Source organism: Campylobacter sp. 2018MI10 (genome assembly GCF_018501175.1).
GTDB lineage: Bacteria > Campylobacterota > Campylobacteria > Campylobacterales > Campylobacteraceae > Campylobacter_E.
The window spans coordinates 115344-173014 of the sequence record NZ_JAHCZD010000001.1; the positions used below are offsets into that span (position 1 = coordinate 115344).

At 27.5% G+C, this 57671-nt stretch carries 65 protein-coding genes and 1 tRNA gene (2 of these 66 cut by a window edge); 12 read left to right on the plus strand and 54 right to left on the minus strand.

The annotated features are described in order from the left end of the window. From clpX to tig, 18 genes are all read right to left on the minus strand, one after another. Positions 1-724: the 5' portion of an ATP-dependent Clp protease ATP-binding subunit ClpX gene (gene clpX / locus KJR01_RS00540; RefSeq protein WP_214115827.1), read on the minus strand. The gene continues 491 nt to the left of window position 1, outside the view; 724 of the gene's 1215 nt are visible here — the first part of the coding sequence; its start codon is at positions 722-724; the stop codon falls past the left edge of the window. Continuing rightward, the gene (lpxA, locus tag KJR01_RS00545; protein WP_214115828.1) at positions 714-1505 is read right to left on the minus strand and encodes an acyl-ACP--UDP-N-acetylglucosamine O-acyltransferase; all 792 of its coding nucleotides are present in this window, start codon (positions 1503-1505) and stop codon (positions 714-716) included. Before lpxA ends, clpX begins: the two co-directional genes overlap by 11 nt. After that, a complete protein-coding gene (gene fabZ, locus KJR01_RS00550; RefSeq protein WP_214115829.1) occupies positions 1502-1945 on the minus strand; it encodes a 3-hydroxyacyl-ACP dehydratase FabZ in 444 nt (147 codons plus the stop codon). The genes lpxA and fabZ overlap by 4 nt, the downstream gene beginning before the upstream one ends. 147 nt (positions 1946-2092) lie before the next feature. Continuing rightward, entirely contained in the window at positions 2093-2851 is a 759-nt protein-coding gene (locus tag KJR01_RS00555) for a pseudouridine synthase family protein (RefSeq protein WP_214115830.1), read from the minus strand. Beyond that, positions 2838-3968 (minus strand): glycosyltransferase N-terminal domain-containing protein, encoded by a 1131-nt coding sequence (locus tag KJR01_RS00560; RefSeq protein WP_214115831.1) that lies wholly within the window; start codon positions 3966-3968, stop codon positions 2838-2840. Before KJR01_RS00560 ends, KJR01_RS00555 begins: the two co-directional genes overlap by 14 nt. A 17-nt stretch (positions 3969-3985) precedes the next feature. Next, entirely contained in the window at positions 3986-4690 is a 705-nt protein-coding gene (locus KJR01_RS00565; protein ID WP_214115832.1) for a zinc ribbon domain-containing protein, read from the minus strand. A 9-nt stretch (positions 4691-4699) separates the two neighbouring features. Continuing rightward, complete coding sequence (locus KJR01_RS00570) at positions 4700-5425, minus strand: Nif3-like dinuclear metal center hexameric protein (protein ID WP_214115833.1); 726 nt, start codon at positions 5423-5425, stop codon at positions 4700-4702. Next, complete coding sequence (locus tag KJR01_RS00575) at positions 5422-5775, minus strand: diacylglycerol kinase (protein WP_214115834.1); 354 nt, start codon at positions 5773-5775, stop codon at positions 5422-5424. The genes KJR01_RS00570 and KJR01_RS00575 overlap by 4 nt, the downstream gene beginning before the upstream one ends. Positions 5776-5819: 44 nt before the next feature. After that, positions 5820-7052, minus strand: a complete 1233-nt coding sequence (locus KJR01_RS00580) for an FAD-binding protein (RefSeq protein ID WP_214115835.1) — start codon at positions 7050-7052, stop codon at positions 5820-5822. Continuing rightward, positions 7045-8676: a sensor histidine kinase gene (locus tag KJR01_RS00585; protein WP_214115836.1), complete on the minus strand. Its 1632-nt coding sequence runs from the start codon at positions 8674-8676 to the stop codon at positions 7045-7047. The genes KJR01_RS00580 and KJR01_RS00585 overlap by 8 nt, the downstream gene beginning before the upstream one ends. Continuing rightward, positions 8639-9298, minus strand: coding sequence for a response regulator transcription factor (locus tag KJR01_RS00590; RefSeq protein ID WP_214115837.1), 660 nt, complete (start codon positions 9296-9298; stop codon positions 8639-8641). The genes KJR01_RS00585 and KJR01_RS00590 overlap by 38 nt, the downstream gene beginning before the upstream one ends. Further along, positions 9295-9810: a cytochrome c3 family protein gene (locus KJR01_RS00595; RefSeq protein ID WP_214115838.1), complete on the minus strand. Its 516-nt coding sequence runs from the start codon at positions 9808-9810 to the stop codon at positions 9295-9297. Before KJR01_RS00595 ends, KJR01_RS00590 begins: the two co-directional genes overlap by 4 nt. Continuing rightward, positions 9807-10151: a cytochrome c3 family protein gene (locus KJR01_RS00600; RefSeq protein ID WP_214115839.1), complete on the minus strand. Its 345-nt coding sequence runs from the start codon at positions 10149-10151 to the stop codon at positions 9807-9809. The genes KJR01_RS00595 and KJR01_RS00600 overlap by 4 nt, the downstream gene beginning before the upstream one ends. Beyond that, positions 10152-11639 (minus strand): flavocytochrome c, encoded by a 1488-nt coding sequence (locus KJR01_RS00605; protein WP_214115840.1) that lies wholly within the window; start codon positions 11637-11639, stop codon positions 10152-10154. 657 nt (positions 11640-12296) lie between these two features. After that, the gene (gene def, locus KJR01_RS00610; RefSeq protein ID WP_214115841.1) at positions 12297-12815 is read right to left on the minus strand and encodes a peptide deformylase; all 519 of its coding nucleotides are present in this window, start codon (positions 12813-12815) and stop codon (positions 12297-12299) included. Then, positions 12805-13818, minus strand: coding sequence for a GGDEF domain-containing protein (locus KJR01_RS00615; protein WP_214115842.1), 1014 nt, complete (start codon positions 13816-13818; stop codon positions 12805-12807). The genes def and KJR01_RS00615 overlap by 11 nt, the downstream gene beginning before the upstream one ends. 9 nt (positions 13819-13827) lie before the next feature. Continuing rightward, positions 13828-14415 (minus strand): ATP-dependent Clp endopeptidase proteolytic subunit ClpP, encoded by a 588-nt coding sequence (gene clpP / locus KJR01_RS00620; protein WP_214115843.1) that lies wholly within the window; start codon positions 14413-14415, stop codon positions 13828-13830. Then, positions 14412-15701, minus strand: a complete 1290-nt coding sequence (gene tig / locus KJR01_RS00625; RefSeq protein WP_214115844.1) for a trigger factor — start codon at positions 15699-15701, stop codon at positions 14412-14414. The genes clpP and tig overlap by 4 nt, the downstream gene beginning before the upstream one ends. A 76-nt stretch (positions 15702-15777) precedes the next feature. Here tig and folE point away from each other — a divergent pair, with 76 nt between their 5' ends. After that, a complete protein-coding gene (folE, locus tag KJR01_RS00630; RefSeq protein ID WP_214115845.1) occupies positions 15778-16317 on the plus strand; it encodes a GTP cyclohydrolase I FolE in 540 nt (179 codons plus the stop codon). Then, positions 16314-17609, plus strand: coding sequence for a flagellar protein export ATPase FliI (fliI, locus tag KJR01_RS00635; RefSeq protein WP_214115846.1), 1296 nt, complete (start codon positions 16314-16316; stop codon positions 17607-17609). Before folE ends, fliI begins: the two co-directional genes overlap by 4 nt. Positions 17610-17630: 21 nt before the next feature. Here the strand turns inward: fliI and mfd are convergent, their stop codons facing one another. From mfd to rpsO, 11 genes are read right to left on the minus strand one after another with little or no spacing between them, the layout of a single operon-like run. Further along, positions 17631-20495: a transcription-repair coupling factor gene (gene mfd / locus KJR01_RS00640; RefSeq protein WP_214115847.1), complete on the minus strand. Its 2865-nt coding sequence runs from the start codon at positions 20493-20495 to the stop codon at positions 17631-17633. Further along, complete coding sequence (locus KJR01_RS00645) at positions 20476-21609, minus strand: Mur ligase family protein (protein WP_214115848.1); 1134 nt, start codon at positions 21607-21609, stop codon at positions 20476-20478. Before KJR01_RS00645 ends, mfd begins: the two co-directional genes overlap by 20 nt. Continuing rightward, a complete protein-coding gene (locus KJR01_RS00650; protein ID WP_214115849.1) occupies positions 21593-23140 on the minus strand; it encodes a GGDEF domain-containing protein in 1548 nt (515 codons plus the stop codon). Before KJR01_RS00650 ends, KJR01_RS00645 begins: the two co-directional genes overlap by 17 nt. A 53-nt stretch (positions 23141-23193) precedes the next feature. Next, positions 23194-23670: a hypothetical protein gene (locus tag KJR01_RS00655; protein ID WP_214115850.1), complete on the minus strand. Its 477-nt coding sequence runs from the start codon at positions 23668-23670 to the stop codon at positions 23194-23196. Next, positions 23667-26087 (minus strand): leucine--tRNA ligase, encoded by a 2421-nt coding sequence (gene leuS, locus KJR01_RS00660; RefSeq protein ID WP_214115851.1) that lies wholly within the window; start codon positions 26085-26087, stop codon positions 23667-23669. The genes KJR01_RS00655 and leuS overlap by 4 nt, the downstream gene beginning before the upstream one ends. A gap of 10 nt (positions 26088-26097) precedes the next feature. Beyond that, positions 26098-26442, minus strand: a complete 345-nt coding sequence (locus KJR01_RS00665; RefSeq protein WP_214115852.1) for a DUF6394 family protein — start codon at positions 26440-26442, stop codon at positions 26098-26100. After that, a complete protein-coding gene (gene secF / locus KJR01_RS00670; protein ID WP_214115853.1) occupies positions 26442-27416 on the minus strand; it encodes a protein translocase subunit SecF in 975 nt (324 codons plus the stop codon). The genes KJR01_RS00665 and secF overlap by 1 nt, the downstream gene beginning before the upstream one ends. Beyond that, positions 27416-29002: a protein translocase subunit SecD gene (gene secD, locus KJR01_RS00675; protein ID WP_214115854.1), complete on the minus strand. Its 1587-nt coding sequence runs from the start codon at positions 29000-29002 to the stop codon at positions 27416-27418. The genes secF and secD overlap by 1 nt, the downstream gene beginning before the upstream one ends. Then, complete coding sequence (yajC, locus tag KJR01_RS00680) at positions 29002-29292, minus strand: preprotein translocase subunit YajC (RefSeq protein ID WP_214115855.1); 291 nt, start codon at positions 29290-29292, stop codon at positions 29002-29004. The genes secD and yajC overlap by 1 nt, the downstream gene beginning before the upstream one ends. Positions 29293-29341: 49 nt before the next feature. After that, complete coding sequence (ybeY, locus tag KJR01_RS00685) at positions 29342-29755, minus strand: rRNA maturation RNase YbeY (protein ID WP_214116010.1); 414 nt, start codon at positions 29753-29755, stop codon at positions 29342-29344. A gap of 29 nt (positions 29756-29784) precedes the next feature. Beyond that, positions 29785-30057 carry a 30S ribosomal protein S15 gene (gene rpsO, locus KJR01_RS00690; RefSeq protein ID WP_214115856.1) on the minus strand — a complete coding sequence of 91 codons (273 nt, stop codon included), beginning with the start codon at positions 30055-30057 and terminating at the stop codon, positions 29785-29787. 160 nt (positions 30058-30217) lie between these two features. Here rpsO and pnuC point away from each other — a divergent pair, with 160 nt between their 5' ends. Together pnuC and KJR01_RS00700 are read left to right on the plus strand one after the other, a co-directional pair. Then, entirely contained in the window at positions 30218-30826 is a 609-nt protein-coding gene (gene pnuC, locus KJR01_RS00695) for a nicotinamide riboside transporter PnuC (protein ID WP_214115857.1), read from the plus strand. Next, complete coding sequence (locus KJR01_RS00700) at positions 30823-31452, plus strand: thiamine diphosphokinase (protein ID WP_214115858.1); 630 nt, start codon at positions 30823-30825, stop codon at positions 31450-31452. The genes pnuC and KJR01_RS00700 overlap by 4 nt, the downstream gene beginning before the upstream one ends. 1 nt (position 31453) lies before the next feature. Here the strand turns inward: KJR01_RS00700 and KJR01_RS00705 are convergent, their stop codons facing one another. The 14 genes from KJR01_RS00705 to KJR01_RS00770 all read right to left on the minus strand — a co-directional run bounded on the left by KJR01_RS00705 (position 31454) and on the right by KJR01_RS00770 (position 41483). Further along, positions 31454-32137 (minus strand): hypothetical protein, encoded by a 684-nt coding sequence (locus KJR01_RS00705; protein WP_214115860.1) that lies wholly within the window; start codon positions 32135-32137, stop codon positions 31454-31456. Next, positions 32137-33648: a 2-isopropylmalate synthase gene (locus KJR01_RS00710; protein ID WP_214115869.1), complete on the minus strand. Its 1512-nt coding sequence runs from the start codon at positions 33646-33648 to the stop codon at positions 32137-32139. Before KJR01_RS00710 ends, KJR01_RS00705 begins: the two co-directional genes overlap by 1 nt. Positions 33649-33703: 55 nt before the next feature. Continuing rightward, a complete protein-coding gene (locus KJR01_RS00715) occupies positions 33704-34441 on the minus strand; it encodes an NYN domain-containing protein (RefSeq protein WP_214116012.1) in 738 nt (245 codons plus the stop codon). A 5-nt stretch (positions 34442-34446) separates the two neighbouring features. Then, positions 34447-35175: a CDP-diacylglycerol--serine O-phosphatidyltransferase gene (gene pssA / locus KJR01_RS00720; RefSeq protein WP_214115871.1), complete on the minus strand. Its 729-nt coding sequence runs from the start codon at positions 35173-35175 to the stop codon at positions 34447-34449. Position 35176: 1 nt separating this feature from the next. Continuing rightward, entirely contained in the window at positions 35177-35764 is a 588-nt protein-coding gene (locus tag KJR01_RS00725) for a hypothetical protein (protein ID WP_214115873.1), read from the minus strand. Beyond that, the gene (gene ftsH, locus KJR01_RS00730; protein ID WP_214115875.1) at positions 35761-37614 is read right to left on the minus strand and encodes an ATP-dependent zinc metalloprotease FtsH; all 1854 of its coding nucleotides are present in this window, start codon (positions 37612-37614) and stop codon (positions 35761-35763) included. The genes KJR01_RS00725 and ftsH overlap by 4 nt, the downstream gene beginning before the upstream one ends. Further along, positions 37607-38434 (minus strand): 50S ribosomal protein L11 methyltransferase, encoded by an 828-nt coding sequence (locus KJR01_RS00735; protein WP_214115877.1) that lies wholly within the window; start codon positions 38432-38434, stop codon positions 37607-37609. The genes ftsH and KJR01_RS00735 overlap by 8 nt, the downstream gene beginning before the upstream one ends. 2 nt (positions 38435-38436) lie before the next feature. Then, positions 38437-38802: a chemotaxis response regulator CheY gene (locus KJR01_RS00740; RefSeq protein ID WP_214115879.1), complete on the minus strand. Its 366-nt coding sequence runs from the start codon at positions 38800-38802 to the stop codon at positions 38437-38439. Between the two features lie 30 nt (positions 38803-38832). Then, positions 38833-38917 (minus strand) — tRNA-Leu (locus KJR01_RS00745). A 27-nt stretch (positions 38918-38944) separates the two neighbouring features. Next, a complete protein-coding gene (locus KJR01_RS00750) occupies positions 38945-39259 on the minus strand; it encodes a F0F1 ATP synthase subunit C (protein WP_214115881.1) in 315 nt (104 codons plus the stop codon). A 98-nt stretch (positions 39260-39357) separates the two neighbouring features. Continuing rightward, positions 39358-39912, minus strand: a complete 555-nt coding sequence (locus tag KJR01_RS00755) for an RsmD family RNA methyltransferase (RefSeq protein WP_214115883.1) — start codon at positions 39910-39912, stop codon at positions 39358-39360. Then, positions 39902-40228, minus strand: a complete 327-nt coding sequence (locus tag KJR01_RS00760; RefSeq protein ID WP_214115885.1) for an ornithine carbamoyltransferase — start codon at positions 40226-40228, stop codon at positions 39902-39904. The genes KJR01_RS00755 and KJR01_RS00760 overlap by 11 nt, the downstream gene beginning before the upstream one ends. Further along, entirely contained in the window at positions 40225-40860 is a 636-nt protein-coding gene (locus tag KJR01_RS00765) for an HdrB C-terminal domain-containing protein (protein WP_214115887.1), read from the minus strand. Before KJR01_RS00765 ends, KJR01_RS00760 begins: the two co-directional genes overlap by 4 nt. Continuing rightward, a complete protein-coding gene (locus KJR01_RS00770; RefSeq protein WP_214115889.1) occupies positions 40857-41483 on the minus strand; it encodes a DUF5644 domain-containing protein in 627 nt (208 codons plus the stop codon). The genes KJR01_RS00765 and KJR01_RS00770 overlap by 4 nt, the downstream gene beginning before the upstream one ends. Before the next feature lie 64 nt (positions 41484-41547). Between KJR01_RS00770 and truD the strand changes: the two genes are divergently transcribed. Continuing rightward, positions 41548-42633, plus strand: a complete 1086-nt coding sequence (gene truD / locus KJR01_RS00775; RefSeq protein WP_214115891.1) for a tRNA pseudouridine(13) synthase TruD — start codon at positions 41548-41550, stop codon at positions 42631-42633. Then, positions 42630-43616 (plus strand): UDP-glucose 4-epimerase GalE, encoded by a 987-nt coding sequence (galE, locus tag KJR01_RS00780; protein ID WP_214115893.1) that lies wholly within the window; start codon positions 42630-42632, stop codon positions 43614-43616. Before truD ends, galE begins: the two co-directional genes overlap by 4 nt. A 321-nt stretch (positions 43617-43937) precedes the next feature. Here galE and KJR01_RS00785 read toward each other — a convergent pair whose 3' ends face one another. Genes KJR01_RS00785 through KJR01_RS00825 form a run of 9 tightly spaced genes read right to left on the minus strand, consistent with a single transcriptional unit; the run spans position 43938 to position 50615 of the window. Continuing rightward, on the minus strand, positions 43938-44552 hold the full coding sequence (locus KJR01_RS00785; protein WP_214115896.1) for a YggS family pyridoxal phosphate-dependent enzyme: 615 nt from the start codon (positions 44550-44552) through the stop codon (positions 43938-43940). Between the two features lie 4 nt (positions 44553-44556). After that, the gene (locus KJR01_RS00790; RefSeq protein WP_214115898.1) at positions 44557-45783 is read right to left on the minus strand and encodes an RNA polymerase factor sigma-54; all 1227 of its coding nucleotides are present in this window, start codon (positions 45781-45783) and stop codon (positions 44557-44559) included. Further along, positions 45783-46505 (minus strand): LPS export ABC transporter ATP-binding protein, encoded by a 723-nt coding sequence (gene lptB, locus KJR01_RS00795; RefSeq protein WP_214115900.1) that lies wholly within the window; start codon positions 46503-46505, stop codon positions 45783-45785. Before lptB ends, KJR01_RS00790 begins: the two co-directional genes overlap by 1 nt. Next, entirely contained in the window at positions 46492-46890 is a 399-nt protein-coding gene (gene tsaE, locus KJR01_RS00800) for a tRNA (adenosine(37)-N6)-threonylcarbamoyltransferase complex ATPase subunit type 1 TsaE (protein WP_214115903.1), read from the minus strand. Before tsaE ends, lptB begins: the two co-directional genes overlap by 14 nt. Then, a complete protein-coding gene (locus KJR01_RS00805) occupies positions 46874-47134 on the minus strand; it encodes an RNA-binding S4 domain-containing protein (protein ID WP_214115905.1) in 261 nt (86 codons plus the stop codon). Before KJR01_RS00805 ends, tsaE begins: the two co-directional genes overlap by 17 nt. Positions 47135-47169: 35 nt before the next feature. Further along, positions 47170-47949, minus strand: a complete 780-nt coding sequence (locus tag KJR01_RS00810) for a DUF535 family protein (RefSeq protein WP_214115907.1) — start codon at positions 47947-47949, stop codon at positions 47170-47172. After that, positions 47946-48494 (minus strand): DedA family protein, encoded by a 549-nt coding sequence (locus tag KJR01_RS00815; protein WP_214115909.1) that lies wholly within the window; start codon positions 48492-48494, stop codon positions 47946-47948. The genes KJR01_RS00810 and KJR01_RS00815 overlap by 4 nt, the downstream gene beginning before the upstream one ends. Then, on the minus strand, positions 48494-50074 hold the full coding sequence (gene rny / locus KJR01_RS00820) for a ribonuclease Y (protein WP_214115917.1): 1581 nt from the start codon (positions 50072-50074) through the stop codon (positions 48494-48496). The genes KJR01_RS00815 and rny overlap by 1 nt, the downstream gene beginning before the upstream one ends. Continuing rightward, positions 50061-50615 (minus strand): 5-formyltetrahydrofolate cyclo-ligase, encoded by a 555-nt coding sequence (locus KJR01_RS00825; RefSeq protein ID WP_214115919.1) that lies wholly within the window; start codon positions 50613-50615, stop codon positions 50061-50063. Before KJR01_RS00825 ends, rny begins: the two co-directional genes overlap by 14 nt. Before the next feature lie 45 nt (positions 50616-50660). On the opposite strand from KJR01_RS00825, the gene KJR01_RS00830 reads away from it, so the two are divergent. Genes KJR01_RS00830 through KJR01_RS00855 form a run of 6 tightly spaced genes read left to right on the plus strand, consistent with a single transcriptional unit; the run spans position 50661 to position 55502 of the window. Further along, positions 50661-51236 carry a TlpA family protein disulfide reductase gene (locus KJR01_RS00830; RefSeq protein WP_214115921.1) on the plus strand — a complete coding sequence of 192 codons (576 nt, stop codon included), beginning with the start codon at positions 50661-50663 and terminating at the stop codon, positions 51234-51236. Next, complete coding sequence (gene ftsY, locus KJR01_RS00835; protein ID WP_214115923.1) at positions 51236-52111, plus strand: signal recognition particle-docking protein FtsY; 876 nt, start codon at positions 51236-51238, stop codon at positions 52109-52111. Before KJR01_RS00830 ends, ftsY begins: the two co-directional genes overlap by 1 nt. Continuing rightward, positions 52104-53432: a DNA repair protein RadA gene (radA, locus tag KJR01_RS00840; RefSeq protein WP_214115925.1), complete on the plus strand. Its 1329-nt coding sequence runs from the start codon at positions 52104-52106 to the stop codon at positions 53430-53432. Before ftsY ends, radA begins: the two co-directional genes overlap by 8 nt. Positions 53433-53434: 2 nt before the next feature. Next, positions 53435-54034, plus strand: coding sequence for a pilus assembly FimT family protein (locus tag KJR01_RS00845; RefSeq protein ID WP_214115928.1), 600 nt, complete (start codon positions 53435-53437; stop codon positions 54032-54034). Further along, complete coding sequence (locus KJR01_RS00850; protein WP_214115930.1) at positions 54012-54770, plus strand: pilus assembly FimT family protein; 759 nt, start codon at positions 54012-54014, stop codon at positions 54768-54770. The genes KJR01_RS00845 and KJR01_RS00850 overlap by 23 nt, the downstream gene beginning before the upstream one ends. 57 nt (positions 54771-54827) lie before the next feature. Further along, on the plus strand, positions 54828-55502 hold the full coding sequence (locus tag KJR01_RS00855; RefSeq protein WP_214115932.1) for a hypothetical protein: 675 nt from the start codon (positions 54828-54830) through the stop codon (positions 55500-55502). A gap of 26 nt (positions 55503-55528) precedes the next feature. Here the strand turns inward: KJR01_RS00855 and pepT are convergent, their stop codons facing one another. Continuing rightward, positions 55529-56731, minus strand: a complete 1203-nt coding sequence (gene pepT, locus KJR01_RS00860) for a peptidase T (protein WP_214115934.1) — start codon at positions 56729-56731, stop codon at positions 55529-55531. Between the two features lie 2 nt (positions 56732-56733). Further along, a protein-coding gene (locus KJR01_RS00865; RefSeq protein WP_214115937.1) for an AbgT family transporter crosses the window boundary here: on the minus strand, positions 56734-57671 show its 3' portion. 619 nt of this gene lie beyond the right edge of the window; the window shows 938 of its 1557 coding nt (coding positions 620-1557); its start codon lies beyond the right edge, outside the window — the gene reads right to left on this strand; the stop codon is at positions 56734-56736.

Sequence of the window (57671 nt, forward strand, 5' to 3'; positions counted from 1 at the left end):
CACCACCACAAATAAATAAAATATTTGAAGTATCAACTTGAATAAATTCTTGATTTGGGTGTTTTCTACCGCCTTGTGGTGGGACATTTACAACGCTACCTTCTATTATCTTAAGCAATGCTTGCTGAACGCCTTCTCCACTTACATCTCTTGTAATTGAGCGGTTTTCTCCCTTTCTTGCGATTTTATCAATTTCATCAATGAAAATTATCCCACATTCTGCACGCTCAACATTATAATCAGCTGCTTGTAAAAGTCTTGTTAAGATATTTTCAACATCTTCTCCTACATATCCAGCTTCAGTTAAACTCGTAGCATCGCAAATTGCTATAGGAATATCAAGTGCTTTTGCCATAGTTTGAGCTAAAAGTGTCTTACCACTTCCTGTAGGTCCTACTAATAAAACATTTGATTTTGCTAATTCTACATCACTCTCATCAGCATTACTCATAAGCCTTTTATAATGATTATGAACGCTTACGCTTAAAACCTTTTTTGCTCTATCCTGACCTATTACATAATTATCCAAATGAGATTTTAAAGCTTTTGAACTTATATCTTTTAAACTATCAGCTACCTCATCTACTGCTAATTCTTTATTTTTAGCATCATACATTTTAAATATAACACCAGCACAAGTAGGACAAATTGTATTGTTTTTACCATTTGAAAGTAGGTCAAACGGATAAGATTTGCCACAAAAACTACAAATATTATTGCTCATTATCATTTCCTTTCACTGGAATTCCACGCTTTGTATTTAAAATAAACGAGCATAATTTAACAACTTCGGCAGAATTTGAACTCTCATATAAAGATTTTGCTCTATCGCTAATTAGCCCTGTTTTGCTTCTAAAAATCTTACTAAATGCTTCACTTAATTCATTTATTTTATCTTTTTCTAAATGTCTTCTAAGCCCTACTAAATTAAGACTTCTAACATAAGCACGATTACCTTCAGCTAGACAAAAATGTGGTAAATCTTGAGATAATGCTGAAGCACCTCCAAGCATACAATAATCGCCTATTTTAACCCATTGATGAACCGGAGTAAGTCCGCCAATCACACTAAATGAGCCAACTTCAACATGCCCTGCTAAGGTTACATTGTTTGCTAAAATTATATTATCAGCTAAGGTGCAATCGTGTGCAATATGAACATAAGCCATTATGAAATTATTATTTCCAACTCTTGTGTATCCATCGCCTTTTTGTGTGCCACAATTTATAGTGCAAAACTCACGAATAGTTGTGTTATCACCTATTATTAAAGCTGAAAAATCATCGTTTTTATAAGAAATATCTTGTGGAATATCACCTAAAATAGCATAAGAAAAAATCTTGCAATTATTTCCTATTTTTGTATTTCCTAAAATTCTTGCACCACTTTTAACAATGCAATTATCACCAATTTCTACATTACTTCCTATATATGCAAAAGGCTCAATGCTAACATTTTTGCCTATTTTTGCACCATTTTCTATTATTGCTAAATCTGAAATCATTTATCTACTATCATCGCTTTTAAAATTGCTTGAGTGCATAATGTATCATCTACATAAGCCTCGCCACTAAACACCCACATTGCTCCACGATTTTTAACAACGCTCATTTTATATACTAATTTATCGCCTGGTCTTACTGGTGATTTGAATTTTACTTCTTCCATTCCTGTAAAATATACTACCTTGCTTTTAGGATCAACACTATCTTTCATACTTTGAAAAGCTAAAATTCCACCCGTTTGAGCCATTCCTTCTAATATTAAAACTCCTGGATAAATCGGATGACCTGGAAAGTGTCCTGCAAATACTTGATCACTTATACTAACATTTTTATAACCTAATACATAACCTTCATCAAGATTGATTTCTGTGATTTTATCAACTAACAAAAATGGTGGTCTATGTGGTAAAATTTCTTGAATTTGCATTACATCTAACATTATTATTCCTTTACTATGCTTAAAGGGATTTATTTTAATTTCAGCAATTAAACAAAGTGTAATAATTATAAGCTTTATCGTTGGTAAAGTATAATTTATAAAATTCCAATGCTTTTAAAATAAAAACTATCTTAAAAGCATTAAAAATTAAAATAAAAAGTCTAAATTAAGCCCTTTTAATTCAAAGTCTTTATGAAAATCATTTGGCATAGGAGTTTTTATATCATAATCAAATATTTTTGTCCTAGCACAATGAAGCATTAGCCTTGAGCTAATTATTTTACTATATTTAACATCGCCTAAAATTCCTAGACCAACGCTATTTAAATGAACTCTTATTTGATGAGTTCTACCTGTTGCAATTTGCACTTTTAATAAGGTTTTTTTACCTTCTATAATTAAAGGCTCTATTTTAGTATAAGCGTATTTTGCGTTTTCGCTATTACTAATTTTGCTAAATGCACTTTTGCCTTTTATGGTTAAAATCGGCTCATCAATCTCCATTCCTTCGCTTACTATTTTATTAGTAATTGCTAGGTAGAGTTTTTGCACTTTTTCTTTTTTATATTCGTTTTTTGCAGCCTTTAAAAACTCTTCATTTTTAGCAAATAATACAATGCCACTTGTATCCTTATCAAGTCTATTTAAAAGAGTGTAATTATTTTTAATATGTTCGCTCGCAATACCAATTGGCTTATTAATAGCTAATAAATTATCATCTTCAAACAATACGCTAAGCTCTGGTTTTGCAAGTTTAAAAATAGTATTAACAGGCATAAGACCCCTTGCAATCTCTAATCTTTTGCCCCCGTGCATTACTAAACCTAAATCTATTAATTCTTTAGCAGCTGAATTTGAAATTCCTTCTTGAATTGCTAATAATTTATATGCTTTATCTTGTTTCATTTATTTTCCTATCTAATATTTCGCATAATGCGTTGAAAGTATATTCGTTTTTGATTTTAGCATTTTTAACATTTGTAAAATCAATATCATCACTAATTTTTATATTTTCTATACATTTTAGACTTGAATATTGAGAAAATACATTAGTTCCTGAAGTGATTTTGCAGCCAAAAAACGCAGCTTCGGCGAAATTATGTCCGCCTATTTTAACATAAGAACCACCCAAAATCACATAATCACTAATTGAGTAAAAATTAATCAATTCTCCTAAAGTATCTAGCAAAAATACTTCACTTTTTAAATATCCATCACAATCATTGCTATATTTTACAATGTTAAAGCCTTTATTATTAAGCAATTTTTCAACCTTGTGAAATCTTTCAGGGTGTCTTGGTGCTATTATTAGACATTTATCTTTTAAGAAATTTTTATCTAGCTTATTTAGAATTATTTCTTCTTCATTTTCGTGAGTGCTTGCAATTAAAATTATTTCTTTATTTTTGCTTAATTGCTTAGTAACTATTGGCTTATTTGTAATCTTTATATTTGTAAAAACTTCTATATTTTTAGCATTAAAATATTCTAATCTTTCTTTATCTTCATTACTTTGAGCAAGGATTAAATCAAAATATGAAAATATTTTTGCATAATAAAAACTAAATTTTTTATAATTTTTAAAGCTATTTTCTTTCATTCTAGCGTTTAATAAAATAGTATTTTTATCAAAATCTTTATATATTTTAAGTAAAGCCAACCACAATTCTGCTTCAAATACTATTAAAGTCTTAGCAGGTTTAAGCCATAAATATAATAATGGCTCATAAGGTAGTAAAAAAGCATTATCATCAAATTCTTTTGCTTTCATAAGTCCTGTTTTTGATGAACAAGTAAGTAATATTTTAAAACCTTTATTTTTATAATATTTAATCAACTCACCTAAAGCGACAGCTTCTCCATAACTTGCAAAATGAAAATGAATATCTGCTATTTTATGCTTTTTGAATGGTAAAAATTTTTGATAAAGTTTAGAATATTTATCCTTAAAACTTAAAGGAATTAAAGCCAATAAGAATAAAGGATAAATTAAAATAGAAACAAGAATATAAAAAAAATACATTTTTTAAATTATAAAAATTACTCTTCTATGTATAAAATTCTTCCACAATGTGGGCAGTTATTAATCTCTTCACTTTTTAAAACTGCACTAAAAGTTTTGCTATTTAGTTGCATAAAACAACCATAGCAAGCTTGTTTTTTAACAGGAACTACTGCAGTATTCTTAGCCCATTTTCTAATTTTTTCATAAAATCCGAAAACTTTGCTATCAATTTCGCTAGCTAACTTATCTTTTCTTACATAAATTTCTTTTCTTTTTTCTTCAATAGCATCAAGTGCTGATTTTTGATTAGCTATTGCTATAGTTAAATCATCATTTAATTTAGTAATTTCTTTTTGATTTTCTTTAATTTCTTCTTTTTTATTATCTACTATTTTTTCTAATTTTGATATTTCTTCATTTGCAGCTTCTAATTGCTCTCTTGCGATTTCTTCTTCTAATTTTAAAGCATTTGCTTCTTTTTCTGTTTTTACTAAAGCAATTTTTTTAGCTGTTTCATTTATCTTTGTTGAAAATTGAGCTATGTGATTTTCTACTTTTACTTTACTCTCACTAATTTCTTTTATGCTTTCTTCTAATTTTGAATTTTTATTCTCAAGACTTTTAATTTTATCTTCTAAATTGTTCGCTTCTCTTTTAGCACTTTCAATTTGTGGTAAAAAACTATCTATTTCTTTATCTAATTTAGAAAGCTCTACTAATTGTGATAGGTGTTTATTCATAGTATGTCCTTAATACTCTAAAAATGGATTTTTTGAAGAGCTGATTATAATCTCTATCGGTAATTTTTGCAAATTACTCGCTAAAGAATTAGCAAAACAAATCTCACTTTCATAATGCTTAATATCAATTAAACTTATATTATTTTCACTAAGAGCTAAAGCGTCGTGATATTTAATATCTCCTGTTAAAAATATATTACTCTTAAGCTCACTAGCCAATGAAATTCCAGAACCCGTGCAAATTCCTATTAAATCAGTTTGAATTATTTCTTTTGCTAAAGATATTGATATTTTTTTTAAGTTTAATTTAGCCTTTAAAAAATCAGCCAATTCATAAATATCTTTAAAATTATTCTTAGCATAAGCTAAAAACCCATCGCTTTCAATTATTTCTAAGCCTAAAAACTTTTCACAAAAATATCTATTTAAATGACTTAAATCATAATTCGTATGCATAGAAATTAAAGCACAATTTTTTTTGATTAATTCTTTTAAAATATTACCAGCATAATCATTTTTAATACTTTTAATACCCTTAAAAATCAAAGGATGATGAGTAATAATCAATGAATTTGGTAAAAATGATTTTACTTGATTAAAATCTAAATCAAGGCTAAGATAAATCCTTTCGCAACTATCATCATTACTTAAAATTAACCCACTATTATCCCAACTTTCTTGAGTATTAAAAGGACTTAATTCATCTAAAATCTTATAAATCTCACTTATTTTCATAAAAATTCCTTATATAAAACGCTAAGCCAAGTTAAAACAGCTATTAAAATAGTAAAAAATACTCCAGCAGAGCCTAAGTCTTTTGCATCTTTTGCAAGTTTATGGTATTTTGAAGTTGCCAAATCTACAACGCTCTCAATAGAAGTATTAAAGCATTCAGCAGCAAATACTAAAATAATAACACCTATTAAAAATGCCTTTTCAAATAAAGAAAAAGGATAAAATAAAGCAAATAAAATAAAGCAAATTCCTATTACAAATTCTATCCTAAAAGCACTTTCATTTAAAGCTCTTTTAACCCCTGCTAAAGCATAACTTGCGTTTTTAAAAAATGAGTATTTCTTCTTCATATTTTCTCCTATTTAGCTAGATTATAAAAAAATTATTAATACTTTCAAATTGATAGCATAAATTTACTAGCATTCATAGCAAATACAACACAAGCTATGCTAGCAGCTCCACTAAGCCTTGCTTCTCCAAACATAGAACTAACTTCTCCTATAGCAAACATATTATTCTTAGCTGTATTAGTATCTATATCAACTACTCTTGCAAATATATCTGATTTAACCCCACCTAAAGTATAGTTTAAATAAACATCTACATTAGCCAAATAAAACATAGGCTTATTAATTGCTTTAATAGAAATATTATTAAGATTTTTACCCAATTTATCAATCCTATTACCAAAATAGCTATTGTATTCATCAACGCAATTAATTAATCTTTTATCAATTTCTTCTAAAGAATAGTATTTGTAAAATATACTTGTATCATTTATATAATTTATTCCGTGATTATCTAGGAGTAATTTAACTAATTTATTATTTTTAATTTCATTTAAAATCGCTATTGCTAAATCTTGCCTTGAGCTATCTTCTCTAACAAATCTTTTAAAATCAGAATTAATTAAAATTCCATATTTAAAAATATCCATAGGCAAAACAAAAGCAAATCTCATTAGACTTAATTGAGTTGGGATTGCTCCATTTTTTAATAAAATCTTTAAAGAATTTGAATTGTTCTTAGACATAGTTTTAGCATAATAAGCTAGTGGATAATGAATTTTTATAAATTCTTTATCGTTTGCAAATCCACCAGTGCAAAAAGCTATATTTTTAACCTTAATTTTTATGATTTCATCTTTATGTAAAATACTTGCAATACCATTATCAAAATCAATTAATTTAGCCTTAGTTAATATATTTACATTTTTACTAAGCAATCTGTTGATTAATGGATTTATCACACTTTCTTTAGCATTTTTTAAAGGGTGTAATTCTCTAGGAACTGAATGATTTAAGCTATTTAATATAGCTAATTCAAATTCAACCCCAAAACTTTTTAAAAGTTGAGTAGCTTGTGCTGATTTTTCACTAAGCTCTTTTAATAAAGTAAAATCAGCATAATTAGTTGAATAAGAAATCAAATCATCATAAAATTTATCATCTTTTATATTTGCTAGTTGTTGAAAAGATGAATTACTAGCAGCAAAATTTAAATAACTCTTAGCTCCGCCTAATTCATCATCTTGCTCAATTAATAAAATATCTTGTTTAACCAATAAATTCGCCAATGTTAAACCACTAATACCACTACCTACAATTAAACAAAACAACTCATTCATAAGCAATCCTAATATAAAAATTAGCTCCAATTTTTCTAGTTTTTAAAAATACATCAGCATTTAACTCGCTATTTAAAATATTTTTTATCATAAAAAGCCCAAGCCCTGAACCATTTTTCGTGCTAAAATAAGGTTTAAAAATTTCTTCTTCTAAATCCTTTTTAACCCCTATTCCATTATCTTTTATACTAATGTAAATATTATTTTTATAAGCATAAAGATTAATTATAATATAAGGATTTTTTATATTAACTAAAGCATCTTTTGCATTTGTAATGAGATTGATTATTGCATGAGCTAAACTATTTTTATATGAATTTATTTTTAAATTCTTATCAAGTCTTAAAGTAGTATTAATTGCATTCCTTGTAAGGCTTGCATTACAAATCGTTAAAGAATTTAAAATAGCTTCATAAACATAAAAAGAGCTTTTTTCTTGCTTTGTCTTATAAAAATCATAAAATTCATCAATAGTTTTTGACATATAATTTAAAATAGGATTTATCTCTTTTAATTTTTGATGAAACTTATCATCAATTTTTTGTTTTTCTAAACTAATCTCAAGATAACTAGAAATTGCACCTAAAGTTGCTAATGGCTGTCTATATTCATGAGCTATACAAGCTATCATTTCACCTAATGCAGCTAATTTTGATTGATGGTTTAGCAATTGCTCTTTTTGTGTATTTTCATCTAATTTAGCCTTAATGATTTCAACTTGATTTTTTACTTCTTCTTGTAAATTTGCATTTAATTTTCTTAGTTTTTCTTCAGTTTTTAATAATTTATTAATTAAAAATCCTAAAACAAAATATACCCCAATAAAAGCAAAAAATACCAAAATCACACTAATTATAAAAGCCTTTTTTATTATATGTAAATGAGTTTTATAATCTTTTGTAATATCTTTTTTAATCAATATTAAAAATCTATCATTTAAAATAATTTCATTACTTAAATAATATTTATCATCTAACTTAATTATATCTTCATCATTTTTTAAAAGTTTAGTTTTATTTTGCCAATCAAATTCATTATAAAAATACTCATTTTCATACTTTAAAGCAGCTAAAAAATCATCTTGAATTTTTAAATTATCTAATAATTTTTTTGCACTTATTGTATAAGTAATCGCATAATTTTCATTTATTTTTAAATTAATTAAATAAACTGGTTCGGTATTTAATCTAAGTAAAATATCTGTTTGATTATTAAAATCATATTGGCAATTTAATTTTATTTTATCTTTTTCTATGCAAATATTTTCTTTTAAAATAAATAATTTAATATCCTTTAAATACGCCTCATTTGAGCTTAGATTTAAAAATAATTTATTTAATTTATTTAGCTTTTCATCATTTTTTAAATAATCTAAATTAGAACCAAATTCATAACTAATACTAAGCGTATTGTTTAATAAATTATTTAAAAAATCATTATAAAAATAAATAAACCTATCATTAAAACTATTTTTGTTTTGAAATAAATAATTTTTATGCCAAGAAATATATAAAAAATTCAAAATAAAACATAAAAAAATAATCAAAGTTAAAACAAATATAAAAGCTTTTTTGCGAATGCTTATATTAAGTAATTTTGATATAGTATCCACGAGAATTTGCATTATGAATTATACCTTTATCGCCTAATTTCTTTCTAAGATTTTTAATGAGTGATTTAATAGCATCAGAACTTACATCATAATCATTATATACATAATCGCAAATCTTATAAATATCTACAATGTTAGGACTACTTTTTAACAAAATTTCAAGCAATAAAAATTCTTTTTTGCTAAGCTTAATAATCTCATCATTTATTAATAACTCATTTAAATCAATATCTAAATATATATTATTGCTTAATTTAATTTTATTATTAATACTTTTTATAGCCTTTTTTAAAGCATCTTCAAGTTTAATCCTATCAAAAGGTTTTATTAAATACTTGCAAATATTAAGCTCAACTGCACTTAATAAAGTTTGTTTATCACTTAAAGCTGTAATCATAATAGCAGGAATTTTATTATCAGAATTTCTTATATTTTCTAATAAATTTAAACCATCAAGTTTTGGCATAGAAATATCAAGTAATAATATATCAGGCTTTTTAGCCAAATATATATCTAAAGCACTTAAGCCATCTTTAGCATAAAGCACATTAAAATCAAGTAGTTCTAGCAAATCAATAACTTGACTTGCTAGATTTAAATCATCTTCTGCATATAAAATTGTGTATTTTTTCATTTTTTATCTAATTTACCCCTTAAACCATCATGACCTACATGGGTATGACAACTTACACATTTTAATTCATTTGCGTAATCTAAATATCTTTTATGCATTGTATTTTGCATTTCATTTTTAGAATTAATTTTAGTAATATCTTGATGACATTTTAAGCATCCACTATCATAAACATAATCTTTTTTATGATTGAGTTTTTCATACCAATCTATCTTTTCATCAGCTCCAATAGCAGTGATACTAAATTCTTTAATGCCATTATAAGCTTTTGTGCTTAGATAATTTACTATATTATCGTGTGGCAAATGACAATCTACACAATTTGCCTTTATACCTAGATTATTATTACCACTATGAACATCTTTAATATAAGCTTCCTTCATCGGTTGCATTACATGACAACTTGCACAAAATTTATCATCGCCAGTCATTTGTATAGCTTTATGAGATAAAAACACAAAAATTAAAGTTAAAACCACAATAGATGAAACAAAAATAATAGTTTTTTTCATTTTATCTCCCTCATCCAAGTTTTAGTATTATGGCAAGTATTACACATATTAAATGATGGCTTATGCTCATTATGACAGGTGTAACAATTTAAATTCGCATTATCATGAATACTATTATGCGGGTTTTTACCTTTTAAAAAATCAAGCCTTTTTGCTAATTTCTCTTTACTTCCATGACAACTTAGACATGAATTAGAATCAAGTGCTTTATAATCTTTTTCATTTGCTTCTTTATGACAATCTGTGCATTTTAATTTCACTTCAATATGATGTGGTTTTATTGCAAATTCATTGCCTAATGCAAAAATACTTAATATCAAAATCATTAATAATTTTTGCATTTATACTCCTTTTAAAATATCTTTCGCACAAGCAATTCCTGAAGTCATACAATCAGGAATAGAACAACTAGTAAGCCTTGATTGTCCATGAACACCACCAGTTGCCTCACCAATCGCGTAAAGCCCTTTAATTGGCTCATAGTTACTAATATTTAAAACTCTCATATTTATATCAGCATAAACACCACCTGGAGTATAACTAAGACCTGGTGCAGCTGTCATTGCATAAAAAGGTGCTTTACTCATACTAGAATTTTTAATCTTACTTAAATCTTTTTTGAACTCATCTTTATTATTTGAAATGCCTGTTTCATAATCTTGCATTGTATTTGATAAATCATTTTCATTAAGCTTAAAATTATTAGCTAAATCACTTAAGCTATCAAATTTCTTCATTTTCCCTGCAGTAATAAAACTTTGCATTCTATTAGGGTCGTGCGAATTAGCAAATCCTATGCTATCAAAAATAATTATTGGATAAATTGTTGTGTTAATCTTTTCCATATGAGCTAAGATTTTATTTGATAAACCTTGTCTATCCCCATCTTCATTTAAAAATCTTTTAGCATTGCAATCAACCATAATCCCATAAATTAAATCTTCTGTAGGAATTCCAAAAGAAAATCTACTAAGTGCTAATTGAGTTGGGATTGCTCCTACCTTTAACATTTGTTTTAATGCACCAGCAGTCTGACCTAAACTTGAAGGGCTTTTTGCTAGTCTTAATCTAGGATTTACTATACTTCTAAACTCAATATCACGGCTAAATCCACCTGATGCAAAAACTACCGCAAGCCTTGCTTTATAGTGTTTTTTATCTCCACTTAAATTCTCTCTATCATCATTTGCTAGATTTCTATTAAATCTATAATTTTCTCTAACGCTTACGCCAATTATTTTGCCACTTTCATCTTGAATGATTTCATCGCATTTAGTTTCGTTTTTAATCTTTCCATTATGTTTTATAAAAAATTCATTTAAAGTGCTAATACAAGCACCGCCACCGCCAATAGTCTCAACACTTCTAGCAACACTATGACCGCCTAAAAACTTAAGCTTATCAGCATATTTAACCCCACAACTTTTAGCAAATTCATATGCTTCATTTGAATTTCTTATAATTCTTAAAGAATGTTCTAAATGATTATATCCAGCTCCAGCTTTATTTAAATCATTTAAAAATAATTCTTCGCTATCTTTTATGCCAGCTTTAATTTGTAAATCTGAATTAAGAACAGCAAAATCTTGTTGAGAAAGAACTGAATTACCACCAATTCTATCCATCTTTTCAATCATTAAAACATCAATTTTATTCTTTACTAAATAAGCAGCACAAATATGAGCACTCACACCACTTCCGATTATAATAACATCAGCTATTTCATCAAATTTTATGTCTTTTCCTAAATTATCATTAGCGTTTAATGCTAAAGGTGCACTAAGGCCAACTCCTGCTACTCCTTTTATAAAATTTCTCCTTGATAACATCTATACTCCTTCTAAAAAATCAATTTATTATAAAAATATGTAGTGGCAAAAAAGTGTCAAATATAAATTTATTTTTAAGATTTTAATATAAATTTTAAATCTAAGATAGTCAATATTTTAAATTATAGAAATGATATATTACCTATAAAATATTTAAAATCTTGATATTAATTTAATTTCTAGATTTGTTTAATAGTTTTTAAAAGTATAAAATAACTAATGAAAATCTTATAAAAATATCAAGTATTTAGTGCTTGTGTTGTTAAAAATTATTTTGTAATAAAAAAACAATATCCGATTTTTTCTGCTTAGTTACAATTTTAATTTTTAGTATCAATTTAAGTATTTTAATATCTTATTAAAACCAATTATTTTATTTAAATTAATATAAATTACTATATTTATAAGCTGCGTAATTTTTAATATTCACTTAAGTTTTAAATATCAAATCTGTCTAATAATATTTATAAACTAATCAAATAATTTAAACTACAAGCATAATACAAAGTAAGTTCTATAAAAGCATTGCAAATTAAATTCCAAAAGATTTTAACAATAAATATTTTTATACTTTTTAAAATATTACTATGAATTATAAAAGTATAAATTATTTTGCAAAATAAATGAAGATATAAACAATAATCTAAAAAGCCATAATTATTTTTTAGGCTTTTTAGAACTTTTTAAATGTTTTTCTAATTTTTTTCTTCCGCTAAATGATATTTTTTCTATGAATAAATGTCCATCAAGATGGTCGTTTTCGTGTTGAATAGCAACTGCTAAAAGCCCTTCAGCTTCTAAAGTTTTTTGATTTCCAAATCTATCTAAATAATCAACTTTAATTTTATTATATCTAGTTACTTCTTCAAAAAAACCAGGAACACTAAGACAACCTTCTTCATAAACTTGCGTTCCTTCTCCAATAGGTGTTATTATTGGATTAATAAATTCAATCAAATCATCTTTATTTTGTTCTTCATTTTCATTTAATAAATTAATCAAAAATATTCTTAAAGGTTTTGCAACTTGTATTGCTGCTAAACCTATACCACTAGATGAAATCATAGTTTCATACATATCATCTAAAAATGTATGTAACTCTTCATCAAATACCTTAACTTCTTCACTCCTAGTAAATAATAATTTATTAGGATAAGTTATTAATTTAAGCATCATTTTCTTCACTATCTCCAACTACAGCATAAATTTCTTTATTTTTACCAGTATTCGGTAATACGCTAATAGCCTCAAGAATCTGTTCTTCATAATTATCGCCACTAAGTGCTACAACGCTCATTTCTATATTAATATCAATTTCATTATCATTTATAAAAAATGTTGTATTGTAAAATAAGTCTGAAATTCTCTCACAAGCTTTTTTTGCATTAACTATATTTGTATGTTTCATTGCCATTACAAAAATACCATCTCCATAATGTGCCACAACATCGCTTCTTCTTGAGGTTTTTAATAATAATTTCGCAACATTTCTCATCAAAAGATTTTTATCTTTTTGTAATTCAATTGTATTTAATAAACTATCTTTAATCTTTACAAACATCAATGATATTGAATAACCATATTTTTTAATATCTTCTATGTCTTGAGTAATATTATTATATAAATATCTTTTATTAAACACTCCGAATTTATCATCAAATTCACTCTGCTCATTTACCCTATTATGTATTTTTACAATCTCATCATAACCTTTTTTTATACTATTTAATTGAATATCAAGGGCTGTGGTGAGTTTAGCCATATCACTATCTAAAGACCTTAAAATATTTTGAATAGATAAAGAACCGGTAGCAATACTCAAATCGCCTATTTTTTTCTTAATTAAAGCTTTCATTGTGCTTATATTTTTATAAATTGTTGCAATAGAACCTACTAGCTGTTTTATATTTACAAAGGTTTCTTTAATGTCTTGTTCTATTACAGCAACTTTATTACTTTGGTCTTCTTTTTCATAAGTAATCATTTCTGTTACTCTTTTTTTAAAGGCCATAGGCTTAGTATCTAACATTTTTTCAAAATAAATAGAATAATTAGTAGGAGTTGGTGGAACATTATCCTCTATAAGTTGTTTAATTACTTGTTGAGTAAATTTCTCAAATTCTCCACCGCTTAATTTCTGAATCTTAGGAGATTCATCGTGTATTATCTCTTTATTCAAAGCCCTATCCTATTTAAAACTTTTTTCTAATACCTTATCAATTAGTCCGTATTTTAAAGCTTCTTCTGAACTCATAAAATAATCGCGTTCAGTGTCCTTCTCAACTTTTGCCAATTTATTACCGGTATTTTCAGCTAATACTTTGTTAAGCATTGCTTTTAATCTTAAAATTTCTTTTGCTTGAATTTCAATATCAGTCGCTTGACCTCTTGCACCGCCTAAAGGCTGATGTATCATAATTCTAGCATTTGGAAGAGCAAACCTTTTACCTTTAGCTCCAGAACTAAGTAAAAATGCTCCCATTGAAGCAGCTTGTCCTATACAAATTGTACTAACATCAGGTTTAATATAATTCATTGTATCAAATATACTAAGACCACTAGTTACAACTCCACCAGGACTATTTATATACAAATAAATATCTTTAGTAGAATCTTGAGCTTCTAAAAACAATAATTGTGCAACTACGCTAGCAGCTACATCATCATTTATTTCACCACTTAAAAGAATAATTCTATCTTTAAGTAAGCGAGAGTAAATATCATAACTTCTCTCGCCTTTGCTAGTTTTTTCTACTACATAAGGTATGTAGCTCATTTATCTTTTCCTAAAAATAAATCAGCAAATAATTTTTCTTCTACCAAACTCATTCTAACAGCTGGTAATGTGCCATTTTTTGTATAGTTTTCTATTAGTTGTTTAGGATCCATTCCGTATCTTAAAGCTTCAAAATAAATAGCTTGTGCTACTTCTTGGTCATTTACAACTACATTTCTTAATTTTGCTAATTCATCAACAATGAAAGTTAATTTTACGCTTTTTAAAGCTTCTGCTTCATATTCTTTTCTTTTTTCTTCTAAATATTTATCATCTTTTAATTTATCAAATTCTTCTTTACTAAAGCTTCTTGCAGCTTGATTAAATTGTAAGTTAGTTTCTTGTTCTAAAATGTTTTGTGGAACTGCAAAAGTATATTTTTCTAGCATTTTTTCAACAAATTCTTGTTTTAATTTTTCATCAATTTGTTTAAATTTAGCTTCTGTTTCTAATTGTTCTTTTATTTTTTCATCTAAAATTGCTTCAGTTGGGTTTTCTACACCAGGAAGTAATTTTTTAAGCATTTCTTCATCAATTTCAGGTAATTTTCTTGCGTGAATTTCATGTAATTTCACTTTAAATACTGCTTTTTTACCCGCTAAATGAGCTGCTTGATAATTTTCAGGGAAAGTTACTTCTATATCTTTTTCTTCGCCAACTTTAAGCTCTATCATACCATCTTCAAATCCTGGTATAAATTGACCACTTCCAATCTCTAGCATATAATTTTCTGCTTTACCACCTTCAAAAGCAACGCCATCAACAAATCCTTCAAAATCAAACTTAGCATAATCACCTTTTTTTAAGATTTGTTTTTTAGTTTTTTCTAATGGAGCAAATTGCTTAAGCATAGCTTCTTTTCTAGCTTTAATATCTTTTTCTTTAATTTCTTCTATTTTTAATGCAGGAACTAATGCTTCATAACCACTTAAATCAATTGTTGGTCTAAAAGAAACTACGAATTCAAATTCAATTCCACTATCTTTTCTATCGAATTTTTTAAAGCTTGGCTCGCCGATTAATTCTTTTTCATCTTTACCTGTTTCTTTAACTGCATTTTTATAAGCACTTGTAATCGCTTCTTGTTCTGCGTCTTTTAGTAAAGAATCTTTATATCTATCTAAAACAACATTTACAGGAACTTTGCCTTTTCTAAAACCAGCAACTTGCATAGTTTTACTAGCTTTTACAGCTATTTCTTTAACCTTTTCATCTATTAAAGATTTTTCTATAACACCACTTACTGAGTAATTAATTTCATCAATTTTTGTTGTACTAAGTTTCATTAAACTACCTTTTGTAAAATATTTCGCACAATTCTAGCTAAAAAAATTAATCATTGGCAAAATATAAAGGTAAAGAATGCAAGACTTAATTAAAAATTTATTAATAAAAATTGGTGAAAATCCAAATAGAGAAGGATTAGTAAAAACACCTGAAAGGGTTCAAAAATCATATGAATTCTTATGTAGTGGCTATACAAAAAATCCAAAAGAAATTTTAAACGAAGCTATTTTTAACACTGATAACAATGAAATGGTTTTAGTAAAAGACATTGATTTTTATAGCTTATGCGAACACCATTTATTACCATTTTTTGGAAAAGTTCATATTGCTTATATACCTAATGGAAAAGTAGTTGGGCTTTCAAAATTACCTAGACTTATTGAAGTTTATTCAAGAAGATTGCAAATCCAAGAACAATTATGCGAACAAATTAGCCTAGCTTTATATGAAATATTAAAGCCAAAAGGTGTTGCTGTAACTATTGAAGCTGAGCATTTATGTATGCAAATGCGTGGAATTCAAAAAGTAAATTCTAAAACAATAACAAGTTCTCTTAAAGGCATATTTTTAAGCGATGAAAGAACTAGGAAAGAATTTTATTCACTAATAAAATGAACTTAGAAAAACTTAAAAATAAAATATCAAAAATACCAATTTCACAAAATTTTGGCTTTATATACAAAATCTCTGCAATTAGTATAGAGATTAAAGGATTAATCACTAGCGTAGGCGATGTTATAAGACTTGAAAATGAAGAAAAAACCGCTTATGCAATGGTTGTTAAGATTGAAGAGCATATTTCATTTTTAAGCCCTTTTGATTTTGTAGAAGGCTTTAAAATCGGAGATAAAGCATTTTTAGAAGAAGCAGGAATGAAAATTCCTTGCTCTATGGAATTACTTGGGCGTGTGGTTGATCCATTTATGCGTCCAAAAGATGGAAAAGAAAAAATCACACCAAGTAAAATGATGCCTATTTTAAGAGCACCAATAGATGCACTTAAGCGTGGGCTTATAAGTGAGCCTTTTCCTGTTGGTATTAAAAGTATTGATGGGCTTTTAACTTGTGGAGTAGGACAAAAATTAGGCATTTTTGCTGGTTCTGGGGTTGGTAAATCAACTCTTATGGGAATGATAGTTAAAAATGCCCCTGCAGCCGTTAAAGTAGTTGCTTTAATAGGTGAGCGTGGTAGAGAAATTCCTGAGTTTATACATAAGAATTTAGGTGGTAAAATGGATGATACCGTTATGATAGTTGCGACTAGCGATGATAGTGCATTAATGCGTAAATATGGGGCATTTTGTGCTATGAGTGTGGCTGAATTTTTTAAAGAGCAAGGAATGGATGTATTATTTATAATGGATAGCGTTACTCGTTTTGCTATGGCTCAACGCGAAATCGGTCTTGCTCTTGGAGAGCCGCCTACTGCTAAAGGCTATCCACCAAGTGTATTTAATCTATTGCCGCAATTAATGGAGCGAGCTGGTAAAGAAGAAGGTAAAGGAACTATTACAGCATTTTTTACCGTGCTAGTTGATGGAGATGATATGAGCGATCCTATTGCTGATCAAAGTAGGTCAATTCTTGATGGGCATATCGTATTAGATAGAAGCCTGACTGATTTTGGAATATATCCTCCGATTAATATTCAAAATTCAGCAAGTAGGGTTATGGGAGATGTGGTAACGCCTGAACATAAAAAAAATGCTGCTAAGTTTAAAAGGCTTAATTCAGTTTTAAAAGAAAACGAAACTCTAATTAGAATTGGTGCTTATGTAAAAGGTAGCGATAAAGAGCTTGATTTTGCAATGAGTAAAAAAGATTATATGAATGATTTTTTAAGACAAGGAAATGATGAAGCTTTTGCTTTTGAAGAAGTTTTAAGTATGCTTGAGCAAATTAATTAATCCGAATTAATATTTAAATTCTTATAAAGAATTTAAATATTTTAATAAAGTATCTATTATATCATCATCGCTTTTACTTGATGCTTTTAAAATAATTCTTTCACCATTATCTTTTAAAAGTTTTATATTTTGCTCATAATTACTAACTTCACAAAATCCGTGCTTAATACATAAAATTTTAATTGCCATAAGTGAAAAATAATTTCTTGTATAGCTATCACATTTGCCAAATCTATCATTAAAAGAATCTTGCATAGTAGATAAACTAGCTAAATTATCACACTCATTTATTTTTCTATAAAGGCTTAATCTTAGCTTATCATTAGGCACTAAATAATCGCTTATATAAGCATTTACTAATAATTTTTGCTCGTATTTAATCTCTTTTGTGATATTTCCTTTACTTAGTCTATTAATTTCAGCTTCTAGCATTTTAATATAAAGTGCATAGCCAAGTTGTTCTATATGACCGCTTTGTTCAGCACCTAATAAATTACCACCGCCCCTTATTTCTAAATCCATTTGAGCTAGAGTGCTACCACTGCCTAAATACGAGTTACTAGCTAAGCTTAATAATCTTTTCTTAGAATCTTCACTAACGCTTTCTTCGTTATCAACTAGAAAATAACAAAATCCTTGTATTTTGCTACGACCTACTCTACCACGAAGTTGGTGCAAATCAGCTATGCCAAAATGATTTGATTTTTCTACTATTATGGTGTTTGCATTTGCTAAATCAATTCCACTTTCAACAATGCTCGTGCATAATAATAAATCATACTTTTTCTCTTCGTATTCAAATAGTTTTTCTTCAGCTTCATTTGCTGGTATTTTTGAATGTAAAACTAAAATTCTAAGCTTTGGATAAAGCTCTTCTAAATAGCGTTTTTTATGTTCAATTGAAGCTATATGATTGTGTATGTAAAATACTTGCCCGCCACGCCTAAGCTCTCTTGCTATGATTTCTTTAATTAAAGCGTCATCATAAGTTTTTACAAAAGTTCTTACATCTAATCTATCATTAGGCGGAGTTAGAATTTGAGAATAAGTCTTAAGTGTGCTTAAAGCTTGATTAAGCGTTCTTGGGATTGGAGTAGCACTCATACTTAATTGATGAGCTTTTATGCTTATATCTTTTAATTTTTCTTTTTGTTTTACACCAAATTTATGCTCTTCATCAATTACAATTAGCCCAACATCATCAATTGCTAAGCTAAGTAAAGCGTGAGTTCCTATAATAACCTTTGGCTCTTTTGTATTCATAATAGCTTTTTTAGTATTAGAAAATCTATCAAGTCTAAAAACTTGAATTCCAAAAGGCTCTAAACGATTTTTAAGTGTTTTATAATGTTGAGAGCATAAAAGTGTAGTCGGGACAAAAAATAAGGCATTTAAACCATTTTTAACACAGGCAAAAATTGCGTGCATTGCGACTTCGGTTTTACCAAAACCAACATCAGCACTAAGTAATCTATCCATAGGAGTGCATTTGCTTATCTCTTCAAAAATATCATTAACTGCTTTTTCTTGATCACTTGTTAAAACAAATCCTGCTTTAGCCTTAAATATCTCATAATCAAGTGGTTTTTTAATAGCCTTTGTTACAATTAACTGCCTTTTTGCTGCTAGTTCAGTAATAGCACCTGCAATTGCTAATAATTTAGTTTTAAGTTTTTCTTTGAGTTTTACAAAAGTATTTTTGCCTAATTTATCAAGTTCAGGAATTGAACTTGAAATATATTTATCAAGCAAATAAAGTGAGCTAGTTGGAAGTAGCAATTTATTTTCATTTTGATATTCAATCACAATAAATTCTTGCTTTTTTCCTTCATTTTCTATTAATTCTAATCCTAAAAATCTACCTACGCCGTATCGCTCATGAACTACATAATCATTTTTTATAAGCTCATCTAAAACTATGCTTGATTTATATTTTTTCTCTTTTTTATAATATTTATTAAGACTTAATATTAATTCATCATCGCTTTGAATATTTAAAACTGCATTTGAGATGATTTTTTCTACATTTTCACCTAATTTATAATCTAAGAATTTATTCTCATTACTAGCTAGTAATTTTATCTTTTTATTTGAGTTTAATTTGAAAAAATCATTGCTAGGATTAAACACCATATCGCTATATTTTTTAGCTTTAGAAATTATATTTCCTAATTCAAATTCTTTCGTGCAAACATAAGAAAACTCTAAATAATTACTAAGTTTTAAATGCCAATAAAATACGCTTTCGTATTCATTTAAATCATCATTATTTAAAATACTTTCTTTGATTTCTTCGTATTTTTCTTCGCTTACATAAGAAATTAATGGCAAAATATCGCAATATTCACACTCTTCTTTATAGCTAAGTCCAGAACTTGCATCAAAATATTTAATACTTTCTACTTCATCATCAAATAAAACTATTCTAATTGGATTTTCATATTTCAATGAAAAAATATCAATTTTTTCATGACCTATACTAAATTCTCCTGGACTTTGAACCATATCAACTAAATTATAATTTAACCTTAAAAGCTCTTTTGCTAAAGAATTTAAATTAATCCTATCGCCAAATTCAATCTTTAAACACTTTAAATCATCTTTACTTGGAAGTGGTTTTTTAATAGTATTAATAGGGATTATTAAAATCTTTTTATCTTGATAATCGTAATAATCACTTAAAACTTTTGAAATATCAAATAATTCCATAGAAAACGAGCGTAAATCATCATTAATCTCTGCTCTAAAATCAGGTAAAATAAAACTATTTATCCCTAAATATAAAGCTACATTTGATAAAGATTTTGCTTCGTTTAAGTCTTCACATATAATAATTTTTGCATAATTTTTATTATTTATTAAATACTCATAAAGATTTGCTTGCATAAAATCTCAAAAACCTTTCTACTAGCATAAAAGAGCCGAAAACTGCATAATTTTTATCTGTATCAAAATCACTAAAATCACTACATTTAATGTCTAATTCTTTGCAAATCTCTTTAACATTTGCTAAAGCTCTATGCTCGCTTTCATAGTTAAAAACCAAAACTTCATTAATACTTGGCTTTAAAATACTTAAAATATCTTTTACATCTTTATTAGCAAAAAAATTAGCAATTAAACTAACTTTAGTTGAGAATTGTTTTTTAATTTCTTGATTTAAATTCTTTGCAGCTGCAGCGTTATGCCCTACATCTATTATTAAATTACTTGCTAGTTTTTCACATCTTGCTCTTAAATCTAATTTAATTGCTCTGCCTATATAAAAATGTTTTTCTAGCTCAAAATATGCAAGTTGAGCTAAGCTAAAATTATGTTTTAAAAACTCATTTTCATCAAGGCATAATTTTGAATAATCAGCATTTAAAAAACTAGCCTTAACTCCTTTTTGAATGGCCGCTTTTAATATCATCTCATTTTTATTAGCAAAAATATTAACACCACACATTGCTTTAATTTTAGTTCTAAAAATATCATCTAAATTAGAACCTAAAATATCGGCGTGGTCAATACTAATCGGAGTAAATACACATAAATCTCTTTTAAAAATACTTGTAGCATCGTATTCTCCACCAAGTCCAGCTTCAAAAATTACATAATCACACTCACTAAAAACAATAGGTGATAAAAAACATAAATATTCAAAATAACTAAGATTTTCTTTTAAATTAAGCTTTTTTAATTTATCTTGCAAAATATTATGAGCTATGTCTAAATCAATATCTTGCATAACTTGATTTTGAAATATACTAAATCTTTCTTTGTAAGAGAATATATGTGGACTTATAAAATGCCCTACTTTATACCCGCTATCACTAAGCATTAAAGCAAGGTATCTTCCCGTGCTACCTTTACCATTAGTGCCTAAAATTTGCACTACTTTTGTATCAAAATCATAATTTAGCAAATGCTTAAATCTATGAGCCTTAAAAAGGTCAAATTTCTCGTAAAATTCCACTAAATTATCTAAATAATTTGAAAGTTTATTTTCTACTTGCACTTTTTATATTATTTCTACCTGCATTTTTTGCTGCGTATAATAATTTATCAACAGCTTCAATAAATTGCTCTTGGGTCTCATAGCTTCTTCTATCACTTACACCACCGCTTACTTTTATACTAATAGTCTTACCTTTACATAAAAACTTTTGCTCTGATACTAAAACTCTAATTTTTTCAGCAAATTTTACTGCATCATCAATTGATGAATGTGGAAGAATTACCATAAATTCTTCCCCGCCATATCTTCCCGCGCAATCTAATTTTCTAATGTTATTTAAAATAATATTTCCTAAATTAGCAAGTATAGTATCTCCTGCTGCGTGTCCATAGGTATCGTTTATGAATTTAAAATGGTCAATATCAAAAAATGCTATTGAATAATTGATATTATATCTTTCATAAGATTCTTCAGCTAATTTTAATTGTTCTTCTAATTGACGCTTATTTGCAAGTTGGGTTAGAAAATCTACTTGAGTTTCTTCTCTTAGTTTATTAATTTCTTGCTCTAATCCTTGAACTTTAATTTTAAGATCACCTAAAGTATCGGCATCTAATTTTGTTTTTTCTTTTAAATCTATTATTTCTTTTTCAAACATAGCAACTATAGCTATCAATCTTGCTTTAATAGTCTGCATAGCTTCATCTTCAGCTTTAATACTTTCAATTTCTTTTTTAATTTCTTGAACTTTTTGTTGAGAATTTGTAGCCATACTAAGAATACTTACAATCTTATCGCTAATTTGCTCCAAAACATCATTTAAAACTTTATTTGAACTTGAAATTTCTGCTCTATCAATATCTATTCTTTTTTTAACTAGATTTCTAAATTGCTCTGTAATTTGCTTTACGCCTAATATTTGCGGTTCTGCATTTATACTCTCACAAAACTGATTGATTTCATCATTTACATAATTAGCAATTGATGGAGTTAAAGAATAAGCCACAGATGGAGCTAAATTTTCACACACTGCATTAGAATTATTTCTTTCAATTTTTAAAGATAATTCATCTAAAATTTCTAAAAAATCATCTCTTGAGTTTAATCCTAAATGTTGAATTTTATTATTAAGTTCTAATAAATCATCATCTACCCTAATCCAATCTTTTTTTAATTCTTCTAATGTTTTTAGACTTGAATTATTTAATTTATTTAAAGCTTCTTCACTAAGAGTTTTAGTTGATTTATTTGGTAAATTTGATAATATTTTTAATAATTTTTTACAAATTATATTATAGTTTATTATGAGCTTTTTATCACTATTATCTTCTTTTATACCATTAGCTTTAGAGATTAAAAATACTACTAATTCTTCTAAGCTTTTTACATTTCTTCCTTTTACATCTTGAGCTAATGTGGGATTTAATTTAGAAATATACCCTTGAATTTTATCAATATTTTGAGTTGTTCTTCCATACTTTTTAGCAATCTCATCAAAAACTTCTGAATAATTTTCAGGAGTTAATAATAAGTTCCTTTTGGTAAGTTCTACAATTGTTTCTTTAGCAATCACATTAATATTAATAGACATTTTTTCTCTTTAAAATTTTTTCTTAATACTAACAAAACAAAATTAATTATTAACTACATAATAATTCTTAAAGCAAATTCGTTAAACGCCTTTTGGCTAGCTAAATTAATAGCTCTACTTTTTTGCTCATCACTTAAAACACTAATTGTATTTGTATTAAAAATATGCTCGCCTGAAGTTATAATTTTTTTAGTTGTTTCATCTTGAAAAGTTACATTAAATTCTAATCTAATAATAGCTTTATAACTCTTAGCGTATCCAAATTCATCATAATATAAAGGTATAAATTCACTACTAAGAATTCTTAAAATAATCTTACTATCTGCAGTTTTACTAACACTTTTATGCATATAATGTTCTACATAATTCGTAAAATTATCATTTAAAGTAATACTATCTTTAGGTTCAGCCTTATTTATAATAGTAATTACATTGACACTTTCGCCTAACATTTTGCTAGTGGCTACATTCAAAGGTGCATAGCCACAAGCACAAAAAAATAATGTAAAACTTAAAAGTATTTTTTTCATTTAATTACAATATTTACTAATTTATTAGGAATATAAATTTCTTTTACGATAATCTTATCTTCTAGCCATTTAGCTGCTTTATCTTTTGCTATTTTGATAATTTCATCTTGATTAGCATTTGCATCAACTTCAATCTCTGCTCTATTTTTACCATTAATACTAATTCCAAGTTTTATTGTATCGCTTACAAATACTTCTTCTTTTAATTCATAAGTTTTAATATTTGTTCTATTAAATAATTTCTCACTTAACTCACTTGCTAAATGTGGGATAATTGGGTCAAGTATGCTTAAAATTATTGCAAAACCTTCACTTAAAACTTCATCACTACTTGCGTTATTTAAAGCATTTAAGCCTTCCATACAAGCAGCTATTAATGTATTAAATGCGTAAGTTTTATTAAATACATCATCAGCCTTTTTTAAAGCTTCATATACTTTAAGTCTTGCTAATTTATCATCTTTACTAAGATTTGCGTGATTTATATTACTAAAATCAACTACATTAATCCCTAAAGCCTTATCATAAAGTCTATTTAAAAATCTATAAGCACCTTCAACCGCACTATCATTCCATTCTAATTCTTTTTGAGGTGGTGCAGCAAAAAGTATGAAAAGTCTTGCAGTATCAGCTCCGTAATTTTTAATAATATCATCAGGATCAACCGTATTGCCCTTGCTTTTACTCATCTTAGCACCATCTTTTAAAACCATACCTTGAGTAAGTAAGCGTTCAAACGGCTCATCTACATTTAAATATCCTAAATCCCTTAAAGCTTTTTGGAAAAATCTAGCATATAATAAGTGTAAAATCGCGTGTTCAATACCGCCAATATATTGATCTACATTCATCCAATATTTTGCTTCATCATCAATTGCTTTTGTATTCCAATTGCTAGGATTACTTGCAAATCTTGCAAAATACCAAGAGCTTTGAAAAAATGTATCCATTGTATCGCTCTCTCTAATTGCGTCTTTTCCACATTTAGGGCATTTACATTGTTTAAATGTAGGGTGTTTTTCAAGTGGATTTCCTTCTCCATCAATTACTACATCTTCAGGTAAAGCTACTGGTAAATTATTCTCAACTACACTTCCACAAGTATCGCATTTAACAATCGGAATAGGAGCTCCCCAATATCTTTGACGAGATATACCCCAATCTCTTAATTTATAATTGATTATACTTTTACCGATTTTTCTATTTTCAAATTCTTTAGCAATTGCAATTCTAGCACTAGCACTATCTAAGCCACTAAATTCTGCACTATCAAATAAAATTCCATATTCAGTAAAAGGCTCATTATCTTTTTTATTTTCGCCATTTATTACATATTTTATATTTAAATTATATTTTTTAGCAAACTCAAAATCTCTTTCATCGTGAGCTGGAACTGCCATAACAGCACCACTACCATAATCAGCTAAAACGAAATTTGCTACCCATACAGGTAATTTTTCTTTAGTTATTGGATGAATTGCATAAATACCTAAAAATACGCCTTCTTTTTCACTTTGAGCTCTATTTTTAGCACTCATATTTTGCATAGCTTTAATTTTGTCTTTATCATTTTCACTTATTAAATTAGTTTCTAAAACTTTTTTAGTAATTTCATGTTCAGGTGCTAAAGCAAAATAAGAAAGTCCGAAAATCGTATCAGCACGGGTTGTAAATACGCTGAATTTTAATCCATCTAAATCTTTATTAGAACTTGATACATCTAATTCAAATTCCAATCCATCGCTTTTGCCTATCCAATTTTCTTGCATTGTTAAAACTTGATTTGGCCATTTATCTTCTAAATATTTTAAATCTTTTAATAATTCTTCAGCATATTTTGTAATTCTTACATAATAGCCATTCATAGATTTTTGCTCTACTTCATGACCACATCTCCAGCATTTGCCATCTTCAACTTGTTCGTTTGCTAAAACGGTTTTATCATTATCACACCAATTTACATTAGCTTTTTTTGTATAAATTAGACCTGCTTCATACATTTTTGCAAAAATTTCTTGCTCAAATTTAGTATAAATCTCATCACTTGTAGCAAGCAATCTTGTCTTAGAAAACGAAAAACCTAAAGAATAAAGCTCTTTTTTCATATAATCAATATTTTCATAAGTCCATTTTTTAGGATGAAGCCCATATTTTATAGCAGCATTTTCAGCAGGCATACCAAAACTATCAAACCCTAGTGGGTGTAAAACATTATAGCCCATAGTTCTAAAGCGTCTTGCTAAAGCATCACCTATTGCATAGTTTCTTACATGTCCCATATGGATTTTACCACTTGGGTATGGAAACATTGATAATATATATTTTTTTTCTTTACTAAAATCATTACTAGGTTCGTAATAATTCTCTTTATCCCAAATTTCTTGCCATTTTTTCTCAACTTCTTTTGCGTTGTACATAAATTAGTCCTTAAAATTCATCTTTATTTTTAATAGCTTCAATCAATACTAAAATAAGTGTAAATATATTTGATATTACAGCACCTATTGTCATACTATATACCAAATCACTCATACTAGTTCCATAAATTTGAGTTAAAACAAAAGCTATTATTAAATGCACATCAGTTACAAGTGAACTTGCAAAAATCTCTGTGCTTAAAATATTTCTAACACCAATTTTTAAAAGTGTTGAAACCAAATTAATGCTAGCTGCTATAAATAATGCCACAGGGCTTTGATAATATAAAAAGCCAGCCGTTGTAGTTAAGCTCATCAATGTAAAGAATATATGAATTACTCTTCCAAAATCCATTATAATTGTCCTTTTTCATACATTGCTCTTAGGCGTTCTTTTTCTTCTTTTTTCTTGATTTTATCAAGCTCTTTAGTTCTATAATTACTAACGCTAAAATTAAACCACATTAAAAGTGGGCTTGCTACAAAAATTGAACTTAAAGTTCCTGCAATAACCCCAACTATTAAAGCAAGAGAAAAGCCGTGTATCATATCTCCACCATAAAAAAATAAAATTAAAACCGTAAAGAGTGTTGTTCCTGATGTAAGAGTTGTTCTTGATAAGGTTGCTGATACGCTTTCGTTAATAATGCTACCTAAATTAGTGCTTTTACTCTCTTTTATGCTTTCACGAATTCTATCAAAAATAATAATTGTATCATTTAGTGAATAGCCTAAAACGGTTAAAATAGCTGCTAAAGTATCAAGATTAACATCAATTTGAAAAAGAGAAATCGCTCCAATAACTATTACAATATCGTGAATTTCACTAATAATTGCAGCCATAGCAAAACGCCATTCAAACCTAATAGCTATATACACTAAAATAAGTGCAAAAGATACTAAAATAGCCATTAAACCTTTTTGTCTTAATTCTCCACCAACTTTTGGTCCAACAATATCAACTCTTCTTAGCTCAATATCGCCTGTTGAAGATAACATTTTTACAATAGTATCTCCTACATCTTTACCTAAACTATCACTTGAACTTGAAAATCTAATTACTACTTCATCACTACTTCCAAATTCCGTAACGCTAGCACCTTTTAAAGCTTCATTTTGATTTAAGATATTACGAATATCATCTAAAGGAGCATTTTTATTAGTGTATTTTATCTGAACTAAAGTCCCACCACTAAAATCAATTCCATAATTTAGACCTTGTGTAAATAATAAAATAATAGAGCCAATAACTAAAACAAAAGATAAGCCAATAGATGCAAATCTAAGCCTCATAAAATCATATATTTTTTTACTAGAAAATACTTGCATCACACTCTCCTATAACCAAACCAAAGTCTTGTATTGCCACTTTTTTCAATTCTATTAGCAAATAAATCAAATAAAGCATGAGTTCCTATAATTGCTGTTATCATAGATGCAATTATTCCTATACTCATAGTAACAGCAAATCCTTTAATAGCACCAGTTCCATAAGCATATAATGCAGCACTTGTAATTAAAGTAGTTAGATTACTATCTAAAATCGCACTCATTGCGTTATGATAACCATTATTTATAGCATCTCTTAAATTAACGCCATCTCTTATAAGCTCTCTAATACGCTCATTAATAATAACATTCGCATCTACAGCCATACCGACGGTTAGAACAATCCCAGCCATACCAGGAAGAGTAAGCGTTGCTCCAAAAAGTGCCATTACTGCTACTAATAAGAATATATTAGAAATTAAAGCAATATTTGCAAACAAACCACTAATTCCGTAATAAACTCCCATAAAAACAACAATCATCAAAAATACACCTAAAAGTGCAACTAAACTTTGCTCAATACTATCAGCACCCAAACTTGGTCCTACGCTTCTTTTTTCAAGTAATTTAACAGGTGCTAATAAAGCCCCACTTCTTAGTGCGATAGCTAAATCGTGTGCTTCTTCAACACTGAAATTTCCACTAATTTGTCCACTACCACCACCTATTCTTTCATTAATTCTAGGAGCTGAATATACCTTACCATCTAAAACTATTGCCAATTGATGACCTACTTTTTTACCTGTGAAATCTCCAAATATTTTTGCACCTTCTGAATTAAGTGTAAAATTAATAACAGGTTGAGCAGTTTTATCAGAAAATCCTACTCTAGCATCAATTAACATAGAGCCATCTAAAATAGGTAATTCTTTTAAAACATATTTAATATTTTTATCTTTTACATCAGGTAAAATAATATCTCCATAACTTGCTGCTTCTTCAGGGCTTAACATATTGCCTTGATCAGCCTTAGCTCTATCTACTTCCATTAGTTGTAAATGTGCGGCTTTAGCTATTAAATCTTTAGCTCTTTGCTCATCTTCAGCAGTTTTTACGCCTGGAATTTCAACCAAGATTTTATCTTCACCTTGTTTAGCAACAGTTGGCTCTGAAAGTCCAAATAAATCAAGTCTATTTCTAATAGTTTCTACAGCTTGATCTATTGCAAATTTAGCAGTTTGAACTTCTTCTTCAGGTGTTAAAGTAATCTCATAAAAAGAATTATTAACACTAACTTTTAAGCCTTTTAGTTCTTTAATTATTTTATCTACTTTAGCAGTATCATCTTTATCTAGTAGTTCAAAATGTATTACACCATCATTACTTTTAAATCCATCAGTTAAAATATTTTCTTTATTAAAAGAATAATTAATACTTGAAGCGATTGATTTTACTTTAGACTTTATAGCTTCATTGGTTTCTACACCTAAAAGCATATGAAGTCCGCCTTGTAAATCAAGCCCTAAATTAATCTTAGGACCATTTATAGAAAAAAAGCTTGGCACACTTAAAAATATGCCAAAAAGTGTAACAAAAACTAAAACATAAAAACGATATGTGATACTTTTTGTTTTTTGATTACGCATTATTTTGTTGCTTCCGAATTATTTGTGTTTTCTACTTTTCTAGCTACAAAATTTTTATCTAATTTAGCAACAACATCATCATTTAATCTAATTTTTAAATAATCATCTTCAGCTTTTACAACTTCAACAATTAAACCACCATTAGTAACTATTTTATCACCTTTAGTAAGTGAATTTAGCATTTCTTTATGTGCTTTTGCTTGTTTTTGTTGTGGGCGAATAATTAAAAAATAAAAAATCGCAAATAATACGATTAATGGTAAAAATTGAACTAAAGCATTTTGTTCCATAGAATATCCTTTTAAAAAATAAAATAGTTATCATTCTACATAAAAAGATTTAATCTAAAGTTCTTACTATAAGGCTTGTTGGTAAATTAAATTCTTTTATTAGCTCAATCTCTTTTGCTCTCATTTCGCCATTATCTATTTCGTGGTCATACCCTAATAAATGTAACATTCCATGAATAAATAATAAAGATATTTCATCTTCTAAACTATGCCCTAATTCACAAGCTTTAGTTTTTGCTAGTTCGGTATTGATAACTAATGAGCCTAAAAAATTAGTATCTAAAAAAGAATTATCGTGTGGAAAACTTAAAACATCAGTAGTTTTATCAATATTTCTTGTATTTTTATTGATTTCTTGCATTTCATCATTGTTAGTTAAAACAAGCTCAATATCTTTAGAGCTTAGATAATTTGCTAGTTTTTCAAGGTAGGTAATTTCTTCTAAATTATCGTATAAAATCATAGTATTTTGCCCCAAAAAGGGGCTAAGAATTATTTATCTCTAATGTTTAATTCGTTAATTAATTTAACATAAACATCGTATTTTGTAGCTTTTAAATATTTTAAAAGTCTTTTTCTTTGACCAACTAATTTAAGTAGTCCTAGTCTTGATGAAAAGTCTTTTTTAAATACTTTTAAGTGTTCTGTTAATATTGCAATTCTTTCTGTAAGTAAAGCAATTTGAACTTCAGACGAACCTGTGTCGCCACCAAATCTTGCATATTTGCTGATAATTTCAGCTTTTCTTGCCGAATCCAAAGCCATTTTGACCTCCAAATTGGTGTAAATTAAAAGCTGTGATTATAAAACAAATTGATTAATAAGATTATTAATTTTTATAATTATAATAAGATTTTTTTGGGGTGCTTTTAGCTGAGATTAAACCCATTGAACTTGGACAGGTAATGCTGATTAAGGAGATATTATGAGATTATTTTTAACTTCGCTTATTTTTAGTTTAGCTTTTGCTTATTTTACTAATTCAAATATTTTAAACTTTTTTGCTCTTTTTACTGGAATTTTATATGTATTATTAATGGGAGTAAAAAATAAATTATGCTTTATTGTAGGTGTATTTAATGCTTTAATTTATGCTTATATTGCTTATATAAATAGACTTTTTGGAGAAGTATTTTTGTATTTATTATGCTATTTTCCTATGATGATTTATGGCTATTTTTATTGGAATAAAAATACTTTGATTAAGACTTTAAGCTTGAAAAATTTCATATTAATTTATATAGCAATTTTTATTATTGCTTATTTTTATTCTTTTTATTTACAGAATTTAGAATCAAGATTTATTTATCTTGAAAGCTTTATATTCTCAAGTGGGCTTATAGCAACTATTTTAAGTCTAAAAAAAATAATAAATCATTATATTTATATAAGTATTTCAAACATTGCTTCTATTTATATTTGGACTATTCTTTACATTGAAGATAGTTCTAATTTAGCTGTATTAATGCTTATGATTTTATTTTTTATCTTAGGTATTATTTACTTATTTTCTTGGAAAAAGGATTTAAAATGACTTGCGTGATTATGGCTAATGGGGAGTTTTGCACCAATAAAATAACCTTAAATTATCTAAAAAATGCTGATTTTGTAATAGCTTGTGATGGTGCTGCTAATTTGCTTTTGGCTAATAATTATGAGCCTAATGTAATTATTGGGGATTTAGATAGTTTTCAAAATCTAAAAACAAAAGCAAAAATAATTAAAGTAAAAAATCAAAACACAAATGACTTAACAAAAGCCTATAAATACGCTTTATCAATGGATTTTAGTGATATTTTTATCCTTGGTGCTGGGGGCAAAAGAGATGATCATTTTATAGCAAATATAGCTTTATTGTTTCAATATTTTAAATTAAAAAATCGCTTTAATAAGATAATAAATCTAAAATTAATCACAAATTACGGGGAATTTTTTATAAAAAATACTGATTTTACTGCTAATTCTTACAAAGGTCAGCAAATATCATTATTTTGCCTTGATAAAAAAGCTAAATTTAGCTCACAAAACCTTAAATATGAGCTAAATAATTTTAATTTTAAATATCTAAATAGTGGGACTTTAAACGAAGCATTAGGCAATACTTTTAGTATCAAAAATCATAATAATAAAGAACTTTTAGTATATTTGAATTTTACTTAATTTATAAATTAGAATTTGATTTAAACTCTTTAATAATTAAATCTAATTTTTTTTCATATTTTTTATAATCTTTCACAACATCTTCATATATATTTAATTTATCATAATATTTTCTTCTTGATAAAAATAATGATTTTTTACTATTTTCTAATTCATCTAAAATATTTTTATCATCAATTTTTTTAACCCAATTAAAAGCATTAGAAATTTTCGTAGGCATTAAAAATTCATCTTTTTTTAAGTATTTTCTAAAAGAATTTAAATCATATAAAAATAAAGCTATTTCGTCTTTATTGTTTTTATCCAATACATAATTTACAAATTCCTTAGTTTTTTTAAGATAAGTATTAAGAAATTTTCTTTCATCTTCTCTTAAACTACTGGTTAGAGTTTGAGCGTATTTTTCACTTCTACTAGCTATTAATAAAAGCAACATATGTTTTTTATCAATTAGGCTAAATTGTGATATTTGTATTCTATCTACAAATAAATCTAAATCAGAAAAAATTATTCCTTTATAAAGGTTATAAAATTTAATAGAAATAATATTTTTTACAATATTACTAAGATTTAAAGTGTCTTTTGCACTAGCTATGAAATTTGCTTGTTCTAATTCTATAAGTGCTAAGGAATTATCCTTAGCAAACTTATTAAACTCCTTTACAAATTCTATAACTTTTTTCATCATTTGTTCATTGAAATATAGCTATTTAATGCACCTAAATATGCCTTAGCACTAGCTTTCATAGTATCAAGGTCAAGCCCGTGACCAATGATTGCACGCTGACCTTCAAAGCTAACTTTTACACTAACTTGAGCTAAAGCATCTTTACCTTTACTAACCGCATCAACCTTATAATCAAGCAAGCTACCATTTACCTTGCTAGCTCTATCAATTACTTTAAATACCGCATCAATTACACCATCTCCAATAGCCGCTTCGCTAAATATTTCTCCATCGCACTCCATAGTAACAGCAGCAGTCGCAAGTGCTGATGAACAATCGCTTACTTGAAGATTTATAAGCTTAAATTTCTCTTCTATTTTAATCTTATCAGCAGCAACTATTGCTATTAAATCCTCATCAAATACTTCTTTTTTCTTATCGCAAAGGTCTTTAAACTCTGCAAATGCACGATTTAACTCATCAGTATCTAATGTAAAGCCAAGAGATTTTAATTTATCATTAAACGCTGCTCTTCCACTATGTTTTCCTAAAACTAAATTATCTTGAACTAAGCCTATATCACTAGCTTTCATAATCTCATAAGTTTCAGGGTGTTTTAACACGCCATCTTGATGAATTCCACTTTCGTGAGAAAAGGCATTTTTACCTACTATTGCTTTATTTGGTTGTGGATTTACACCGATTATATTTGACAATAATCTACTTGATGGATAAATTTCTTTATGATTAATTGTGGTATAAAACTCGCCTAATTCATCAGCTCTAACCTTTAAAGCCATCACAACTTCTTCTAAAGCAGCGTTTCCTGCACGCTCACCTAAGCCGTTTAGAGTTACTTCAATTTGTCTAGCACCACCTTTAATAGCAGCAAGTGTGTTTGCAGTAGCTAAACCTAAATCATTGTGATTGTGTGCTGATACTATAAGTCTTCCTTTTGTATAATCGCTAATTTCTTTAAATACCTTATAAATCTCATCAGGTAATCTATATCCAACCGTATCAGGGATATTAAATGTCCTTGCACCTGCTTCATAAACTGCATCTGCCATTTCTTTTAAAAAATTTACATCACTTCTTAAAGCATCTTCACAAGAAAACTCAACATCATCACATAAACTCTTAGCTAATTTTACATTCTTAACTGCAGTTGCTAGAACTTCTGCTGGAGATTTTTTAAGCTTGTATTCCATATGAATTGGACTTGTCGCAATAAAAGTATGAATACGTTTTTTAGCTGCTGGTTCAAGTGCTTTACCTGCTTGAATAATGTCGTTTTCTACACATCTTGCAAGAGAACAAACGCTTGAGTTTTTAATAATTTGTGCAATTTTATTAATCGCTTCGTAATCTCCTGGACTAGATGCTGCAAACCCTACTTCCATAACATCAACACCCAAACGCTCAAGCGCTAAAGCTATTTGGATTTTTTCTTCTGTATTCATTGAAGCACCTGGACTTTGCTCACCATCTCTTAAAGTTGTATCAAATATTATAATTCTTTCACTCATTTTTTTCTTTCCTTTAATTTAATGTATTGTTAGTATATGTATTATTAATAAATTTTTAGTCTATATCGCCCTTGTTTGGGCGAAGGAGTGTAGAATTTTTCACAAGATAATAAGTACATCTATCATCAGATACTTTTTCTTGATATTCCTTATGTTTTAAAATAAAATTCTCAATTAATTGTCTAAAACTACTAAAACCATAATTTTTAGCGTGAAAATCAGAATATTTTTTCTGCATATATGTATTTATTACTGCATATTCTGCTCTAGTTTTTTCATCAATTAAATTATCAATTATTTGTTCTAATTCTTTTAATTGCTCTTTTGGAATTGCTTTTAATCTGTCTTTATCACTACTTTTAACTTTTTCATTATCCAAATAAAAAAACTCATTAAATGAATTTACATATGATTTTAAAGATTTATTAGTTCCTATTCCAATTACTAATTTTTTGTTTTCTCTTAATTTTTGAGCCAAACTCGTATAATCACTATCACCTGAAACTATCACAAAAACATCTATTTGTTTTTCATAAAATATGCTTAAAGCTTCGGTTGTAAGATACATATCAGATGAGTTTTTACCCGATGAAGTAGAAAATTGCTGCATTGCAATAATGCCATAATCAAATATTTTTTCACGCCAATTTTGAATATTTTCTTTACTCCAATCAGCATATATTCTTTTAATAATAACATTTCCATAATTAGAAGCGTAGTCAAATATTTCTCTAGCATATTTAGCAGGTATATTTTCTGCATCTATAAATACTGCTACGCTACTATTATCCAACATATTTATCCTACTTTTTTAATCTTTTTTATATATAAATTATAAATCGCTCTTGATAAACCATAAATAACATAAGCACTCATTATTAAAGTAAAAATCTCTAAAGGACGTAAATATATAAGAGAACAAATAAAAATTAAAATTACTAAAGCTTTTAAAATATTTGCTTTTTGAAATTCTATCTTTTTAAAACTTGGATACCTTACATTACTCACCATCAAAAATGACAATAAAAACGTAAGAAATATAATAAAAATTTCTATAAATGAATTATTATCAAAATGGTGTTTATAAAACACAACCCAAATACCTAAAACAACCGCAGCCGTTGGAATTGGAAGACCTATAAAAACTCTTGGGTCATATGTGCCTGTTGTAACATTAAATCTAGCTAAGCGAATTGCACCAAATATTATAAAAACAGCCATAGCAAGAGAACCAAGTCTTCCATACTCTTGACCTAAATTAAAATAAAATAGTACTGCAGGTGCAACTCCAAAAGCAATAATATCAGCTAAACTATCAAATTCTACTCCAAATTTTGAAGCTGTATTTGTAAGTCTTGCCACACGACCATCAAGGCCATCACAAATCAAACTTACTATAATTAAAATCATAGCTTTATCATAATCGCCTTTAATAGACGCTAAAATACTTAAAACGCCTAAAAATATAGATGCTGCTGTAAATAAATTAGGTAAAATATAAGCTAATTTATGAGAATTTTTTTCCATTTTATTCTCCAATCTTTGCAATATCTGCATTAGCTAAGATTTTATCGTGCATTCCAACTAATAAAGTGCAATTATATGGTAATTTTATATCAACCAATCCTGTTGAAAAAAATCCAATTCTTTGACCTTTAAAAGCTTTTTTTATGTCATAAAAAGAATTTACACAATACCTAGCAGGTTTTAAAATTAATGAAATATCTTTATTGAATACTATTTCAGTAGCATTTGAATAAAAATTATCATTATATTTTAAACCATTAAATTGCTTTTTATAAATATCTTCAGACTTTATCACACTTCTAACTTCTGAAGAATTTAAAAATAAGCTAAAATAATTTTTTTCTAAAGTTAATACTATATTTTTATTATCTTCATCAACATATATTCCAACTACCTTTGCATCAATTGGACTTACTATAGTATTATTATCATAATCAGTGATTTCTCTCTCAACCCTTTTATAAAATAAATGTAGTAATACTAAAATTAAAAATAACAAACAAGAAAAAGAAAATATTAAAGTAAATAATATAAATATTATCCAAGCAATTAATATTATCTTTTTTCCACAATTTGCTATTAAATTCATTTTTCTATCTCACTTAATCTAGTTTCAAAATTATTTTCTATTTCATAATTTTTAATTATTTCTCTTACTTCACTACCTTCTATTACTTCTTTTTCATAAAGTTTTTCAACCATTGTTTCAATTGCTCCACTATATTGTTCTAAAGTAGCAACAACAGATTTAAATCTCTCATCAAGTAAGTTTTTAACATATTCATCTAATTTATGAGCCATATCATCTGAATAATCCTTGATAGTTTGACCACCACCTAAGAATTGATTTCTTTGTTTTTCTAAAACCATAAGCCCAGCAATATCACTCATACCATACATAGAAACCATTGCTTTTATAATATCGGTTGCTCTTTCTAAATCATTACTAGCACCTGTTGAAATCTCTTTAATAAATACATGCTCAGCTGCACGACCACCTAAAAGAACATCAACTTCTGCAATCAACTCGTGTCTTTGCATTAAGAATTTATTTTCTTCAGGAGTATTTAAAGTATAACCAAGCGCTGCTAAACCTCTAGGAATAACAGAAACTTTTGTAACTTTTTTAGCACCTTTTGTTGTCTCTGCTATTAAAGCATGTCCACACTCATGATATGTTACAATTTTTTTCTCTTTATCACTTATTCTTCTTGATTTTTTCTCAAGTCCTGCAATAGCTCTTTCAACTGCTTCAGTTAAATCGCCTTGCTCTACTTCTTTTTTATTATTTCTTCCTGCAAGTAATGCAGCTTCATTTATTATATTTGCCAAATCAGCTCCAGCAAGTCCTGCCGTAAGTCTTGCAATATCTTCAACTTTAACTTCTTTAGCAATTTTTACATCTTTCATATGAACGCTTAAAATATCGCATCTTCCTTTAAAATCTGGCTTATCAACTAAAACTTGTCTATCAAAACGACCCGGTCTAAGTAATGCTGCATCTAGCACTTCAGGTCTATTTGTAGCTGCTAATACAATTACAGGGCTTTCTGAACCAAACCCATCCATTTCAGCTAAAAGCTGATTTAAAGTTTGTTCCCTTTCATCGTGCCCACCCATATGTGAACCTGCTGCACGAGATTTACCAATAGCATCAATTTCATCTATAAAAATAATTGCCGGAGCTTCTTTTTTAGCGTTTTCAAATAAATCTCTAACACGACTAGCGCCAACACCTACAAACATTTCTATAAAACTTGAACCCGAAACACTAAAAAATGGAACATCAGCTTCACCTGCAACTGCTTTTGCTAAAAGAGTTTTACCTGTGCCTGGAGGTCCAACCAATAATAAACCTTTTGGAATTTTAGCACCTAATTTAATATATCTTTCTGGGTATTTTAGAAAATCTACTATTTCTTTTACTTCTTCTTTTGCTTCTTCAACACCTGCTACATCATCAAATTTTACTTTTGGTTTTTCAGAATTTACTAATTTTTTTGAGTTTCCAATTCCTAAAATTCCACCACCCATTTTCTTTTGCATTCTGTTTGTAATAAATCCCCAAATAGCAAAAAATATAAAAATTGGAATTATCCAAGTAAATAATAAATTAGATAAAAAGTTATTTTCAGAATAAGATGTGTAATTTACATTTTTACTATCAAGTAAAGTAGTAAGATTTGAATCTCTTACTAAGTTTGCAGTATAACTAGAGTTAAGCCCGCTACCTTTTATTTGAGTTTGTCCTATTTGAACTTTTGTTATTTCACCTGTCTCTATTTTTTTCTTAAAGTCAGAATAACTTATTTTATTTCCGTTATCAGCTATTCCACCTTCTTCAAAAAATAAAGAAAACCCACCAAATACCAATAGTGAAAAAATTAAAAATATAACTATTGGATTTTTATTAGAATTCTTATTTTCATTATTATTCATTTTTCACCTTATAAACTAAAGTTAGCCAATCTCCTTTTATTTTCTCATCAACTAAAGTTAGTGAAGAAAATTGACTTTTAATCCTTTCAGAATAAGTATTTAAAATACCAGAAAGAATTAAAACTCCGTTCTCATTAAGACTTTTTATCAAATCATTTTTAATAATTAATATCACATCGGCAACTATATTTGCTACTACTAAATCATATTTCTTTTTGGCTTTATCGCAAGAACCTTGCCAAATATTATTAATTTTAAGATTATTTAACTCAAAATTATTTTTAGTACTCATAATTGCTAATTCATCAGTATCACAAGAATCAACACTAATGCCATAATTAGCCATAACTAAAGATAAAATTCCACTACCACATCCTACATCAAGTCCTGTTTTGCAACCTTTATAATATTTTTGCAAAAATTCAACACAAGAATTTGTGCTTTCATGATGACCTGAGCCAAAAGCTAAAGCTGGGTCTATTTTTAGATTTACATAGCCTGCTTTAGGCTCTTGCCAAGTAGTATGTATATATATGTTATCTATTAAAATTGGCTTTATATTTTTCTTATATTCATTAATCCAATCCTTATTCTCTTTTTCACAAAGTTCATAAGTAAGATTAATATTTAAATTAGCATCATTAAGTTTTTGTTTTAACTCGCCTAATGCAAAAACTAAATCATCAAGATTATTATCACTTCTTACAATTAATTCATCATTTTTTTCTTCAATTGCATCAACATCAAACGCAAATACAAAATCACTAATAAACTCCAAATTATTTGTTTTAATAACTAATTCTTGATAAGTATTACGCATAATTATCCTAAAACATCTTCTAATTTTTCTTTTAATACTTGTGGAGTAAAAGGTTTTACTATATAGTTATTAACACCAGCTTTTAATGCTGTAATAACTTCTGCTTTACCACCTTCAGTAGTTACCATGATGATTGGCATATCTGCATATTTAGCTTCAGCTCTTACTTTTTTAACAAGTTCAAGACCATTCATTTCAGGCATATTCCAATCTGTTATTAAAACATCAATATCGCTATTTGCACATAACAATCCCCAAGCTTCCACGCCATGTTCAGCTTCTAAAACATCCTCATGACCTAATCTTTGTAAAGTATTTTTAATAATTCTTCTCATTGTAGAGCTATCATCTACTACTAATAATTTCACTTCAAAATCCTTTTGTAATATTATTTTTCATGGTGCGTTTAGCGAGACTTGAACTCGCACACCTGTTGGCACTACCCCCTCAAGATAGCGTGTCTACCAATTCCACCATAAACGCAAAAAAGGCTACAAAAGTAGCCTAAAATTATCCTAAAAATGGGTTAGCGTATAATAATACTAATCCAATAACTAGAGCATAAATTACTTGTGCTTCAATTAACGCAATAGCAATAAACATAGTTGTTGATAATTTACCACCTAAACTAGGGTTTCTAGCAGTTCCTGCAATAGTCGCAGCAGCAGCATGACCCATACCAATAGCACCACCAAGTGCAGCAACACCTAAGCCAATACCAGCAGCTAAAACAGAACAAGCTTTTAATAACTCGCTACCGATTTCAGTTTCTGCAGCAAAAGCAACACTAGAAAAAGCAAGTAAAACTAATAAAAACTTTTTCATAAAATCTCCTAATAAAAATATATATAATTTTCCTTTCGGCTTGCGTATCCCTACTAAAAAAATTATGCTCTATATTCTATTAAGCTAAAGTAAATAAATTAAGACCTAGTAAAAAAACTAAGAGTTGTGTTGCCGAATTTTTTTACCTTAAATAAGGTATATTTTAAAGATGCAAATTCAACCTTGCTAGAATGCTCTATAATGACAATATCACAATCTAAATTCTCATACAAATTCTTGATTTTCAAATATACATCGCTAAAACCATCTCTAATATCAAATGGCGGGTCTAAATAAAGAATAGTTTTTTCATTTTGTAATTTAGTAATAATATTAGGTAAAGCTTTAAAAGTATCGTCATTTAAAACTTCTATATTTAAATCTTTTGTATTTTTTAAAGCACTTTTATACGCTAATTTATCAATTTCAATAGCAAATGCCTTTTTAGCATAATTACTAATAGCCTCAATCGCCATACTAGCACTACCGCCAAATGCTTCTATAAAAACATATTCCCTTAATTCATCTCTTAAAACATTAAAAACACAAGACTTAACTATACTTTTTGTAGCTCTTGTAGTATCTTTTGATGGATTTTCTAAAATTTTACCTTTTAAAAAACCGCTCTGAACTCTTAAAACATTATTTTTCATACATTAATTGAAGTAAATCATATTTAAATTTATTAAGTAATTTATCAAGTTTTTCTTCAAAACTTAAAACCTTATTATCATCTTGATTTATTGTGCTTGAAAACTCATATAAAGCATCAATTAATTGCTCTTTACTAAAAGGCAATTTTAAATGTGCATTATTAAAACCTATTATAAATTGTGGTTTTTTTGCGTGCATTAATTTTTCATCAGTGATTAAAAAATCGCAATCTTTTTTATTTGCTAAATAATCTTGTAAAAATAATATTAAAGTCTTTTCTAATAAAATATCTTTGCACGCAATGGCTATTTTCATACCAAACTAACCTTTAATTTATGTTCTTTAAGACTAGCTGGAATATTACCATTAGCTAAAGCTATGAACTCAGCCATATGTAAAATATAAAAATCACTAAAATCTCTATTAGATACTTTTTGTAATTCGCCACTTAATGTATCAAACATTTTAAAGCTTAAACTATCGCCAACTACTAAAAAATCAGCACCGCTATCATAAGCATCTAAAACTATCTTAGCTGCTTTTTTATATGCTACTTGTTTATCAAAATCTAAAAATCTAAAACCATTTTCAAATTCTTGAGTTTCGTAATTTATTAATTTTGCCTTAGTCTTTTTTAAAAAATGTAAAAATAAATCAATGGTAAAACCACGATAAACAGCTACATTAAAACCATTAAAATCGTTTTTAATTTCTATATTTTGTAAATCTTGAATAACACATGAAGCGTTTTTATAATTTTTCTTTGCATAATCTAAAATACTAGTATCGCAGATTAAATTCATCTCTCCTAAACAAGAATCAAATTCTTTTTTATATTCATCTGCTTTATATTCACTCATAAAACTAGGTGTTTTTACGTAGGTTTTTCTATAATCACCTTTTAATAAATTAGAAAAATTAAAATCATCATTTATTAAAGTTATCATCTAATCTCCTTTTGATGTTTTAAAGAATTTTTAATTTCTTCATATTTTTCATAATCACTATATAAGAATGGTTTTAAGCTTACACTATACTCAATTCCTTTTTCCTTATCAAAAACAATATCTAAAATATCTTTTCTTTTATTAGGATATTTTTCTAATAATTTATTTGCAAACACAAACGCACTATCACCTAAAAATTCATCATTATATTCACGAATATCACTTGCATAATATAAAAATTTATAAGTTAAATAATCTTTATAATCATCTGCATTGCAAATATTTTTAAAATAATCAAAAACTTTTATAAAATCACTATCATCACACATTAAATCAAGCTTTGCTCTTTTTAAATCAATTGCACTTACACAAAAATCATTTCCAAATTTTTTAATAAGTTCATTTATGTTTGTATTAAGTGATAAAACTTTATTTTCAATCCTTACAAATTCATTACAATCTGGCATATTAAAATATCTATCTTGTTGTTTTACTAACCCTAAAACATCGTAAAGTGTAGAACTATCGTTAATGTCTTTTAAATTAATCTCATATGGCTTATAGTAAAACTCATAATCTCTACTAGCATCAAATCTAAATACTCTTAAAATAAAACTTCTCATAACAAAATTCCTTTTTTACTAATTTATATCAAAAAAATGTTATAAATTATTAAAAGGATTTAATATGTATTTAAGAGCAAACACTCATTCAAAAATCAATGTTTATTTTTCAAAAAATTCTAGCGATTTCGTAGTGCGTGAAATACCATTATACGAATTTAGTGGCTCTGGAGAGCATTTGATTTTACATATACAAAAGAAAGATTTAAGCACAAATGAACTTTTAAAAGATTTAAGTGCAGCAACAGGAATTAAAGCAAAAGATTTTGGTTACGCAGGTCTTAAAGACAAGCAAGGACTTACATTTCAATACATTTCAATGCCTAAAAAATACGAGAAAGAATTAGCTAAATTTTCTCATGAAAAATGTAAAATTATTGATACTTTTTTACACAATAATAAATTAAAAATCGGACATTTAAAAGGTAATTCATTTTTTATAAGATTAAAAAAAGTTAATAAAATTGACGCCTTAAAGATTGAACAAATTTTTACAAATATTAAAGAAAATGGCTTTCCTAATTATTATGGCTATCAGCGTTTTGGCAAAGATAATGATAATGCAAAAACAGGCTTAGAAATATTAAAAAACGAATTAAAATTTAAAAATAATAAATTAAATAACTTTTTAATTTCTGCATTTCAAAGCGAATTATTCAACACATATTTATCAAAAAGAATAGAAATTTCAAGATTTAGCAATGATTTTTCTAAACAAGAATTATTAGCACTTTATAAGGATAAAACTTTAGTTGAAAATCTAAAAAAACAAGAACAATTTTTTAAATTATTTGATAATGAAATATATGAGCATTATCCTTACGGCAAGGTATTTAATGAGAATTTAGAAGATGGTTTAAAAAGATTTTTAGCAAGAGATATTAGCCCTTCTGGATTGATACTAGGAAATAAACCTAAATTAAATGAAGGTTTTTTAGGCGAAATTGAAAATAGCATATATAAAGATTATTTTGATTTATTAAAAACTCAAAATGGTTCAAGAAGATATTTATGGACTTACACAAATGATGAGAAAATTAACTATAATGAAGAATTAGCACAACTTAGCCTTGAATTTAGCCTACAAAAAGGCTCGTACGCAACAGTCGTGCTTGATGAAATAATACATTTAGAAAGGAACGAAGAATGATTTTAATTACAGGTGCAGCAGGTTATATTGGCTCAATTACAAGTTATCATTTTTTAAAGAATAATTATAAAGTTATAGGTATTGATAATATTAGCACTGGAAATGCAAGGGCTTTAGAAGTGTTAAATAAATTTGATAATTTTAAATTCTACGAAGGAAATTTTGGAAATTTAGAACTATTAGAACAAATAGTAACCAATAATAAAATAGATTGTGTAGTGCATTTTGCAGCTAATACTAGCGTATTTGAAAGCACACAAAATCCATTAAAATATCATGATAATAATGTATCAAATATGATTAATTTATTAAAAATTTGTGAAAAATACGATATTAATAATTTTATTTTCTCAAGTTCTGCTGCAACTTATGGAGAACCAAAAACTAATGAATTAATCACAGAAGATACTCCAAAAAATCCTATAAATCCTTATGGTTTAACAAAACTAATAGGCGAATATATATTAAATGATTTATCAAATGCTAAGAAAGAATTTAATTTCATAGCATTAAGATACTTTAATGTTGCAGGAGCAAGCCTAATTGCACCTTTAGGTCAATTTAGTAAATCTAGCTTACTTATAAAAATAGCTGCTGAATGTGCTGCTAATAAAAGAGATAAAATGTATTTATATGGTAATGATTATAATACCCCTGATGGAACTTGCGTAAGAGATTATATACATGTTGATGACTTGGCTATCGCACATATTGAAGCATTAAAATATTTAAAAAACCAAAAAACAAGCCAAGCCTTTAATGTTGGGTACTCAAAAGGAACTAGCGTAAAAGAAGTAATTGATATTATGAAAAAAATCAGTGGTAATGATTTTAAAGTAGAAATGGCAGATAGACGCACAGGAGATCCTAGCTCACTTGTAGCATCTAATAAAAAAATAACTTCTTTAACAGATTGGAAATATAGTAACGACAACCTTGAATTAATTTGCAAAAGTGCTTACGAATGGGAGTTAAAAATATAAACTCAATTCCTATTTTAAATTCAATACATTTTAAGAATTTAAAATAGGAGATAATACTTTAAAATAAAAAGCAAATTAATATTATATTGTTAATTTCAATATTTTAAATATAAAGATATTTTAGAACTTATATATATTTTATTTTGTATTTGTAATAAACAATATTTACGATATTAAAGATTTTGGAATTTAAAATCAAAACTTTATATAAAACTAAAAAATAATATCTTAAAATAGCTCTTATTATTTAATAATATTTTATATAAAATTAAGATAACTAAAACTATAAAAACTTATCTTATAAAATGAAAATTTATTTTATTAATTAAATAGCACGCTGCCTAAGCGTATCATATTTGCTCCACTTTTAATAGCTATTTCATAATCACTACTCATACCCATAGAGCAAATCCTAGCTCCATCTTTTTTAAGCTCATCATAAATCTTATAACACAAATCAAAACTCTTAATAATTTGCTTAATATCATCGCTCATAGCACCTATACACATAACCCCTACAGGCTTTATGAATTTACAATTTTGTTTAATCGCTAAATACTCATCAATCGCTTTACTTGGATTAATACCAGCCTTGCTATCTTCGTTAGCCACATTTATCTCAAGCAATGTATCTAGCTCATAATCAAGTCTAGTATCAACATATTTTGCAAGGTCTAAATTAATGCAACTTTGCCACATAATAGGCTTTGTTTTTATAAGTAAATTAGCTTTGTTTTTTTGCAAATTTCCTATGAAATGCCAATTAATATCACTTGATAATTCAGCCTTTTTTCTAGCTAAATCCTGCACTTTGTTTTCGCCAAATTCAATTTGTCCTAATTTATGTAAAGCCATTATTTTCTCATCTGTTGTGTATTTGCTAACCGCTATAATTCTTATATCTTTATATTTTTCTTTTAGTTCTAAATAAGTCATTTTTCTACCTTAATGAATATAATTTTTTTCTCTCGCTTGAGCTTGGAATATCTAGTAATTTTCTATATTTTGTGATAGTTCTTCTTACTATTTTTACATTAAATTCTTTTTCTATTTTTTCTAAAATTAATTGATCGCTTAAAGGTTTTAAGTGATTTTCATTTTTGATTAATTCGCTTACAAATTCTTTGATGGTTTTATTACTTGTGCCATCGTTTAATTCTGCTGCAAAAAAATCTTTAATAGCTATTATCCCACGATTTGAGCTAATGTATTTATTAGCTATTGCACGGCTAATTGTGCTAGTATTTCTATCAAGTTCGGTTGCTAAATCCTGCATTTTTAATGGCTTAATATCTCCACCTAAAAAATAATCATATTGATATTCAACTATCATTAAGGCAAGTTTTTTTAAAGTCGCCTTTCTCATCTCTAAAGCATCTACTAAATTTTTAGCATTTTTTACTTGTTCTTTTAACTCTTTATAGTCTTGAATTTCAATCTGCGGATAATAATCATCATTGATAATTATTTCTAATTTTCCATTCTCATTTAAGATATAAATATCAGGGATAATCTCTTTGCTATCTTCTAAATCATCAATAAAAGGCGGTAAATTAAAGCTTTTTATAATTCTTATTGCGTCTTTATATAAAGGATTTTTAGTATATTTTGATAAATTATCCAAATCATTTATAAGCTTTTTACATAATAAAAATAATTCATTTTCTAAATTCGCATTCAATAAGCAAAACTCTAAAGCTTCAATATAATTAATAGCACCAACTCCTAAAGGCTCAAGGTAGCAAAATCTCTTTCTAACTTTTTCTATATCTTCTAATAAATATCCTAAACAAATATTTTCATCATATACAAAATATCCATTCTCATCAAGACAACTTATAATAATTCTTGCAATTTCTTGAGATTTTTGAGTAGGAAATAAAGTCTTATTAAGCTGTAATTCTAAATCATCATATATGCTTTTTTTAGCGATATTTAATTCTTCAATCAAACCACCGCCTTTAGAATATAATTGTCTTATACTTTTGTTAGATTTTTTATCATTTATTTCTTTTTTTGAGCTAATTTTTATACAAGGATTATCTTTTGCTAGATTATTTACTTCATCTTCTAAATCATCACTACTAGCTTGAAGCAGTGGCAACCAGCTTCTAAGGGTTTGAGATAATTTTGGCTTTTGGCTTACTTGCTGACGAACTTTTAACATTATAAAGAAAAGTTTTTACCTAAATATTTGCTTTTTACTATTTCATTATTTGCAATTTCTTTAGCACTTCCACTAGCTAAAATACTACCACTATCTAAAACATAAGCTTTATCACAAATTCTAAGGGTCTCACGGACATTATGGTCAGTAATTAATACGCCTATATTTAAATCTTTTAAATCCTTAATAATGCTTTGAACATCATTAATACTTTTTGGATCAACCCCAGCAAAAGGCTCATCAAGTAATAAAAACTTAGGCTCTAAAACTAAAGCTCTAGCTATTTCTAATCTACGACGCTCCCCACCGCTAAGACTTTTTGCAAGGCGGTCTTTTCTATCATAAATCTTTAAAAGATTTAATTTTTCTTCTATTAATTCATCTATATTTTTAAGCCCTTTAAGCTCTGCTGCAATTTGCATATTTTCCCAAACACTTAAATCTTTTAAAACACTTGAATCTTGTGGTAAATAACCAATGCCTAGAATTGCGCGTTTGTGAAGTGGCTCGTTAGTAATATTTAAATCATCTAAAAAAATATCCCCAGCACTAGGGCTAACAAGTCCGCAAATCATATAAAATGTAGTAGTTTTTCCTGCACCATTACTTCCAAACAATCCTACTATTTGAGAATTATCCATACTAATATCTACATTTTTTATAATTTCTATATTTTTTATACTTTTTTTTAGACCACACGCTTTTAAATTAACTAAACTCATAAAGCCTACCTTCATTATTAGTGCTAATTTTTACAATCTTGTATCTAAGTGCAAATTGCTCTAATATTTTTATAAAATCATCATCAGCCCATTCAATTAAATGAAGACCATCGTTAAACAAATTCTCAAAAAGACCATTTTCTATAAAAGCTTTTGTTCCTTTTTGATAAATATCATAATGATAAATCGTATTAGTATCGTTTTTATAAGTATTTAATACACTAAAAGTTGGAGAAATTGCTTTTTGATTTAATTTTTTATTTGCTATTTTATTTACTAAAGTAGTCTTTCCACTAGCTAAATCGCCTTGTAATAAATAAATCCCATTATCACCAAACTCATTTACCACTAAATCTAAATTATCTAAATTAGCCTTGATTATCATCTAGTTTTTCCACATATTCATTTGATTTTGCTTTAGCTACATTTTTGGTTGTAGGTAAAGCTAATACCTTAAATCTGATTTGCTCGTTTAAAAGATTTAGACTTATAATATCGCCAACTTTTACTTCTTTACTAGGTTTAACAACATTTCCATTTATACAAATAACGCCGTTTTTACACATATCAAGTGAAATTGAACGGCGTTTTGTGATATTTACTGCATTTAAAAATTTATCTACTCTCATAAAGAGCATTTTAGCTAGTTAGGAATAATTATTGCTTACAATTTAATCGTTTTTAAGAACTCAAATCTTTTTTTATACATTGAGCGTTTTTTTGATGGTATTTCTTCTAAATCTTTTTGCAAATATTCTAATACATAAAATGATTTTTCTTCTTTAATAATTTTTGTATTTTCTTGCCATATTTCGTCATAATTTGGTATTACAAATACTCTTCCATCTCTTTTTCTATTGCGTTTAAATCTTGATACTAAAAATCTATCCTTTACTCCGCAAACTTTATTTATACCTAAAAACTCAGCAAAAATAAAAGCAAAAAATATAATAAAATTAAGCGGTCTTAAGCCAAAATAAACTTTAGTAAATTCTTTTATCTCATCTTTAGTATTTAAATTACCCTGTAAGGCTGTGATTAATAAAGCATCATTTAATAAAACAAAACTTAAAGAATATAAAAGTTCATTTTTATAATGCAAATGAATTGTAAAAAGTCCTTCGCTAATTACTTTAGGATTTGAGCTAAGCGTAATTTTTAAATCAAATTCATTAAAAATAATCTCATCATTACTTAAAATATCCAAAAATCTATTTGTAATAATTTCTAAATCCCTTTTAAAACATTCATTTGAATATTCAAAAGTAAAATTAGTAGCCCCGTATTTTTTGCATAACATATCATTGTGATATTTTAAATTCTCGCTAAATTTCTTAGATAATTTCGGATAATCTAGTAGAATTTGATTTAGGAATTTATGATTTTTAAAATGAATTATCTTTCTTAAAAAAAATCTAATATTTAATAATTTTTTACTCTTCATTTCTTCGCTTTTATTTTTAAATATGTAAAAATCACAATCAATAAAACAAGTAAAATAATTGGCATATAAGATGAATATTCATCAAAAGTTTTAGCCAAGCTATCTCCTAAATAAAACGCAGCATAAAACACCACAATAGCCCAAATAAAACAAGAAATTAGATTATAAATGCTAAATCTAAAAAAGCTTAATTTTGAAATCTCAGCTGCTATTGGACCTAAGGTTTTAAGCCCATAAACAAACTTACAAACTAAAGTAAAAATAAAGCCATTTTTTCTAAATAAAACTACTAAAAGAGCTAGTTTTCTTTTATGCTTTACAAGATGTTTTTGAAAGTCTTTTTTACTAGCTCTAGTAAAATAAAATAAAGCTGACGAGCCTAAAAAATTACCTACAAAAGCTACTAAAATACTAATATAAGGATTTACATTATAAGCACTTGCAAACACTCCTAAGGCAAGCAGTGCTAACATACCGCCGCCTAAAGAGTATAAAAATACTAAAATATATCCGTATTCTACAAATTTTTCTATAAATTCTTGCATTATTTCGCTAGCTCCACAGCTCTAGTTTCACGGATAACATTTACTTTAATTTCTCCTGGAAATTGTAAGCTGCTTGTTATTTCACTAGCTATTTCTTTAGCTAAAAGAACACTTTCATCATCATTAATTAGCTTAGCATTTACAATAACTCTAATTTCACGACCAGCATTAATTGCATAAGCTTTTTTAACTTGAGAATGTTGTTTTGCAATAGCTTCAAGCTCACTAACACGCTTTAAAAACGCTTCTAAAACTTCTCTTCTAGCACCTGGTCTTGCCGCACTTAAAACATCAGCCGTGCAAACTGCAGCAGCTTCAATACTTAAAGCATCTTCATGCCCATGGTGAGCAAAAATAGCGTTTAATACCACAGGATGCTCTTTGTGCCTTTCACAAACCATAGCACCTAAATCAACATGGCTACCTTCATATTCGTGAGTTAAAGCCTTGCCAATATCATGTAAAATTCCAGCACGCCTTGCAAGTCTTGTATTACCACCACATTCAGCTGCGATAATTCCTGCTAAATGTGCAACTTCTAAGCTATGTGCTAATGCGTTTTGTCCGTAACTTGCACGATATTTTAAACGGCCAATTAATTTTACTAATTCAGGAGCCATTTTTGTAAGTCCTAAATCCATTATGATATTTTGACCTTCATTAAACATTTCTTCTTCAAATTCTTTTGAAACTCTTTCGTGTAATTCTTCAATTCTAGCTGGCTGAATTCTTCCATCATCTATTAATAAATCAATTACTTTTTTAGCAATTGCACGGCGTAAAACATTAAATGAGCTAATAATAATTGCGTTTGGAGTATCATCAATAATTACATCAACACCTAAAACCATTTCAAGTGTTTTTATATTTCTTCCTTCTTTACCAATAATTCTTCCTTTTAAATCATCGCTTTTAAGATTTATTACGCTAATTAATCTCTCACTTGCATATTCACCTGCAAATCTAGTAGTAGCTTGTGCTAGGATATATCCTGCTTTTGCCTTTGCTTGAGATTTTGCTTCTTCTTCGCATTTTCTTACGATATGAGCGATTTCATCTCTTGCATCTTCTTTAGCTTGATTTATTACTAATTCTCTTGCTTCGCTTTGAGTTAAACCACTTATATTTTCAATACTGCTTAATAATTCTTGCATTTTTGCTTCGCAAGATTTTTTAAGCATATTTGCTTCTTCCATCAATTCATTTGCAGCTTGCTCGCTTTTTACAATACTTGCTTTAAATTCATCTAATTTTTGTTCGTTTATTGCTAGAATTTGCTCTTTTTTCTCAATTTCTAGAATTTTCTTATCGTGTTCTTTTTGAAGTTCTAAAATCTTTTCATCATAAGATTTTTTATAACTCAACTCAATCTTACCCTCACTTGCTTTGGCATTTTCTAGAACTTTATCAGCATTTCTTAGTATTTTTTCAGCTTCATATTCAATCACTTTTGCTTTTGCTTTTGCTTGTTCTTCGTGAATTTTAAAATGAGCTTCGTGTATTCTTTTGGCTACTAAAACCCCTAATGCTCCTCCTAGAATAAATACCGCTAATAACGATATAATTTCAACTAATGTCATAACTTCTCTTTCTTTTTATTGTTTTACCATTTGCGATATAAAAATCGCCTTGAATATCCGATTTTAAACAAATTTTGTTTTTAGTAACGGATTTTATATTTTGAATAAAAATAATTAATAAATCATAATCAATTTTAGAAAAAGTTCTATCGTAAAATCCTTTGCCAAAACCTACTCTTCTAAAATCCTTATCAATTCCTAAAACAGGTATAATTGCAATATCAATTTTAACATTTTCAATCTTACTTGAGCTTTCTTTTATTTTAAATCTAACTTCACTTAATGGAAACCTTAATTTATTAAAAGCTAAACTATTATCACTAAGCATTTTTGGAATATAAATATTGAATTTTTTACATAAAAATCTTTTGTATTTATATAGATTTATTTCTTTATCTTTTGCAATATAAATTAAAAGATTTAATTTTTTATTTGTTTTAACTTTAGATATTATTTTTAAAATAGCTCTAAAACTTCCGTAATTTTTACAAAATTTATAATTTTCTTTATGAAATTTTTCTCTTATTAACTTTTTATCCATAATCTAACCTAAAAAATTTATAAGCATATTACATAAGGAATTAAAATGAAAGCTATATTGCTAAGCGTTGCTTTATTGTTTTTTACAGCTTGTTTTGATAAGAAAGAAGATAAAAAAGAAGAAGAAAGCGAACAAATTACTCAAGTTGAAGTTAAAAAAGAACCTGATTTTAATAGACTAATTAAATTCTCTTTAAAATTTTATAATAGCGATGAGATTTTTGAAATTAAAAGAATTAATAATGATAATAAAGACTTAGAATTTACTTCAAATGATAAAATTATATTATTTAATTTCTTTACTACTTGGTGCCCACCTTGCAAGGCTGAAATTCCACACTTAAATGATTTAGCATTAAAATATAAAGATAGATTAAGAGTTATTGGTGTTTTATTAGAAGATAAAAGTGATGAAGAAATAGCTAAATTTATTAAGGATAATGGTATTAGCTATGATATTGTTACAGGTGATAATAATTACACATTTTTAAAAGTTTTAGGAGAAATTAACGGCATTCCATATATTGCTTTATACGACCAAAATGGTAAAAACATAAACAACTATCTAGGTGCAGTTTATGAAGAAATGCTTGATATTGATATTCAAAAGGTTATGAAATAATGTTAGATTTTTTAAAAAAAGGCTTAGCAAAAACACTTGAAGCTATAAATCAAGTAAAACCAAAAAACAAAAAAATAAGTAAAGATTTATTAGAAGAAATGCTAGTAAATGCTGATATTACTTATGAAATAGTAGAAGAGATTTTATACTACTTACCACCTAAAGATATAGTTGAAAGAGCAGATTTAGAAAGAGTAATGAGCTCATATTTTATGTATGAAAATCCTAATTCAAATTCTAATGATAAACCATTTGTAGAATTGATATTAGGTGTAAATGGAGTAGGAAAGACTACAACCATAGGAAAATTAAGTAATTTTTATAAAAATCAAGGCAAAAAAGTTTTACTAGGAGCTTGTGATACTTTTAGAGCAGGTGCAATTATGCAGCTTGAACTTTGGGCTAGTAAGAATAATTGCGATATTGTAAGCACTAAGCAAGGGCATGACCCAAGTGCAGTTGCTTTTGATACCATTACAAAAGCACTTAGCAAAGGTTATGATAATGTTATTATTGATACAGCAGGAAGATTAGAAAATAAAAAAAATCTAGCAAATGAACTAGAAAAAATAATAAGAATTTCATCTCGTGCTTATGAAAACGCTCCACATAGAAAAATTCTAGTCCTAGATGCAACTCAAGGCAATAGTGGTATTAATCAAGCAAAAGTTTTTAATGATTTAGTAAAGCTTGATGGAGTAATTATTACTAAACTTGATGGAACAAGTAAAGGTGGTTCATTATTTGCAATCGCAAGAGAATTAGAGCTACCAATTTTATATTTTGGATATGGAGAAGGTGCAAATGATATTGCTCCTTTTAAAGCAAATGAATATTTAAAGGTTCTTTTAGACGGAATTTTTAACAATGGCTAAGAAAAAATCAAGCCTTTATGAATGCCAAGCTTGTGGTAATCAACAAATTAGATTTTTAGGCAAATGCCCTGAATGTGGGGCATTTAATTCATATTTAGAATTAAACCAAACTCAAATTGAAGTATTAAAAAACGAAATAAAACCAAATTCAAACAAAGCAGTTAGTATTAAAGAAGTTTTAATTGAGCAAGTTGATAGATTTTCAACTTATGATAAAGAGCTTGATTTGGTTTTAGGTGGTGGGCTTGTTGTAGGCTCATTAGTTTTACTAGGTGGCTCTCCTGGTGTTGGCAAATCAACTTTACTCTTAAAAACCGCTGCAAACTTAGCGAAAAATGGCAAAAAAGTCCTTTATGTTAGTGCTGAAGAGAGTAAAAGTCAAATAAAACTTCGTGCAAATAGACTAAATGCTAATGAAGATAATTTGTTTTTACTTACAGAACTTTGTTTTGAAAATATTAAAAATGAAGTTTTAAGCAATAATTATGAAGTCTTAATTATAGATAGTATTCAAACTATTTATTCAGAAAATATAAGTTCGTGCGCTGGTTCAATCACTCAAGTAAGAGAGCTTACATTTGAACTAATGAAACTAAGCAAAAGCAATAATATTAGCACATTTATAATAGGACATATCACTAAAGAAGGCTCAATTGCAGGACCTAGAGTGCTTGAACATATGGTTGATGTGGTGCTTTATTTTGAAGGTGATGCTAGTAAGGAATTAAGAATTTTAAGAGGCTTTAAAAATCGTTTCGGAAGCACTAGCGAAATAGGCATTTGGCAAATGAGCGAAAATGGACTTATAAGCGCAAACAATATTAAAACTAGATTTGTAGGTAAAAATCACGCAGGAAGTGCTCTAACTATTATTTTAGAAGGTAGCAGAGCAATTACTCTTGAAGTTCAGGCTTTAGTATGTGAAAGTGCTTATGCTAAAAGAAGTGCAACGGGATTTGATAGAAATAGACTTGATATGATTTTAGCCTTGCTTGAGAGAAAATTAGAAATTCCACTTGCAAGATATGATGTATTTATAAATATTAGCGGTGGGATAAAAGTTAGCGAAACTGCTGCTGATTTAGCAGTTGCGGCTGCTATAATATCTAGCTTTAAAAATAGAGTTTTAAGCAATGAGAGTGTATTTATTGGAGAGCTTAGTTTAAATGGTGGAATTTGCGAAGTTTTTAGCCTTGATATTAGACTTAATGAAGCAAAAAATCAAGGCTTTAAAAATGCTATAATTCCAAATAAAAGTAATTTTAAAGGTATTAAATGCTTTGTAGCTAATGAGTTAGCTCAAGTTTTAGAATGGATGTAAGTATGAAAAAAGCTTTTACTATGATTGAATTATTAGTTGTTATGGTTGTTGGTGCTATACTTAGTGCGGTTGCTGTTTCTAAAATACATACAAGTGAATTAATAGATGCTGCTAGAAGTATTGCAAACGATATTAGATATACAAAAATTCTAGCGTTAGGAGATGACGCTTATGATGGAACAAATAGTTATCATAATAAATATTATCGTTTTACAATAGCTTCTAATAAGATTTATAAAATTAGTAAAGTTGAATATAACTCAAAAGGAACAACACCAGTTTTAGCAGAATATGCTGAAGATTTTTTAAATCCTGATAAAAGAATATGTGATTTTGAAAAAGATGAAGCGTGTGCTACAAGAACAGCTATTCTTAAAATTAAAAAATATAATATAACATTTACACCAACTACATCAACAACCCCTAAAGGTATTACAGCACCAACTGATACTATTATATTTAATGAATTAGGAGAGCCTTTAAACTTTAATCAAAATCCAAGTGGATTTAAAATAGAAATTTCAAAAGGTAGTGATATAGCTTGTATTTATGTAGAACAATATTCTGGATTTGTACATATTGACAGAGCTGCGTGTAAGTAAAAAAGGTTTTACTTTAATTGAATTAGTTTTAGTTTTAGTTGTTGCTGGAATACTCTCAAGTATAGCAATATCAAAAATCAATTCAAATTCTTTAATCCTAGCAGCTAGGAGTTTATCTCAAGATATTTATATACTTCGTGATTTAGCACTAAATTACGATGTATATGATTATACGACAAATTACGATAAATCATATTGGCAAATATATTTTCATTGTGTAGCAAATACAAAAACTTCATATAACAAATACAAATGCAATCATCAAGAATTTGGATATAGTATTTTTAGCGATAGCATAGGTTCTAGCTCATCAAATCCAGATGCAAATGAATTAGCAAAAGATTTATTTGACAAAACAAAACTAATTGGAACTAGATATGCAGGAATAAGCGTAGATGATAATTTGCTTACAACAAGGACAAATCTTACAAAAAGCTTTGGTATAACTAAAATTGATGTATTTTATAATCTAAATAATAAATACAAAAAAACTCACAGAATAATGGTAAATGAATTAGGAGAATTATTTGCAAGTTCATATACTAATAAATCAAAAACTTATAATCTAATAAAAGCTAATTCATATATTATTAGACTAAGCAAATCAACTAATATAGACCAAAATAACTCAATATGTATTGTAATAAATAATGTAGGTTTTACAACAATTCCTAAAAATAATAACGGACAACTTATTTCTAATATCAAAAAGCCTATATATTGTCATAATTTATAAATTACTAAAATATAAAAATACAAATATAGAATTAACATTTTTTAAAAAGGAGATAATATGAAAAAAATTTTATCAACACTAATATGTGTAATCAGCCTAAACGCACAAAACTTCGTAGGTGCTGATTTTATGGTAGGAAAAGCTAAAGATTACGGGCTTAATTTAAGCGATAATGGTATTTATCAAGGAAGAATTTTTATAAATTCTTATAAACTTAGTAATTATGATAATGATTTTGTTTTTGGTGCAGACTTAAGCATTCACGACTTTGATTCAGAATATAAAAATAATATAGAAAGTGGCAAAATTTCAAGCACTTATACTGCTGTTAATGTATTAGGTGGTATTGGATTTTTTAATAATAATGTAGGAGTTAAATCAGGCTTTAATATCTTAGGTGGCTTAGGTCATGAAAAAATCAAAAGCAAAACTAATACTAAAGATTTAGTAGCTAATACTAATTTAATCAAATTAGGAGCTAGCACTATGAATATTTTTGATGAAGGATTAGTTGTTGAAGCTAGTGCTTTTGCAAAATTTTATTTAGATAATAAAAGAGATAAATTATTTAACGAGCAACAAAAAAGACTAAATTATGAAGCAAATCTTATGCTAGGTTATAAATTCACTCGCAATTTAGACGGCTTTTATGCAGGAATTAAAGCAAGTTATACAAATGATGTAATAGCTAAAGGTATTAGATACGGAGTTAATTTAGGATATAGTTTTTAAGAATTTAAAACTAGGAATTAAAATTCCTAGTTTGAATATATTTTTACTAAATTAAGTGCTACTTCATAAGATTTTTCAAGTGATTTAACAGGTAAAAACTCAAATCTTGAATGAAAATTATGCGCTCCTGTGAAAAAATTCGGGGTAAAAAGACCCTTTACACTCAACGCACTTCCATCAGTCCCGCCACGCATAGCAATTGTATTTGCTTTAATATTTGATAGTTCAAAAGCTTTATATAATTTATCTAAACTATCTTTATTATCATCGTTTAGAGCATCTTTTAGATTGTAATAAGTATCACTCATTTCTAGTTTAAAACTAGCTTTTTTATATTTATTTTGCATAAAATCAACGCAAGTTTTAATGTATTCTTTTTTCTCTTCAAATTTAGTTTTATCGTGGTCTCTTATATTTAAACACACACTAGCTTCGTTTTGATTTGAGTGCATTTCATTTATCCAAATATATCCATCTTTATCTTTAGTATTTTCAGGGGTTTGTAATCTATCAAAAAGATTTATAAACTCATTTGCTAATAAAGTTGGATTTAGCATTATTTTATAAGCATTCATTGGGTGTGCTGAAACGCCTATTATATTAAGCTTTGCACTTGCTGCATTAAATGTCTCATACATTAATTCCCCAACCTCACAACAATCAATAGTATAAGGATGAGTTGTTCTAAAATCATCTAAATTAAGCTGCTTTGAGCCTAAAAGCCCTATTTCTTCATCAGGCACAAAAGCTAAAAATATATCAGGATGATTAATATCACTATTTTTAAGAGTTTTAATTAAGTTCATAATAACAGCAATTGCAGCCTTATTATCAGCCCCTAAAACAGATGAACCATCGCTAAAAATAATGTCTTCATTTAAATACTTCATAATTTCAGGGTGTTTAGAAATCTCTAAAACTGCCTTGCCTAAATCTAAATCCTTGCCTTCAAATCTTAAAATCTTAGGATTTACACAAGGACTAAGCCCAACATCAATAGTATCAAGATGAGCTACAAAACCTAAGCTAGTCTTAGTTTTATCACCAGCTAAAAGTGCGGTTAAAATGCCATTATCATTTAGCTTAATTTCGCTAAGTCCTAAATTCTCTAGCTCACTTTTTAATAATTTCGCTAATTGCAACTGCCCTTCGCTAGTAGGAGTATTACTCTTACTAGCGTTGCTTTGAGATGAGATTTTTACATATTTTATAAAGTCTTCTACCAACATATCTAACCTTTAAAATTATAAACATAAGTAGTATCAAATCCTAACGGAAGACCTAAAGCCCAGAATATAAATAAACTACCAACTAAAGCTATCCATAAAGCAATACCAAATGGAAGCATTAATGAACTAAGTGTTCCAACTCCTGTTTTTTTATAATATTTTTGACAATAACCAATCACTAATGGGTAAAATGGAAACATAGGTGTCATAACATTTACTGCACTATCACTCGTCCTATATGCTGCTTGAGTAAGTTCAGGGCTAATTCCAAGTAACATTAACATAGGAACAAAAATAACGCTTAATATAGCCCATTTTGATGTAGCTGATGTAACAAAAATATTTAAAAAGCTTGTAAATATAATCACTCCTAAAACGGTGAAAACTGAAGGCATATTCATACTCTTTAAAAACTCAGCTCCTGAAATTGCTAATAGAGTTGAAAGATTTGAAGTATTAAATACATATAAAAACTGCCCGCATACGAAACAAAATACAATAAAGGTAGTAAGAGTATTTAAACCACTAGCAGCCATTTTTGATAAATCACTTGAAGTTTTTATAGAGCCACTAATTTTTCCATAAACATATCCTGGAATTGCTAAGAATAAAAATACTAATGGAACAATAGCTTTCATTAAAGCTGCATCAGCACTAGTAAGTGAGCCATTAGCACCACGCATAACAGAATTCTCTGGGATTGATACAACAAATAATAATAAAGCCATAAATATAAATGTTAAAGTCGCTCCCCAATAAGCTTTATTTTCTTGTGAGCTTAATTTCTCATTTTCTAAATGAGCGATTTTGCAATCACTATCAATAGGCATAGTTTTATTTAGCATAGGCTCAATAATTTTTGAGCTAACAAACCAACAAGCAGCAATTACGCTAAAGGTTGAAAAAATACTTAAAAAATAATTACACAATACATTTACGC

What these genes read in the sequence shown, in the direction of transcription:
- lpxA (WP_214115828.1), bottom strand. Translation starts at nt 1,505, where the DNA reads ATGATTTCAGATTTAGCAATAATAGAAAATGGTGCAAAAATAGGCAAA.
- fabZ (WP_214115829.1), bottom strand. Translation starts at nt 1,945, where the DNA reads ATGTTAGATGTAATGCAAATTCAAGAAATTTTACCACATAGACCACCA.
- KJR01_RS00555 (WP_214115830.1), bottom strand. Translation starts at nt 2,851, where the DNA reads ATGAAACAAGATAAAGCATATAAATTATTAGCAATTCAAGAAGGAATT.
- KJR01_RS00560 (WP_214115831.1), bottom strand. Translation starts at nt 3,968, where the DNA reads ATGTATTTTTTTTATATTCTTGTTTCTATTTTAATTTATCCTTTATTC.
- KJR01_RS00565 (WP_214115832.1), bottom strand. Translation starts at nt 4,690, where the DNA reads ATGAATAAACACCTATCACAATTAGTAGAGCTTTCTAAATTAGATAAA.
- KJR01_RS00570 (WP_214115833.1), bottom strand. Translation starts at nt 5,425, where the DNA reads ATGAAAATAAGTGAGATTTATAAGATTTTAGATGAATTAAGTCCTTTT.
- KJR01_RS00575 (WP_214115834.1), bottom strand. Translation starts at nt 5,775, where the DNA reads ATGAAGAAGAAATACTCATTTTTTAAAAACGCAAGTTATGCTTTAGCA.
- KJR01_RS00580 (WP_214115835.1), bottom strand. Translation starts at nt 7,052, where the DNA reads ATGAATGAGTTGTTTTGTTTAATTGTAGGTAGTGGTATTAGTGGTTTA.
- KJR01_RS00585 (WP_214115836.1), bottom strand. Translation starts at nt 8,676, where the DNA reads ATGCAAATTCTCGTGGATACTATATCAAAATTACTTAATATAAGCATT.
- KJR01_RS00590 (WP_214115837.1), bottom strand. Translation starts at nt 9,298, where the DNA reads ATGAAAAAATACACAATTTTATATGCAGAAGATGATTTAAATCTAGCA.
- KJR01_RS00595 (WP_214115838.1), bottom strand. Translation starts at nt 9,810, where the DNA reads ATGAAAAAAACTATTATTTTTGTTTCATCTATTGTGGTTTTAACTTTA.
- KJR01_RS00600 (WP_214115839.1), bottom strand. Translation starts at nt 10,151, where the DNA reads ATGCAAAAATTATTAATGATTTTGATATTAAGTATTTTTGCATTAGGC.
- KJR01_RS00605 (WP_214115840.1), bottom strand. Translation starts at nt 11,639, where the DNA reads ATGTTATCAAGGAGAAATTTTATAAAAGGAGTAGCAGGAGTTGGCCTT.
- def (WP_214115841.1), bottom strand. Translation starts at nt 12,815, where the DNA reads ATGATGCTTAAATTAATAACTTATCCTAATAAATTATTATTTACTAGG.
- clpP (WP_214115843.1), bottom strand. Translation starts at nt 14,415, where the DNA reads ATGAGCTACATACCTTATGTAGTAGAAAAAACTAGCAAAGGCGAGAGA.
- tig (WP_214115844.1), bottom strand. Translation starts at nt 15,701, where the DNA reads ATGAAACTTAGTACAACAAAAATTGATGAAATTAATTACTCAGTAAGT.
- folE (WP_214115845.1), top strand. Translation starts at nt 15,778, where the DNA reads ATGCAAGACTTAATTAAAAATTTATTAATAAAAATTGGTGAAAATCCA.
- fliI (WP_214115846.1), top strand. Translation starts at nt 16,314, where the DNA reads ATGAACTTAGAAAAACTTAAAAATAAAATATCAAAAATACCAATTTCA.
- mfd (WP_214115847.1), bottom strand. Translation starts at nt 20,495, where the DNA reads ATGCAAGCAAATCTTTATGAGTATTTAATAAATAATAAAAATTATGCA.
- KJR01_RS00650 (WP_214115849.1), bottom strand. Translation starts at nt 23,140, where the DNA reads ATGTCTATTAATATTAATGTGATTGCTAAAGAAACAATTGTAGAACTT.
- KJR01_RS00655 (WP_214115850.1), bottom strand. Translation starts at nt 23,670, where the DNA reads ATGAAAAAAATACTTTTAAGTTTTACATTATTTTTTTGTGCTTGTGGC.
- leuS (WP_214115851.1), bottom strand. Translation starts at nt 26,087, where the DNA reads ATGTACAACGCAAAAGAAGTTGAGAAAAAATGGCAAGAAATTTGGGAT.
- KJR01_RS00665 (WP_214115852.1), bottom strand. Translation starts at nt 26,442, where the DNA reads ATGGATTTTGGAAGAGTAATTCATATATTCTTTACATTGATGAGCTTA.
- secF (WP_214115853.1), bottom strand. Translation starts at nt 27,416, where the DNA reads ATGCAAGTATTTTCTAGTAAAAAAATATATGATTTTATGAGGCTTAGA.
- secD (WP_214115854.1), bottom strand. Translation starts at nt 29,002, where the DNA reads ATGCGTAATCAAAAAACAAAAAGTATCACATATCGTTTTTATGTTTTA.
- yajC (WP_214115855.1), bottom strand. Translation starts at nt 29,292, where the DNA reads ATGGAACAAAATGCTTTAGTTCAATTTTTACCATTAATCGTATTATTT.
- ybeY (WP_214116010.1), bottom strand. Translation starts at nt 29,755, where the DNA reads ATGATTTTATACGATAATTTAGAAGAAATTACCTACCTTGAAAAACTA.
- rpsO (WP_214115856.1), bottom strand. Translation starts at nt 30,057, where the DNA reads ATGGCTTTGGATTCGGCAAGAAAAGCTGAAATTATCAGCAAATATGCA.
- pnuC (WP_214115857.1), top strand. Translation starts at nt 30,218, where the DNA reads ATGAGATTATTTTTAACTTCGCTTATTTTTAGTTTAGCTTTTGCTTAT.
- KJR01_RS00700 (WP_214115858.1), top strand. Translation starts at nt 30,823, where the DNA reads ATGACTTGCGTGATTATGGCTAATGGGGAGTTTTGCACCAATAAAATA.
- KJR01_RS00705 (WP_214115860.1), bottom strand. Translation starts at nt 32,137, where the DNA reads ATGAAAAAAGTTATAGAATTTGTAAAGGAGTTTAATAAGTTTGCTAAG.
- KJR01_RS00710 (WP_214115869.1), bottom strand. Translation starts at nt 33,648, where the DNA reads ATGAGTGAAAGAATTATAATATTTGATACAACTTTAAGAGATGGTGAG.
- pssA (WP_214115871.1), bottom strand. Translation starts at nt 35,175, where the DNA reads ATGGAAAAAAATTCTCATAAATTAGCTTATATTTTACCTAATTTATTT.
- KJR01_RS00725 (WP_214115873.1), bottom strand. Translation starts at nt 35,764, where the DNA reads ATGAATTTAATAGCAAATTGTGGAAAAAAGATAATATTAATTGCTTGG.
- ftsH (WP_214115875.1), bottom strand. Translation starts at nt 37,614, where the DNA reads ATGAATAATAATGAAAATAAGAATTCTAATAAAAATCCAATAGTTATA.
- KJR01_RS00735 (WP_214115877.1), bottom strand. Translation starts at nt 38,434, where the DNA reads ATGCGTAATACTTATCAAGAATTAGTTATTAAAACAAATAATTTGGAG.
- KJR01_RS00750 (WP_214115881.1), bottom strand. Translation starts at nt 39,259, where the DNA reads ATGAAAAAGTTTTTATTAGTTTTACTTGCTTTTTCTAGTGTTGCTTTT.
- KJR01_RS00755 (WP_214115883.1), bottom strand. Translation starts at nt 39,912, where the DNA reads ATGAAAAATAATGTTTTAAGAGTTCAGAGCGGTTTTTTAAAAGGTAAA.
- KJR01_RS00760 (WP_214115885.1), bottom strand. Translation starts at nt 40,228, where the DNA reads ATGAAAATAGCCATTGCGTGCAAAGATATTTTATTAGAAAAGACTTTA.
- KJR01_RS00765 (WP_214115887.1), bottom strand. Translation starts at nt 40,860, where the DNA reads ATGATAACTTTAATAAATGATGATTTTAATTTTTCTAATTTATTAAAA.
- KJR01_RS00770 (WP_214115889.1), bottom strand. Translation starts at nt 41,483, where the DNA reads ATGAGAAGTTTTATTTTAAGAGTATTTAGATTTGATGCTAGTAGAGAT.
- truD (WP_214115891.1), top strand. Translation starts at nt 41,548, where the DNA reads ATGTATTTAAGAGCAAACACTCATTCAAAAATCAATGTTTATTTTTCA.
- galE (WP_214115893.1), top strand. Translation starts at nt 42,630, where the DNA reads ATGATTTTAATTACAGGTGCAGCAGGTTATATTGGCTCAATTACAAGT.
- KJR01_RS00785 (WP_214115896.1), bottom strand. Translation starts at nt 44,552, where the DNA reads ATGACTTATTTAGAACTAAAAGAAAAATATAAAGATATAAGAATTATA.
- KJR01_RS00790 (WP_214115898.1), bottom strand. Translation starts at nt 45,783, where the DNA reads ATGTTAAAAGTTCGTCAGCAAGTAAGCCAAAAGCCAAAATTATCTCAA.
- lptB (WP_214115900.1), bottom strand. Translation starts at nt 46,505, where the DNA reads ATGAGTTTAGTTAATTTAAAAGCGTGTGGTCTAAAAAAAAGTATAAAA.
- tsaE (WP_214115903.1), bottom strand. Translation starts at nt 46,890, where the DNA reads ATGATAATCAAGGCTAATTTAGATAATTTAGATTTAGTGGTAAATGAG.
- KJR01_RS00805 (WP_214115905.1), bottom strand. Translation starts at nt 47,134, where the DNA reads ATGAGAGTAGATAAATTTTTAAATGCAGTAAATATCACAAAACGCCGT.
- KJR01_RS00810 (WP_214115907.1), bottom strand. Translation starts at nt 47,949, where the DNA reads ATGAAGAGTAAAAAATTATTAAATATTAGATTTTTTTTAAGAAAGATA.
- KJR01_RS00815 (WP_214115909.1), bottom strand. Translation starts at nt 48,494, where the DNA reads ATGCAAGAATTTATAGAAAAATTTGTAGAATACGGATATATTTTAGTA.
- rny (WP_214115917.1), bottom strand. Translation starts at nt 50,074, where the DNA reads ATGACATTAGTTGAAATTATATCGTTATTAGCGGTATTTATTCTAGGA.
- KJR01_RS00825 (WP_214115919.1), bottom strand. Translation starts at nt 50,615, where the DNA reads ATGGATAAAAAGTTAATAAGAGAAAAATTTCATAAAGAAAATTATAAA.
- KJR01_RS00830 (WP_214115921.1), top strand. Translation starts at nt 50,661, where the DNA reads ATGAAAGCTATATTGCTAAGCGTTGCTTTATTGTTTTTTACAGCTTGT.
- ftsY (WP_214115923.1), top strand. Translation starts at nt 51,236, where the DNA reads ATGTTAGATTTTTTAAAAAAAGGCTTAGCAAAAACACTTGAAGCTATA.
- radA (WP_214115925.1), top strand. Translation starts at nt 52,104, where the DNA reads ATGGCTAAGAAAAAATCAAGCCTTTATGAATGCCAAGCTTGTGGTAAT.
- KJR01_RS00845 (WP_214115928.1), top strand. Translation starts at nt 53,435, where the DNA reads ATGAAAAAAGCTTTTACTATGATTGAATTATTAGTTGTTATGGTTGTT.
- KJR01_RS00855 (WP_214115932.1), top strand. Translation starts at nt 54,828, where the DNA reads ATGAAAAAAATTTTATCAACACTAATATGTGTAATCAGCCTAAACGCA.
- pepT (WP_214115934.1), bottom strand. Translation starts at nt 56,731, where the DNA reads ATGTTGGTAGAAGACTTTATAAAATATGTAAAAATCTCATCTCAAAGC.